The organism is Sphingobium chlorophenolicum, assembly GCF_000722875.1.
GTDB classification, from domain to species: domain Bacteria; phylum Pseudomonadota; class Alphaproteobacteria; order Sphingomonadales; family Sphingomonadaceae; genus Sphingobium; species Sphingobium chlorophenolicum.
Map to the genome: position 1 here is coordinate 1 of NZ_JFHR01000033.1, position 57,346 is coordinate 57,346.

Here is a 57,346-nt window from a genome sequence, read left to right on the forward strand (position 1 = left end):
AAAAATCGACTGCGACTTCCATGCCTATCGCTGGAGGCACCTCGTCGAGAACTTCTTCTGTAGCCTCAAAACATTCCGGCGCATCGCTACCCGATACGAGAAAACTGATCAGAGCTACCGCGCCATGATCAACCTTGCGGCCCTGAAGATCGCTATGCGCTAAATGTCCACACGCCTTAATCGAATGTGCCTGGTCGGGCAAGGAGAATGCGGCGCGCGCTTCCGGGAAAGGCCTTCGGTCTCCGCTTGGGAGGCGTTGACCATTTGCCCTCGGTTGCAATCGTTCCGTTTGCGCCGTCGATGCTGTTCTTGAAAACTGTTGCATCGCTCTATATATTCCGGTGGACCGGAAGATTTAATGAAATGGACGCAATGATGCACAGCGCGATGGAAATGCTGAAAGCGACGGAGGCGGCTGTCGTCTCGCGCGTTAGCCTGCGCGATGTTAATCGCGTGATCGACGAGCGCATCCTGCCTGATACACTGGTCTCGCTCGATAATGGCCGTCACGTCGTCGCGGCGGCCTGCTCGCTGATCACTTTCTATTTTGAGAGTGCGAAGCGGCTGACCTCGGAGGAGCGCCTGTTCGCGATCCGATCGGCCGAGCCGCGCCTGCGCCGTTGGGACAGGACGGCCACCGCGGAAATGCTGAAGGCCGACTGGACGGTGCGCGACGAATTCCTGACGATCGATCTGCGTCCCTTTTTCGAGCGGTCGATCGAACGGCTGGCGCGGTTGGATGCTGCCCGCGAACTGGTCATCTCGTCCGCCGATATACTCGGCGGCACGCCCATAATCGGGGGTACGCGCATTCCGGTCCATGATATCGCGGCAGCCATGGCCGCGGGCGTACCGGAAGACGAGATATTGGAGGACTATCCCTCGCTGACACGTGACAAGCTCGCGCTTGCGCTTCTGTATGCCGAGGCCAATCCACTGCGCGGCAGGCCCCGGCCTTTGCTGTCGGGCCTCCCCAAAGGCAGTCGCAAGCTTTCCGAGCATCGGGTGCCGCGCAGGCGCGCCGGATGAAATTCCTGATCGATGAATGCCTCAGCCCCAAGCTGACCGAACTGGCGCAGCAGCATGGATTTGGGGAATCCTCCCATATCGTCTGGTTGGGCCGTGCCGGTGCGAAGGACTGGGATCTCCTCCCGTTGATCATCGAGGGTGACTGGACGTTCGTCACGCGAAACTCCATCGATTTTCGCGGGGAGTCATCGCGTCCGGGCCAGAAGGGGCAATATGTCCGCGCCGATCTGCATGCGGGTCTCATCTGCCTCAATGGTCCCGACGGCATGCTTCGCGATTTGCAGATCGAACTGTTCGAGCAGGCGCTCCGCGAACTCGACGCCGATCCCGATCTTGTCAATCAGGTGCTGGAAATCTCGCTGGAGCCCGACGGGCAACTCAGGGTGACGCGATATGCATTGCCTGCGGATTAAGCGGCCCATGACCATATGGGCTTGCCAAGGGGAGGAAATCTCGCGAGAATCCGGCTATGAAGATGGACCTTGATCACCTGCCGGATGTCCAGCGGACCGAGCTGGATCGGGTCCAGAAAATCCTGCAGGCAGAATTTGCCGAAGCGACGTCGCGGGCCAGCCAATCCTGGAAGCGCAACGGCAAGATCCTCAAGATCATCCTGTTCGGCAGCTATTCCCGCTCCGACTGGGTGGATGAGCCTGAAAATGGATACCAGTCCGATTTCGATCTACTGATCATCGTCAGCCATGCCGACCTCACCGATGTCGCCGATTATTGGTATGTCGCCGAGGACAAGATCCTGCGCGACGAGGAAGTTCGTCGTCCGGTCAATATCATCGTTCACACGCTCGACGAGGTGAACCAGGGTCTTCGCAAAGGCGAATATTTCTGGGTGGATATCGCACGGGATGGCATTGTTCTGTACGATCTTCCTGGTAACGCTCTTTCCCTTCCGCAACCCCTCACGCCAATTGATGCTTGGGAAATGGCATCCTCATACTTCACCGATTGGATCAGGAAAACAGATAGTGCGTTAAAGATTGCAGCCTTTGCGGTCGAAGAGAACGAATATAAGGATGCCGCATTTCTTTATCATCAGGCAGCAGAGCGAGCTTACATAAGTCTCCTTCTTACTCGAACTCTATATTTTCCGCGCTCGCATAACATAAAATTTCTTCGATCTCTTACCGAAGGCATTGAACCTCGGTTGATCCCTGCATGGCCGCGCGCCACGAGAGCGGAACGACGCCATTTCGAACTCCTCAAGCGCGCTTATGTCGAGGCACGCTATTCTACACAATATGACATTACTGTCGAAGATCTTGAAACCATCGCCGCGTCCGTCCGTGCCTTGCGGGATGCCGTCGATCTGTCGGCCCGTGAACGGATCGAGCAACTGCGGATCGACGCCGGGGCCTGATCGAACGAGGTTTCCCGATCGATAGACTAGACGGGTCCGACTTGGGCCGATTTGCGCCGATCTGCACCCTGTCCCTCTGATTGAATTTCGCGGATTTTCATCCCGCTCGACCCGGTCCTGTCCGGCGAGCGGGAGCTTTTCGTGACACCGACCAAATTGCTGATCGGCCAGATTCTGGTCGTATTCGTCATTGTCATCGCCGGCATCTGGGCCGCCACGCAATGGGCGGCATCCATGCTGGCCTATCAGCCGCAGCTTGGCCCCGCTTGGTTCGCGGTTGGCGATGTTCCTGTCTATAAGCCATGGGCGCTGTTTGGCTGGTGGTATCATTTCGACGCCTATGCGCCGATCGTCTTCGACAAGGCTGGTACACTGGCCGCGGCCAGCGGCTTTGCGGGCTGCGGCGCCGCGATCTTCGGGTCGCTGTGGCGCGCGCGCCAGTCGCGCCATGTCACCACCTATGGTTCGGCACGCTGGGCTACCCATGCAGACATGCAACGCGCCGGTCTGTACCGTGAAACGGGCTTCATGCTGGGGCTGCATGGAACGCGCTATGTGCGCCATGATGGCCCCGAACATGTCATGGCCTTCGCGCCGACCCGGTCCGGCAAGGGGGTCGGGCTGGTCGTCCCGACTCTGCTTTCCTGGACGGGTTCAGCGGTTATCCATGACATCAAGGGCGAAAACTGGACCCTGACCGCCGGCTGGCGCTCGCGCTTCTCGCATTGCCTGCTGTTCAACCCGACCGATATGCGCTCGGCCGCCTATAATCCGCTGCTCGAAGTGCGTCGCGGCGCCGATGAAGTGCGGGACGTGCAGAATATCGCCGATATCCTGGTCGACCCGGAAGGCGCGCTTACGACCCGCAATCATTGGGAAAAGACCAGCCATTCGCTGCTGGTGGGCGCGATCCTCCATATCCTTTACGCCGAGGAGGAAAAGACCCTCGCGCATGTCGCGACCTTCCTCTCCGATCCCAGGCGCAGCTTCGCCGCGACCCTGCACCGGATGATGACCGCGAACCATCTGGGGACCGACAAAGCGCCGCAGGTGCATCCCGTTGTCGCGTCCGCCGCGCGCGAATTGCTCAACAAGAGCGAGAATGAACGATCGGGCGTCCTGTCTACCGCCATGTCTTTCCTCGGCCTCTACCGCGACCCCACTGTCGCGCAAGTAACGTCCCGCTGCGACTGGCGGATCGCCGACCTCATGGACGGCGCGCGGCCCTGTTCGCTCTATCTGGTCGTGCCGCCATCGGACATCAGCCGCACCAAGCCGCTGATCCGCCTCATTCTCAGCCAGATTGGCCGTCGCCTCACCGAACATCTCGACCAGCAGGGGGTCCGCGGTAGCCGGCACCAGCTCCTCATGATGCTGGACGAGTTCCCGGCGTTGGGGCGGCTCGATTTTTTCGAAACCAGCCTTGCCTTCATGGCAGGCTACGGCATCCGCGCCTTTCTGATCGCCCAGAGCCTCAACCAGATCGAGAAGGCCTATGGAGAGCATAATGCGATCCTGGACAATTGCCACATCCGCATCGCCTTCGCGACCAATGACGAACGGACCGCCAAGCGGATTTCCGATGCGCTGGGCACCGCCACGGAGCAGCGTGCCATGCGCAACTACGCCGGCCACCGGCTCGCGCCCTGGCTTGCCCATGTCATGGTCAGCCGCCAGGAAACGGCGCGCCAGCTCCTGACGCCCGGCGAGGTCATGCAGCTTTCCGCCGATGAGGAACTGGTGCTGGTCGCCGGTCTTCCCCCGATCCGCGCCCGCAAATTGCGCTATTATGCCGACCGAAATTTTACCGCGCGCGTCGCGCCGCCGCCTGTGCTCAGCGACAAAGGCTATGCCGACCGCCCGGAACCACGGACGGACGATTGGGCGGAGCAATGCCATGCCCAAGGCGGCCAGGTTGCGAGCGAAGCCGCTAACGCGCCCGCAGATGAGGGCGGCAGGGAGCAGCAGCGCCACCCTACCATCGAGATGGATGGCCGATCGGAAAAGGAGATTCCAGAGCCTGATCCTGATCGTTCGATCGCGGAAGACGAAGATGTCGTCTCCGACAAGCGCGCGATGGAACAGGCCCGGAAAATGGCGCCTGTTGTCCGTGGCCATGCCATCGATCTGGCATCCGATCAGGAGAGGGTGCTGGGCCTATGAAACGCGCACCCAAAATCCGCCAGAATCTCTACATCGACCGGGAGATCGGCGATGCGCTGGAGGCGCTCGCCAAGGGCCGTTCCGGCAACAAGAGTCGGCTGGTCAACGATGCGCTCAGCGCCTGGATCCGCAATCGCGGTATCAGCGAAGCCGACGCAGCCCTTCGCATGCGGCTGAACGAGCTGTCGAAGGAACTGGCCGGTGCGCGGCGGGACATCGACATCCTCCTCGAAAGCTTGGCGCTGTTCATCCGCTATCAGTTGATGGTGACGCCGCCGCTCGCGGACAATGATGCCGCGGGCCGCGCCGAGGGGCGAGAACGGTTCGAGGTCTTCATCGCGCAGGTCGGCCGCCAGATCGCGACCGGCAAGCGGACAATCGCGCCGACAGGCGTCGAGGGAGGCGCCGCATGACCGACACGGCGATCGAGCGGCGCAAGATCATGCTGCGCACCGCCATGGGTCCGGCGATTGCCGCCGCACTGGGTGATCCACGCGTGATCGAGATCATGGTCAATCCCGACGGCGCCCTGCGCCTCGACCTATTGGGCGAGGGAAGGGTCGATACCGACATCTATCTGCCGTCAGCGGAAATCGAACGAATCATCCGCCTGGTCGCTTCGCATGTCCGGGCCGAAGTGCATGCTGGCGCGCCGATCCTCTCCGCCGAACTGCCCTCGCATGCCGAAGGACGGGCGGGTGAACGGTTCGAAGCCATCCTGCCGCCGGTCTCGCCGGGTCCCTGCTTTGCGATCCGCAAGCCCGCATCGCGGCCCTATAGTCTCGCCGACTATGTCAGCGACGGCATCATCAGCGAAGAGGCCGCCGGCCTGCTGCGCCAGGCCGTGCGCAACCGGTGCAACATATTGGTGGCCGGCGGCACAAGCTCAGGGAAAACGACGCTCGCCAACGCGCTGCTCGGGGAAATCGGGGCGGCCGACGAACGGCTGATCCTGATCGAGGATACGCGCGAACTGCAAAGCCCGGCCGCCGATACCGTGGCGCTGCGTACGCGCGCGGGGTCGGTGACAATGACGGATCTCGTCCGCTCGACCCTGCGCCTGCGGCCTGACCGGATCATTGTCGGCGAGGTCCGGGGGCCGGAAGCGCTCGACATGCTGAAGGCCTGGAACACCGGGCATCCAGGTGGGATCGCGACGGTCCATGCCAACAGCGCGGTGTCCGCGCTCAGCCGGATCGAAAGCCTGGTGCAGGAGGCGGTCGCAACTGTGCCGCGCGCTCTCATCGCCGATGGCATCGATCTCATCGCATTTCTGTCCGGTCGCGGCGCCGCCCGGCGGCTCACCAGCCTCATGCGTGTCGAGGGGCTCGATCCTGAAGGTGCCTACCGGCTGACCGAACTTCTTATTGCGCCAACTCCAATAGGAGAATGTCCATGATTATCAGTGCCAAACTCCGTCGCATACATGCGGCAGCTGCCGCTATCGCATTCGGTCTGACGGTCGTCGCCGCCACCGCGCAGGCTGCCGGATCGGGCATGCCTTGGGAACAACCTTTGGAACAGGTGCTGGAGTCCGTCCAGGGGCCGGTCGCCAAGATCGTCGCGGTGATCATCATCATCACCACCGGCCTGACCCTCGCCTTTGGCGAAACCTCGGGCGGGTTCCGCCGGCTCATCCAGATCGTCTTTGGCCTGTCGATCGCATTTGCGGCCTCGTCCTTCTTTCTCTCCTTCTTCAGCTTTGGCGGCGGGGCGCTGGTTGCATGAGCGCGATCGAAGGCTTCGAGGTGCCGATCCATGCGAGCTTGGCTTCCCCTATATTATTGGGCGGCGCACCGCGGGGCCTTTCAATCCTCAACGGGACCTTGGCGGCCGCGATCGGCCTTGGCCTCCAGCAATGGCTGATCGGGATCGTCGTCTGGGCGATCGGGCATAGCATCGCGGTCATCGCCACAAGGCGTGATCCTGATTTCGCGCCCGTCCTCATTCGCCACCTCCGGCAGAAAGGATATTGGGCATGTTGAATCTCGCGGAATATCGGTCGCGGGCTGATCGGTTGGCCGACCATCTGCCGTGGGTGGCGCTCGTCGCGCCCGGCATCATGCTCAACAAGGACGGCAGCTTCCAGCGCACATTCCGGTTCCGCGGTCCCGATCTGGAAAGCGCGACGGACGCCGAACTGGTTTCCGCCTGCGCTCGTGCCAATAATGTGCTCAGGCGCCTCGGATCGGGCTGGGCGCTGTTTTTCGAAGCCGAACGGCGCGAGGCCATCGGCTATCCGACCGGCGCTTTCGAAGATGCCGCGTCCAGGCTTGTCGATGAAGAACGGCGCGGGCAATTTGAAGGCCGGGGACGGCATTTCGAAAGCGTCTATCATGCAACGCTGGTCTGGCTTCCGCCCGCCGACAGCAGTGATGCGGCAAGCAGGCGGCTGATCGATCGGCCCGATGCGGAAAAGTGGCGGGATTGGCGACAGGCGCTTGCAAGTTTCGCGGCGGAGACCGGACGCATCATCGACCTGTTCGCCGGCTTCATGCCGCAAGTGGCTCCGCTCGATGACGCCGGGACGCTGAGCTTTCTCCACGGCGCGATATCGGATCGGAGTCATCCGATCATGGTGCCCGAGACGCCGGTCTATCTCGACGCCCTGTTGGCGGATACGCCGCTGGTCGGCGGACTCGAACCCCGCCTCGGCGAGACGCACTTACGTACCATTACCGTCCTCGGCTTTCCCAATGCGAGTCATCCGGGTTTACTCGATGCGCTCAACCACCAGGATTTCGGCTATCGCTGGGTCACGCGCTTCATCGCGCTCGACAAGAGCGATGCGACCCGAGTCCTCACCAAACTCCGCCGCCAATGGTTCAACAAGCGCAAGTCCATCACCGCGCTGTTGCGCGAGGTGATGTATAACCAGCCCACGCAGCTGCTCGACAGCGATGCCGACAACAAGGTGGTGGACGCGGACCTCGCGCTGCAGGCGCTGGGCGGCGATCATGTTGCCTTTGGCTATCTGACGACGACGATCACCGTGTCGGACGGCGACGTCGCGGCGGTCGAGGCCAAGGTGCGGGCGGTCGAGCGGGTCGTCAACGGTCTGGGGTTCAGCTGCATCCGGGAAACGGTCAATGCCGTCGAGGCCTGGCTGTCGAGCCTGCCGGGGCAGGTCTATGCCAATGTCCGCCAGCCGCTGGTCCACAGCCTCAATCTCGCGCATTTGATGCCGCTGTCCGCCGTCTGGGCCGGGCCGGTGGATAATCGCCATCTTGCAGGGCCAGTATTGTTGCAGGCGAAGACAAGTGGAACGACGCCGTTTCGGCTCTCCACCCATATCGGTGACGTTGGGCATATGATGGTCGTCGGCCCGACCGGTTCGGGCAAGTCGGTGCTGCTCTCCTTCATCGCACTGCAATTTCGCCGTTATGCCGGCTCGCGCATCGTCTATTTCGACATGGGCCGATCCGCCCGTGCCGCCATCCTGGCGATGGGCGGCAGCCATCATGCGCTCGGCACTGGAGAAGGGGAAGACGATCCGCTTTCCTTCCAACCCCTACACGCCATCGACGACGAGCGCGAGCGCAGCTGGGCCGCCGAATGGTTGAGCGGATTGCTGGCCCAGGAGCGGGTGCTGGTGACGCCCGAGATCAAGGATGCACTCTGGTCGGCACTGTCCAACCTGGCATCCGCGCCCATTGAGCAGCGAACCTTGACCGGGCTTTCACTTCTTCTCCAGTCCAATGCCCTGCGTCTGGCACTCGCGCCTTATCTGCTGGACGGCAGCCATGGCGCGTTTCTGGACGCTGCGACCGAACGGCTGGCCTTTGCCGATGTTCAGTGTTTCGAGACCGAAGCGTTGATGGGCCGCAAGGGGCTGGTCGCCCCGGTGCTGACCTATTTGTTCCACCGGATCGAGCAGCGCTTCGACGGGTGTCCGACCCTTATGATTTTGGACGAGGCCTGGAGCCTGTTCGACGATCCGCTGTTCGCCGCGCGCATCCGCGAATGGCTGAAGACGCTGCGCAAGAAGAATGTGTCGGTGCTGTTTGCCACCCAGAGCCTGGCGGACATCAGCGAGAGCAGTATCGCGCCCGCCATCATCGAAAGTTGCCTGCAGCGTATCCTCCTCCCCAACGACCGGGCGATCGAACCGCAATCCCGCGCCGCCTATGAGCGCTTCGGCCTCAACGCGCGGCAGATCGAGCTTGTCAGCCGGGCAACGCCCAAGCGCCATTATTATCTGCAATCCCAGCGCGGCAACCGCCTGTTCGAACTCGGGCTGGGGCCAATAGCCCTCGCGCTATGCGGGGCATCGGACCCGGACAGCCAGACCCGGATCGATGCGATCCTTGCCGAGCATGGCCCCGGCCAGTTTGCGCAGCATTGGCTGGAGGGCTGCGGCCTTGGCCCTGCCGCCGATGACCTCGCCCGCTTTCCCATTGCCTCCCTTCGCCAATCCAAGGAGAATTGAGATGAATTCCCGTTTGCTAGTCCGCAAATATCTGATCGCGTCCGTCCTTGCACTCGGCGGCGCCAGTGCGGCGGGCGCGGGCTTTCTGCTCCAGAGCCGCCCGGCGCAGGCTATCCCCGTGTTTGACAGCGCCAATTATGCGCAGAACCTGCTGACTGCGGCGCGCACGCTCCAGCAGATCAACCAGCAGATCCAGTCGCTCCAGAACGAAGCGTCCATGCTGACCAACATGGCGAAGAATCTGAGCCGCATCAGCTTCCCCGAACTTCAGCAGCTGACCGACAAGTTGCGCGCAGTCGACCAGCTCATGGAGCAGGCGCAGGGCATCGATTTCAGGATCGGCAATCTCGACGCGCAGTTCCGCCGGCTGTTTCCCACCGATTATGATGCCGCGCTGCGGATGGACGTGCGGTTGGGTAATGCGCGCGAACGTTTCGACACTGCCATGGCCGCCTTCCAGCAGAGCATGGCCGTCCAGTCCCAGGTCGTCGGCAATGTGACGCAGGATGCACAGACGCTGGAAGCCCTGTCCGCCAGGAGCGAGAATGCGGAGGGTGCGTTGCAGGCGACCCAAGCGACCAACCAACTGCTCGCGCTCGCCACCAAGCAGCAGCTCCAGATTCAGAATATGATGGCCGCGCATTACCGCGCCGAAGCGGTGGAACAGGCGCGGCGGGTTCAAGCCGAGGCCGATGCGCGCACCGCGACGCGGCAATTCCTGGGCTCGGGTTCCGCCTACACGCCCCGTTGAGATGAGGCAGCGCTGGTCCCACCGCTCCCCCACGGCCGGACGCTGCCTCGTCGCGGAGCCTCGCTGCTTGTCAGCCCCTCTCGATGGCGGGGCTCCGCGACACCCATTGCCAGGGATCACAGACCATGTCTGACCTCAATGTCATCGACCGGTTCATGGCGACCTTCATCGCCTATATCGACAGCGGCTTCGGCCTGCTGGGCGGCGATGTCCGCTTCCTCACTGCGACGCTGATCGGGATCGACATCACGCTCGCGGCGCTCTTCTGGGCGATGGGCGGCGAGCAGGACGTGATCGGCCGGTTTTTGAAGAAGATCCTGTTTGTGGGTGCCTTTGCCTACATCATCAACAGCTTCTCGACCCTGTCGGAGATCATCTTCCGCTCCTTTGCCGCAGCGGGTCTGACCGCGGGCGGGGGCAGCATCTCGGCGGACGATCTCCTGAAACCCGGACGGCTTGCCGGGACAGGGTTCGAAGCCGCCTGGCCACTGCTCAACCAGGCCTCGGAGCTGATGGGGTTCACCAGCTTCTTCGACAATTTCCTGATGATCGCGATTTTGCTCTTCGCGTGGGCGATCGTCATCATCGCCTTCTTCATTCTCGCCGTGCAGATGTTCGTGACCGTGATCGAGTTCAAGCTCGTCTCGCTGGCGGGCTTCATTCTCATTCCCTTTGCGCTCTGGAACCGCACCAGCTTTCTGGCCGAGCGTGTGCTGGGTCATGTGGTCAGTTCCGGGATCAAGGTCATGGTGCTGGGCGTCATCGTCGGCATCGGCTCCAGCTTCTTTGCCGAGATGGTGGGCGCGCTGAACGAGCAGGAGCCCGATATCGGTGCGGCGATGAGTCTGGTTCTCGCAGCGCTGGCCCTGTTTGGCCTGGGCATTTTCGCGCCGGCCATGGCGTCGGGTCTTGCCTCCGGCGCGCCGCAATTGGGGGCTGGCGCCGCCGTTGGCAGCGTGGCCGGTGCCGCCGGTGTTGCGATGCTGGGCGGCGCAGCAACAATGGGTGCGGGACGAGCGCTGTCCGGTGGCGCGCTGGCAGCGATCCGGGCAGGCACGAATATGGGTACAGCCGCGCAGGCCGCCTACCAATTGGGGCAGGAAACATCTGGTTCCAACAGCATGTCCGCCGGCCTCGGTGGCGTAGCCAAGGCTGCCGCGCACGGGCTGCGCAACAAGGCGGAACAGGCGCTCGGCCTTGGCGAAGCCGCCGAGCGTGGCCGGGAAGCGGCCTGGTCGGCGTTGGGTACCGGCGCTGCCGATGCATCCGGCTCATCGTCGACCAGTAATGTGCCGAACTGGGCGCAAGCGATGCAACGTCGGCAGGATGGCCGGCATCATCGGCATCTTGCCGTGCAGACCCTGAAAGAGGGTGATCGCGGCAGCGCGGCAGCCACCCCCGACATCCATGAAAAGGACGACTGATCATGATCTTTCGACGAACGATCCAGCGATATGGCAAGACGCCGCAGCCTGAGACGCGCTACAGCCGAGCCGGCCAGGTCTGGGATGAACGGATCGGCAGCGCGCGCGTGCAAGCCCGTAATTGGCGGTTGATGGCCTTTGGAACCCTGACCCTGTCGAGCGCCATGGCGGTCGGTCTCATCTGGCAGTCGTCGCAGAGCCGGGTGGTGCCCTATGTCGTCGAGGTCGACCGATTGGGCGAGGCGCGGGCGGTGACAGAGGTTGAAGGCAACTATCAGCCCACCGATCCCCAGATCGCGTGGCAGCTCTCTCGCTTCATCGAGAATGTCCGTGGGGTGTCGCTCGATCCGGTACTGATGCGCCGCAACTGGCTCCAGGCTTATGATTTCGTGTCCGAGCGCGGGGGGCTGTTCCTCGGGGAATATGCACGTGCCCGGCAGCCTTTCGCGCGGATCGGGGAGCGCACGATTTCCATTCAGGTGACCAGTGTGCTGCGCGCGTCGGATAAATCCTTCCAGCTCAAATGGATCGAAAGCGAATATGAGCGGGGGAGCCTTGCCGGCACGTCACGCTGGACCGCGATCCTCACCGTCAAAACTCGAACGCAGCGGACGACTGATAGCCTGCGCCGCAACCCGCTCGGCATCTATGTCGATGGCATCGATTGGAGCCGGGAGGTGGATGGCGATGGTCCCGGTGCCGGGCAGGCGGCCGCAACCGCAGCGCCGAAACCATCCGCAGTCTCTCGCCCATCCACCGAAATGCCGGAGGTCGCCCGATGAAACCCTATCATGTCCTTCCATGCGTTCTGCTGCCACTCATCGCGTGTCCGGCAAAAGCAGCAGATGCCACGGGGGCGGGATCGTCCACCATCGTCAACGCGGCCAATCAGGCGGCAACGTCGAGTCCAAAAGCGGACAGGTTCCTGAACGCGGTGCAGGTCTATCCCTATGCTGTGGGCACCATCTACAAACTGATTACCGCGCCTGAGTATGTCTCCGACATATCGCTCGAGCCTGGCGAGACGCTGGTGGCGGTGGCGAGCGGTGACACGGTGCGCTGGATCATCGGCGACACAAGCAGCGGCGAGGGGACTGCGAAGCAGGTCCATGTGCTCGTCAAGCCGAGCATGGCCGGTCTTTCGACCAATCTCCTCATTACGACCGATCGACGCGCCTATCATCTGTCACTGGTGAGCACGGCCCGTACGGCGCTTACCGGCATATCCTGGTCCTATCCCCAGGATGCGTTGCTGGCGCTGCGCCGCGCGACGGACGAGGCGAAGATTCGGGAACCGGTGTCGTCGGGGATTGCCGTGGAGCAACTGCATTTCAATTATGAGATTTCCGGCGACAGGCCTGCCTGGCGACCTGTGCGTGCGTTCGATGATGGCCGACAGACCTTTGTCGAGTTTCCCGCATCCATTGTCGCGGGTGATGCGCCGCCGCTTTTTCTGGTCGACCAGAAGGGCGACGTGCAGTTGGTAAATTACCGCCTCAAGGACCGGTTTTACGTGGTGGACCGGATCTTCGATCGGGCGGAACTCCGGTTCGGGTCGAAGAAACAGCAGATCGTTCGGATCAGCCGCGTGGCCCCCGGCAAGTCTGGGAGGCGCTCATGACGGAGATCGGACAAGAGGAACCCGCATTGGCGGCGGGGCCAGGCGAGGAAGTGGCAACTATCACGGCAAACGCCTCCCGAAAGGAAAATCCTGCTTCCCTGCAAATGCGCGCCCAGCCGGTTCGCGCCTTGCGGTTCAAGCGAGAGGTCTTGATCGGTGCTGCTGCGGTCGCCTCCTGCGCGCTGGCGGGGACGGCCTGGTGGGCGCTGACCTCGAACCGTCATGTCGGTCAGGTAATGTTTGCCGAAGGCGTGGAAAAGACGGGATCGCCTGCCGATTCCCTTTCCGGCCTGCCGAAAAGCTATGATGCGGTGCCACAATTAGGGCCACCGTTGCCGGGTGATTTGGGTAGGCCTATCCTCCATCGGCAGCGCGAACGCGCGAGCCAACTGCCAGTCGGGGATGATGCAGCCGCTCTAGCCGCACGGGACGCGGCCGCCGCGCGCGAGCGGGATGTCGCTGAGTTGCGGTCAGCCCGGCAATCGACTTTGCTGGCAACGACTTCGTCGCGGGAATCGGAAGCGACAAGTGAGGGGACTGGCAAACCCACGTCCATGGATCAGCCCGCTCAGGTATCGGTGACAGAGGGGACCATTGATCCCGATCGCGATCAAAACGCCCAGGCCCGCAAGCTGCGTTTCATGGCAGCGTTGGATAAAGGAAACACCACAAACCCTTACACTCTCGAGCGGCCAATTTCGGCGAGCATAGTTTCGGCGGGCAGCGTGATCGCAGGGAGCCTTATAACCGGTCTCCGCTCCGATCTTCCCGGTCTGGTTACCGCACAGGTCTCGGAGCGGGTCTATGATAGTGCGACCGGCCGCATCTTGCTCATTCCGCAGGGCGCGAGGCTCATCGGGGAATATGATAGCGCCGTCGCCTACGGCCAGAGTCGTGCATTAATTGCCTGGCAGCGGATCATCTTGCCCGATGGAAGCTCCATCCGTTTGGATAATGCACCGGCCACCGATCCAGCTGGCTATACTGGCTTAAGCGATCGGGTAGACCAGCATAGCGGCCGCCTGCTGAAAGGCGTTGCCATTGCGACATTGCTGGGTGTTGGAGCCAATCTGACTTTTTCAGGGGAGAGCGATCTCGTTCAGGCGATGCGCGAAGCGACGCAGCAGAATGTCGCCCGTGCTGGCGATCAGATCGCTCAGCGGAATCTGCAGGTTCAGCCCACTATCACGATCCGGCCAGGGACACCGGTGAGGCTTTTGGTGCAGCGCGACCTGATCCTGCCCACGTGGAAAGAATAGGAAATACATCATGGTGGGACTGAAACTGCCAAGAATTCCAGATCGTACTCCAGTGAAGTTGACGATATTGGTCCCACCGGATCTTTACCAGGCGTTGGTTGATTATGCGACGCTGTATAGTCAGATTTATGGAAGGGAGGAGCCGCTGATCGAGCTGGTGCCTGCAATGTTGGCTGCCTTTCTGGAGGGCGATAAAGCTTTTGTGAAAGGAAGGGCAGCGTTGGAGAGACGGACATAATTGGATTACATACAGCCTGACGTGCAACGTGAGGAATCAGCAGCAGCGGCTCCCCTTCGAATGGAAGGGCACGGTTTGGCCGCTAGCATCCGCATCATGTTGAGCATTCAACCCTCAAGAAGATCATTCGGTGGGACTACGCTACAAGATGATTACAACCAAAATGGATCAAATTCTTTGCCGGCTTTTCGTCTGCAAAGGGTCAGCTATTGACCTGCCCCCCGGCAGTCCCTCGCTCATAACGAGAGTCTTGCGGTTGATGACCCTGTCCCGGTTCTGCCACCGGCCAGAACGAGAGATCCGGCGCTTCATCGGCCGGGGTTAACCCCGGCCGATGAAGCAAATTCGGCAGGCGTCATGAACCCCAGGGATGTGTGAGGTCGGGTCTCGTTGAAGTCCGTCCGCCACGCCTCGATCTTGCTCCTGGCGTCGTCCAAAGACAAGAACCAGTGCGTGTTCAGGCATTCATCGCGCGCCGGCCATTGAAGCTTTCCACGAAAGCATTTTCGGTAGGCTTTCCCGGCCTGCTGAAGTCCAGCGTGACACGGTTGATGTAGGCCCAGTGGTCGAGCGTCCGCGAGATAAGTTCCGGGCCGTTGTCCACCCTGATCTTGGCAGGCGCGCCGCCGCGCTCGAACAACAGGCGATCCATGACAGCGACCACCTGCTCGCCCTTGATCCCCTGATCGACATGGATCGCGAGGCACTTGCGGGCGTAGGTATCAACGACTGTCAATGCCCGGAAGCGCTTACCATAGAACAGGGCATCGGACACAAAGTCCATCGCCCAGATTCGTTCCTGTGCGAGGGCAGAGGCCGTTCCACCCGCCGCGCGGCCATGACGCGCCGGCGCGGCCTTTTTGCCCGTAAATTAAGACCTTCCAGGCGATAAAGGCGGTGTACCCGCTTCACATTGACAGGCCAGCCTTCGCGCCGGAGCAGGATATGAATACGGCGATAGCCATAGCGCACGCGGGTCGCCGCGATCTCCTTGATCCTGTTTCTGAGTGGCGCCTGGTCGCTTCGGATCGACCGATAGCGGTGCGTCTTGCGATCGAACCGGAGCACCGCGCAGCTAAGCCGCTTGCTCACCCGATAACGATCCTGCACCCAATGGACGATCTCGCGCAGTCGGCCAGGCGCTACACTTTTTTTGCCAGAACCTCCTGGAGCCAGCCAGGCGCTTCACCGCGGCCCGGTATCGTGCCAACCCCCGCTGCTTCTTTCGCTTCCGCGCTTCACAACGCCGAAGGCGGACCGATCAGGCGAAGAAATCGAGCGGCTGCACCGGCTCGCGCTTGAAGCCGATGTCGCTTTCGATCCCAGAACTGGCGCCAAAGGCGTTCATGTCCTGGATCATGGATGCGAGGATGCGGCCCATCTTGTCGACCTCGGACTGCTGCAGTGCGCCGTTCTCGATGCTGATCGACGAAGGCGATTCGAGCGTGGGTTCCATGAACTGCTGCCGCCATGTTTGATCGCTGAATTTGGCCGGAAGATCGGCCGTGATGGAACTTGCCGCCCGGAGCTTCGACACGAGAGCGTCGCTCACCGCCATGCTCGCGAACGTGCGGGGCGTGGCGCCCGGCTTGAAGGCAAGCGCCGCATCGCCGACCAACCCAACCGAGCCGTCCGAGCGGGTGAAGTTGGAGGTGCCGAGCAGGATATTCTCCCCGGCCTTGGCGCGGCCCTCGCGATATTGGGTCGCAAGTCCGATCGACTTGATCCCGAGCGCCTCAAGCGTCTTGAGTTCGCCGGCATCGGTCACTCCATCCAGATCGGCATCGACCCAGACCTTGAGCTCGTTGAAGCGAGCGTCCTTGGCGTCGATCAGCTTGTCGCCATTATTGTCGAGGGCGGCGAGCGCCTGAAGATCGCTGCCTACATTGTCCGTTTCAGCCGCGAAGCTCAGTTCGGACATATCGGTGATGCGGCCGTCATTGTTGCGGTCGATGACAAGGAAGCCGTCACCCTTGCCGATCCAGCCCGTATCGTCGGCTGCACCGTCGCCGTTCATGTCGAAACTCGCCCTCGACTTCTTTATCGACTTCATCTCGATGCCGTCGCCATCAAGATCGAGGATGATCGGCGAAAGCAGACCGTAGGTACGGTTCTTGAAGGTCAGCAGGTTCGACATGCCGAGTGCGTCCGAGCGCTGGTCTGTCCCACCCTTCTTCGGTCCGACCTGCATGGCGCCGCCGCTGAAGAAGATGCGATATTTGCTCGCCTTGCGGTTGAAGGTCTGCGCGTGCGGTGCGATGTCGGGCAAGCTCGTCGCCGAGGAGTAATAGGTGAGCGCCGCGTCGATGAACTGGGCCGTGGTCCCGTTCGTCCGCGTGAAGCTGCCCTTGTTGAGGACCGCGACCTCGCCAAGCGCGAAGGTGCCGTCGACCGCCGTGCCTGCAAGATTGAGCGACTGGATGCCGCTTGCGTTAAGCGTCTGCGTTTCGCCGCTTTCTGCAACGCCGTCGCCGTCCTTGTCCCGCCATATCCGGAATTCGGTGAAGCGGGCATCGGCCGGGGAAAGCTTGCCGTCCTTGTTGCTGTCAAAGGCACGCAGGCCCACAAGGTCGGATGCGGCGTCCGCCACATCGTTCACGAAGCTGAACTCACCGGCGCCCGTGAGCTTGCCGTCGCCATTGCGATCGAGGAAGAGCATGCCTTCGCCGGCACCCATCCAACTCGTGTCGTCGGCGAGGCCGTCCCCGTCGATATCGTAGCGTGCCTTGCTCGCCGCAGCCGATACCGTGGTCACGCCGTTACCGTCGAGGTCGAGAATGATCGGCGAGACGATGCTGACGGTCGTGCCATCCTTGAACCTCAGCCGCTCGACGCCCGTCAGTGTGTCGGTGCCGTCATTGCCGTCCGTCAGGATCTGATTGTCGACGATGCTGAGCACACCGCCGCTGCTCTGGATGGAATAGCTTGCCTGAAGGCCCGCCAGCACCAGCGTATCGGTTCCCGACCCGCCGACGATCGCGTCGTTCCCGGTGCCGCCGGTGATCAAGTCGTCGCCCGCGCCGCCGTTCAGCGTGTCGTTGCCGGCTCCACCGTTCAGCGTATCATTGCCGTCTCCGCCCGAAAGGCTGTTGTTGGAAAGCGTGCCCGTGATCACGTCGTCCCCGGAGCCCGTGATCACATTCTCGATATTGTAAAGCGTATCGGATTCGGCGCCCGACGTCGCCGTGGTCGTGGCGAGATTGATCGTCCAGGCAGCGGTGGCGCTGCCATAATCGACCGTATCGGTGCCGAGACCGCCGTCGATGAGGTCATTGCCGGCGCCGCCGGAGAGGAGATCGTCGCCAAGGTCGCCATAGAGCTTGTCGGCCCCGTCGCCGCCGCTCAGCGTGTCGTTCTCGCTGCCCGCATAGATGGTGTCGTCGCCGATGCCCCCGGCCAGAATGTCCGCGCCGCCATCGCCGATGATGAGGTCGTTCCCGGCCCCACCATCAACCATATCGTCGTCTGCGCCGGCATAGAGCTGGTCGTCGCCCGCCCCGCCGAGGATTGTGTCTGCTCCTCCGTCGCCGGTCACGACATCATTGCCGTCGCCGGCATCGATCAGGTCGTTGCCGCTGCCGCCGTAGAGCAGGTCGGCGCCGAGACCGCCGGAAATCTGGTCATCGCCGGCATCGCCAGTGATAGTATCGACGCCGTCGCCGCCGCTGACATTATCGTTGCCGCTGCCGGCGTAGATATTGTCGTTTCCATCGCCGCCGATCAGCTCGTCATCGGCCGAGCCTCCGGTGATCATGTCGTTACCCGCTCCGCCGTCGATGCGGTTGGGCGTGTTCGAAGAGCCGAAGAGGCTATCGCTGCCGCTGGTGCCATAGACCCAGGCGGGCCCCGCATTGACCGTGACCGAGACATTCGCCGTGGCGGTGAGCGAGCCGTCGCTGACCGTGTAGGTGAAGCCGCCGGTGCCCTGATACCCCGCATTGGCGGTGAAGACCACTTGGCCCTGGCCATTGAGCGCGACGGTTCCGCCAACCGCATTGCCTACCGCGGTGATACTGAGCGTGCTGCCTTCGACGTCGCTGTCATTCGCAAGCAGGGTCGCGGGGTCGATCACAATGGCGCTGCCCGCCAATGCCGTGAGGCCGCTGTCGTTGGCCGCGACCGGGGCGTCGTTGACGGGCGTGATCGTCAGGCGGAAGTCGTCGAAGATGGACTGCGCGCCGTCGCTTGCGGTCACCCGCACGTCGATGAAGCCGTTGAAATTCGTGGGCGGTGTGCCGGTGAAGCGCTGCGCCGCGGCGTCGAATGTGAGCCAGGAGGGCAGGGCGGCGCCCGACACGAGGACGGCGGTGTAAGTTAGCACCGCATTGTCGCTGTCGGTGAAGCTGTTCGCCGGAAGCGCGAAGTCGATCGCGCTGTCCTCGGGGGAGTTGCGGTCGGCAAGCGGCGTCGTGACGACCGGTGCATTGTTGACGGTGTCTATCGTCAGGCGGAAGATGTCCGCGGCGGCGAGCAGGCCGTCGCTCGCGAACAGCTGGATATCGAGATAGCCGTCGAACCCGCTTGGCGGCGTGCCGGTGAAGTGGCTGCCGTCGAAGCCCAGCCAGCTCGGCAGCGCGGTGCCGTTGGCGAGGCGGGCGGTCAGCGTGAGCGGATCCTGGTCGACGTCGGCGAAGGTGCCGCCGGGTATGGCGACGTCGATCGCGCCCGTCGCGGTCCAGAGGACATCGGGCAGCGGTACGATCAAGGCCGGGGCGTCGTTGACCGAGACGATATCGAGCAGGAAGGTATTGGAGACGCTGGCGGCGCCATCGCTTGCCGTGACCTTGATTTCGAAAGACCCGTGGAAGTTCGCGGGCGGTTGGCCCGTGAAGCGCCGCTCGGCGCTGTTGAAGCTCAGCCATGCGGGCAGCGGGTCGCCGTTTGCGAGCGTCGCCGAAAGCGTCAGCACGTCGCCATCGACATCGGCGAAGGTTCCGGCGGGCAAGGTGAGGTTGACCGCATGATCCTCGGCGACCGGCGCATCGCCCAACGGTGTGAGCAGCACGGGCGCGTCGTTGACCGGGTTAATCGTCAGGCGGAAGGCGTCGGTCGCGACCAGCGCGCCGTCGGAGCCCTGAATCTCGATATCCAGCGCGCCGTTGAAATTGGCCGGTGGCTGCCCGATCAGCCGTGCACCGTCGAAGCTCAGCCAGGAGGGCAGAGCATTGCCGTTTGCTAGTTGCGCCGTCAGCGTCAGGCTGTCGCCATCGATATCAGCGAAGATGCTCGAGGATATGGCGATGTCGATCGCGAGATCCTCGGCGACCGCGACGTCGGGAAGTATCTGTACGAGCGTCGGCTGGTCATTGATCGGGTTGACCGTCAGGCGGAAAGTCGAGCTTGTGGACAGATATCCATCGGAGGCGCTGACGGTGATATCGAGCGCGCCATTATAGTTGAGCGGCGGTTGTCCGGTGAAGCGCCCGTTTGCGAAGTTGAGCCAGCCAGGCAGGTCGCCGCCGCCCGCGAGCGTGGCGGAAAGGCTGAGCGTGTCGCCATCGACATCGGCGAAAGTGCCAGAGGGAATGGTGAAATCGATCGGCTCGTCTTCCTGGCCCTGCTGGTTCGCAAGCGCCAGCGCCACGACCGGTGCGTCGTTGACGGGTGTAATGGTCAGGTTGATCACCGCCTCGCTGGACAGCGAGCCGTCCGAAGCGCGGAAGACGAAGCTGTCGGTGCCGTTATAATTGGCGGCGGCGACATATTCGAACGACCCGTCGGTCGCGTTGATCGTCACCATACCGTGCTGCGGGCCGGTTACGAGCGAGTAGGTGAGCACCGAATTGTCGATATCGGTCGCGATCAGGCCGCCAGCGATGACGCTGTCCTCGGCGCCGGAGAAGGAAGCAGCCTGTGCCTCGGGCGCATTGTTGACCGCGCCGATGTGGATGATCGTGCGGGCTTCGGCAAAACCGCCATGCCCATCAGCGATGCGGTAGCCGAAGGAGGCGACGCCGTTGAAGCCGGAGGCCGGCGTGAAGCTCACGCTGCCGTCACCGTTCAGTGTCGCGGCGCCATTGATGGCGTCGAATACCGCTGCGACCGTCAAAGTGTCGCCGTCGATATCGCTGTCGTTCGCCAGCAACTGCGGCGCGGTCAGGGTGAGCGCCACCCCTTCGCTCGAGGCGATATGATCGTCCCGCGCGACCGGCGCGTCGTTCACCGGATCGATGGTCAACACGAATATGTCGCTGGCACTTGTGGTGCCGTCGTTCGCACTGACTTCGACTTCTAGAGCGCCATGGAAATTGGCAGGCGGCGTGCCGGTGAAGCGGCTGCCGTCGAAGGCGAGCCAGGAGGGCAGCGGCGCCCCGTTGGCAAGCCGCGCGGTATAGCTCAGCGTATCTCCATCGACATCGGCAAATGCGCCTTGCGGGAGCGCGATGTCGATCGGCTGATCTTCAGGCCGTGCCACGTCGGGTAGGAGCGCGACGAGTGTTGGAGCGTCGTTGACGGGCGCTATGCGAAGCTCGAATCGGCTTGCGGCCGTTAGCGCGCCGTCAGATGCGACGACGTCGATTTCGAGGGTGCCATTGAAGTTCGCCGGTGGCGTGCCGGTGAAGCGCTGACCATCGAAGGCGAGCCAGGACGGCAGGGCCTCGCCATTCGCGAGCCGTGCGGACAGCGTCAGCTGGTCGCCATCGGCGTCGCCGAAAGCGCCTTGCGGAACGGCGATATCGATCGCCTGGTCTTCCTGTACGGAGATGTCGGCGAGCGGGATGAGGACCGCGGGCGCATCATTGCCTGGATGGATCACGAGATTGAAGTCGGTAGCGGCGGAGAGCGTGCCGTCGCTCGCCCCGATGCGAAGCGCGAGCGCGCCGTGGAAATCGACGGGCGGCGTGCCCTGCAGACGCCCATTCGCGAAATCGAGCCAGGCGGGTAGGGGATCGCCACTGGCAAGTGTGACCGTATAGTTCAGAGCATCGCCGTCGACATCGGTGAAGAGGTCGGTCGGGATCGTGAAGTCGATGGCGCTGTCTTCGGCCACCGAGATGGGTCCGAACAGATGTCGCAGCTCAGGTGCGTCGTTTACAGGGTCGATGGTCAGGCGGAAGCTGTCGCTTGCCGACAGCACCCCGTCCGAGGCGGTGACGCTGATGTCGAGGAAGCCGTTATAATCGGCGGGCGGCTGCCCATAGAAGCGGCCGTTCGCAAAGCTGAGCCAGCTCGGCAGCGCCGCACCGCCGGCCAGTTCGGCCGATAGCAGGAGCATGTCGTCATCGAGGTCGGCGAAGGTGCCGGCTGGCAGCAGCAGATCGATCACCGCATCTTCCGCTAAATGCGCATCCGCGATCGGCGCGGACAGGGTCGGCCCGTCATTCGCGGGCGTGATGATAAGGTCGAAGGCGTCGCTCGTTTCATATTCGCCGTCGCTCGCGTTGATCCTGAGACCGAGGACGCCGTTGAAATTGGCGGGCGGCTGCCCGGACAGGATGCCGTTAGCGAAGCTGAGCCATGCCGGCAGCGGGCCGCCGTCGGCGAGCGCCACGCTGAAGGTCAGCGTGTCGCCATCGACATCGGCGAAGCCATTGGTTTGCAGCGCGAAGCTGAACGCCTGGTCTTCCGCCCCCGCAAGATCGGCGAGCGGCTGGGTCAGGACGGGGCCGTCATTGACCGGCTCGATCACGATCGCGAACTGGCGGCGGACTTCGGTGCCCTGATCGGCGGCCGAGATTTCGAGCGTGATCGTTCCGTTGAAGTCGGCGGGCGGCGTGCCGGTGAAGGTGCGCGTGCTGCGATCGTAGCTGAGCCAAGCGGGCAGCGCCGATCCGCCGACGCCGCTCACCTCGACGAGCACGGCATCGCCGTCGACGTCGGATACCAGGCCTGCGGGCAGGGTGGCGGTGAAGGGCCGATCCTCGACCCCGCGCAGGGCCGGGAGGGCCGCAATGACCGGGGCGTCGTTGACTGCGGCGACCGAGACCGAAACGCGGGCAACGTCGGTCACGCCGAACGAATCGGTCACTTCATAGTCGAACCACGCCGCGCCGTTGAAGTTCGCATCGGGTGCGATGACGAGCTGGCCGACGCCATTGGCGGTGACGGTGAGGCCATGCGCATCGACGATGCGATTGAAGAGGAGCGCCTGGTCGTCGGGCTCGATATCATTCGCCAGAAGCTCGGTGATGAACAACGTGAGCGGCTGGTCCTCAGTGAGCGAAAGCGTGTCGTCGACCGCGATCGGACCATCATTGACCGGCAGCACGTCGATCTCGACCGTCGCCGTTACCGGGAAGCCCGACGCATTGGTGATCGCATAGGTCAGGATGAGGCCGCCATGGAAATTGGCGGACGGCGTAATGCGATACTGGCCGTTATCGAGCGCGGTGATCGTCGCGTTCGCGGGCGTGCCGACGAAGCCGAGGAAGGTCAGTGGCTCGTCTTCCGGGTCATAGTCGTTGGCCAGAAGCAACGCCGGATCGATGTCGATATAGGTATCTTCGAGCGTACCGAAACCCTCGTCGGACACAGCGATCGGTATGTTGAACTCGGGCAGGATGGTGAGCGAGACGCGGCCCACGCTGTCAGCGCCGTGGGCATCGGTCACGCGGTAGGAGAAGGCGGCGTTGCCATAATAGCCCTCGCGCGGCGTGAAGACGGCGGTTGTGCCGTTCATCACGACCGTGCCGTTATCGCCATCGAAGAGTTCGACGATCGTGAAGCTGTCGCCTTCGAGATCACGGTCGTTGGCCAGCAGCGTCGCGAGATCGATGACGATCGCCATGTCCTGGTCGCCGACGAAGACGCCTTGCGGGTTGTTCCCCGTGCCGACGCCGTCCGCATTCGCATTGGGGGCGTCGTTGACCGCCGCGATCTCGAACGAGAAGGTGCCGGTGCTCGTCGCGCGCCCGTCGGTGATGACATAGTGGAATGTCGCGGCACCGCTGACATTTTCCTTGGGCACGAAGCTGTAGCGTCCGCCAGGCAGGCGCTGGATGCGGCCAAGATCGCTCGCCATTTCGAGCGAGACGAAGCGGACCGTATCACCGTCGAGATCGCTGTCGTTGCCGATAAGGTCGGCCGCCGTGAATTCGAATGGCGTATCCTCGTCGGTCTCGAAGAGGTCTGCGACCGCGGTTGGCGCATGGTTGGTCGACTGGACGTCGATCTCGACCGTGCCGGTGCGGGGTCCGTCGGCATCGTCCGTGACGACATAGTCGAAGCTCGCCTTGCCGCTGAAATCCGCGCTCGGCGTGAAGATGATGGTCGTGCCGTCGAAGCTCAGCGCGCCATTGACCGCGTTCAGCACGCCCACGAAACGGATCGGATCGCCGTCAACATCGATGTCGTTGGCGAGAAGCTGCGAGGGCGTGATGCTGATCGCCGTCTCTTCAAGCGTGGTGAAGCTGTCGGCTCCCACATAAGGCGGCTCGCTGCGGGCTTCGACCCTGATCGTGGTTGTGCCGGTCGCATCCCCCTGGAGATCGTCGGTGATGACATAGCTGAAGCTGTCATCGCCCGACCAATTCTCATCGGGCGTATAGGTGACGGTCGCCACCAGCTTGCCGTCGAAAAGATGCGTTGCGTTCGCGCTCTGGCTGCTCCCGCCAATCGTCGCGGCCCAGGCGATATTGAGGTTTTGCCGCAGATCGAAGGGAATGGTGGCGGTGACGAGGCCGGTCGCGCTGTCGACGCTCATCCAGGACGGCAGATCCGATCCATCGGCAAGCGTCGCCGACCAGACGGCGCCCGCGGCAGCGAGCCCTGCCGGCGGCCCATAGTGCATGGTTCCATCGTTCACGACGAGCGTGCCGTTGCCTGCGGCCGAGACCGACTTCACGCGCAGATAGTCGCCATCGTCCTCGCGGTCGTTCCGGATGAGGTCCATGAGCGCGAAGGTGAGCGGCTGGTTCTCGATCGTGTCGAGGTTGTCCGCGATGGCGACGGGCTTCTCTGGGGTCGGCAGCACGTTGAATATGATGACGCCGCTGTTCTGCGACACGCCGCCCTTTTCGTCGATCGTGGTGTAGGTAAGGGCGACCGAACCGTTGAAGTCGCCGGGCGTCGCAAGGTTAATCTGCGAGCCCGAGGTTTGAAGGCCGAATCGGCCGGCGCTCTCGTCGACGAGAGTGAAGCCGGTATCGACGATCACGTCGGTGATGATCGACAGGCTCGGAAGCGTGCCGCCATTGCCGGTGACGTCGAGACGCACGGCAAGCGCACCGATATAGGCGGGCGGCGGCGTGCCGTCGAACGCCAGGCCGGCGCCATCGAAGCTCAGCCAGTCGGGAAGCGGCGCTTCGCTCTCGCGCTTTGCGCTGATCGCGGCGGCTGATCCGAGATCGATCGCGAACAGGCCCTGCGCCTTGAAGAAATCGCTTTGCTGGAGGAGCGCATTGATCGCCGGATCGAGCGGTTCGGCGGGATCGATGACGAATTCGAGCGTGAAGCCGCGCTTGGCTGCGCTGTAGCTGCCCTCAGGCAGGCTTTGCGCTTCGGGCGTGAAGCTGAGCTGGAGGCGAACCGGGTCGGCATTTGCCGCCGGCGCTTCGCCGGTCAGCGACAATGTCATCGTATCGAGGTCGAAGGCCAGCCAGCCGGGCAGCGGACGGCCGCCCTCAAGGCTGACCGAGAAGGCGCCGTTGCTGACGTCGAACAGCGCGATATCGCTGTCATATCCTATGCCGGTGCCGAACGCTGAGGGATCGATCGTCAGGCTATCGGTGAACACCGACGCCGCGCCACCATTCTCGCCGGGTTTGGTGAAGGAAAGGATGACATCGAGCGGAGCGGTCGTGCCAGCATCGGGCGCGCCGCTGAAGCGGAGCGTCCCGGCATCGAAGACGAGCCAGGCCGGGAGCGGATCGCCGTTGGCGAGCGTCGCCATGACTGTGACGCCGCTTCCCAGATTGTCGGCGCCGAATGCGATCTCGCTGTGATGCGGCTCGCGGACGGTGAAGCCGGCGAGCACATTGTCCCGCACCGAATGGCCTGCCGCGAGCGTCTGGTTGTCGCCCTCGCCGAAGCTGAAGCGCCGGACATGATTGCCGCCTTGCGGATCCTTCAGGATCACGCTCACCGACAGGCTTTCGCCCTGCGGCACGCTGCCCGTGAAGGTCATCGACGCGGTGTCGAAGGCGAGCCAGGCCGGGAGATCCTCGCCGTTCGCCTGTTTGGCGATAACGCTGTAGTCGGCCGAGAGATAACGGGTGCTGATCTCGCCAAGCACGCCGGCGCTGCGGAAGAAAAGCACGTCGCCTTCGGGCTCGATGTCGTTGCCGAAGGCTTCCGCCGGGATCACGAACAGCGGATGGTCCTCAAGGCCGGTCACAAGATCGTCGCGCAGGATCGCGCCGTCATTCTCGGGCAGGATGGTGATCGCGACGAAGCCCGTCGCGGTGCCGCCGCGCCCGTCGCTGATGCTATATTCAAAGCCGGCGTTGCCGTTGAAGTCTGGCCGCGCCCTGAAGACGATCTTGCCATCGCCGTTGATGCTGACCTTGCCGTTCGTGGCGAAGCGCTCGACGTCGACGAAGCTTAGTGCATCGCCATCGGCGTCGCGGTCGTTGCCGAGCAGCGTCGCTGGATCGATGATGATGGTCTGGTCTTCGAGGATGGTGAAGCGATCGCTCACCGCGACCGGCGCGTAATTGGCCGGAAGAACCCGGATGTTGTAGCTGAGCGTCGCGCTCGCACCATGCTCGTCGATCACGTCGAACGCGATGGTCGCGAACCCTTCCGCGTCCGGCGTGAAAGCGATCGTGCCCGCAGCCGCATCGAGCGATGCAGTGCCGTTCACGGCAGAATCGCCATCGGCGCCGGCATGCAGACCGACAAAGCTGAAGTCGTCGCCCTCGACGTCGCGGACCGTGCCGAGCAGCGAGGCGACCGAGATGCTCGTCGTCCGACCGAAGCGGACGCTTTGCGCGAGTTGGTCCGATCCGCGCGGCGCGTCGTTCACCGCATCGATATAGAATTCGATCGGTGCGACCGAGCGCGCGCCCGAGGGGTCTTCGAGGATATAGTTGAAGCCCGCGAAGCCGTTGAAGTCCGGCCGCGAAAGGATTTCAAGATAGGCGCCCGCGATGCGGCCCGCGACATTTGTGCCTTCGTGCCAGCTGTCGTCGAACTTGAACGGATCGATCTTGTTGCCTGCCTCGTCATAGAGGGGCGTGATTCCGACGATGCGCAGGTCTTCCCAGTCATTGTCGATATCATAGTCGTTCGCCTTGAGGATCGTATCGAGGCGGATGCGCAGTATCTCGTCCTCGACGCCGTGGATTGCGACATTGGTATCGGGGACGGCAACCGGCGCGTCGTTGACGGCGGCCACATTGACCCGGACGCGCCCCGTGGATTCGCGGCCATAGGGGTCGGCGACCACATATTCGAAATAGGCCTGGCCGTTGAAATTGGCCGCAGCCTGGAACGCGATCTTGCCGTCGGGACGGATCGAGGCGGCGCTGCCGTTCAGCCCGTTGACGGAAAGCAGTTGCAGCGCCTCGACGCCTTCGGTGGCGTCGTTGGCGAGCAGCGCTGCGGGATCGATGATCGCGATCTCGTCCTCGACGCCGAACAGATAGACATCGTCCTCGGCGTTGAAGCGGCCGATGCGGGCGAGATCCTCGATCTTGGCGCGGTCCCAGGTCATGCCATTGGCGAAGGCGATTTCCTCGATACCCGTTTCGGCGCCGAGGAAATGGTCCTTGATGCGCATCGTGTCGAAGGTAAGGACGCCGCCTACATTTTCGAGTTCGATGAGAAGGTCGTTGCCCTCGCGAACGAGCGACACATCCTTCGGGAGCGCCCCATCCTTGATCGTCACGCGATCGATGTCGCTTGCCGAGCCCTGCTCGATCACCTGGTCATTGTCGCTCTCGAAGCCGAGCAGATAGACGTCGGAGCCAAAGCCGCCGCGCAGCACGTCCGCGCCATAGCCGCCGTCGAACGTGTCGGCGCCGGCCGAGCCGATGAAACTGTCGCCGAAGACCGAGCCCAGCAGCATCTCGATACTGATGAGCGTGTCGCCCTGCGCTTCCCCAGCGAGTCCCTGGCCGAGCGAGAGATCGACGGCCACGGCTTCGGTGGCCATGCTATAATCGGCGGTATCGAAGCCGCCGCGCCCGTCGAGGATGTCGGCCCCAAGGCTGCCGCGCAGCCGGTTGTCCGACGCATCGCCGCGCATGATGTCGTTGTGATAGGAGCCCTGGACGATCTCGATACCCGACAGGACGTCGCCGAGTGCATCGCCGCCGCCCGCCATGCTATCGGCCAGATCGATCGTCACCCCTTCGGTCGAGAGCGAATAATCGGCGATATCGACGCCATCGCCGCCCGCGAGCGTGTCAGCCCCGCGGCCGCCGATCAGCACGTCGTCGCCGGACCCGCCGGAGAGGATGTCGTCGCCGCGGCCGCCTTCGAGGCGGTTCGCCCCAGCATCGCCTTCGATCACATCGTCATAGTCGGTGCCGACGACATTCTCGATGCTGATCAGCGTATCGCCGGTCGCATCGCCGCCCGAGGCCGTGCCGTTCGCAAGCGAGATATGGATGCCCTCGGTCGATGGCGAGCTGTCGGTCGCGTCGAAATAGTCGGCCGTGTCGCTGCCTTCGCCGCCGTCGAGGATATCCGCGCCGACGCCGCCGTTGAGGATGTCGTTGCCGAGACCACCGACAAGCGTGTCGCTTCCCGCCCGCCCTTCGAGCAGATCGTGACCCGCGCCGCCCTCGAGCCGGTTGCCGGCCGCATCGCCGCCGAGTTGGTCGTTGAAATCGGTGCCGACGAGCGCCTCGATGCCGACATAGGTGTCGTCGGCCGCGGTGCCGCCCTGGCCGACGCGCGATTCAAGGTCTGCGCGCACGCCGACGTTCGAGCCCGCGAAAACCACCGTGTCATAGTCCGCGCCGCCAGTGATGTGGTCGGCGCCGAAGCCGCCGTCGATGATGTCGTCGCCATCGCCCGCATCGACGACGTCGTTGCCGGCTCCGGTTTCGATCCGGTCGTTGCCGCCGAGCGCAAGGACGCTGTCGTCGCTGTCGAGGCCCAGGATCAGTTCGGCGAGCGCATTGCCGACGAGATAGTCGACATAGCGCGTGCCGCGCAGGATGCCGGAATAGCCGGTCTCGACCGTGGCGTGAATGAAGGCGGTGTCCTGAAGTCCGGTGGGGTCGGTCACGCGATATTGCAGCGTCGCCTCGCCCGAATAGCCGGGATTGAAGCGGATGACGGCGAACTTTTCGCCGCCAAAATCGACGATCTCGGCCGTGCCGATGCTGACATGCTGGCCCTGCGCCAGAGCTACGGGATCAAGCACCGCGTCGATGCCGGCAAAGGCTGGATTGGGCCCGCCATCGACATCGAAGTCGTTGGCCAGCACGTCGGAGATGCGGATGACCAGCGGCACGTCGAAGGGAGTCGAGAAATCGAGATCGTCGACGGCGGTCGGATCGTCCGGCATCGCGATGATCGAGAGGTCGACATAGCCCTCGGCGATGCCGCCTTCGACCGTGTCGTCGGTGATCCGGTAGTAGAAGCCCGTCGATTGGGTCGCATTGGCGTTTGGCGTGAAGATGATATTGCCCTGGCCGTCATATTCGAGCGTGCCATTGAGGTCGCGGTCGGGAGTGAAGCCGAGGAAACGGATGGGATCGCGGTCGATGTCGGTGTCGTTGGCGAGCAGGACCGAGATCGGGATGGTGACGGGCACGTCTTCCAGGACGTCGACGAAATCGGGGCGCGCCACGGGCGGCGCATCGCCGACATTGTCGAACCAGAGCGTGACCTTGCCGTCGTCGACCAGGCCCTCGGGATCGGACACGAGGTAATAGAAGGTCGCCTCGCCCCAGAAATCGGCGTCGGGCGTGAAGATGACCGTGCCATGATCGGTGAAGGTGACGTCGCCATGCACCGCGGTCGGCACGCTGTCCTGATCGGTGAGGAAGGTCAGGGTATAGCCTTCGGGGTCGCGGTCGTTCTTGAGGAGTTCGGTGATCGGGATCTCGATCGCGACATCCTCGGTTCCACGCAGGAAGTGCAGGCCGGGAGCGGAATAATGATCGGCGGCGGTGACGGGCCGGTCGTTGACCGGCTGATAGGCGATTGTCGCCCGCGCCCAGGCAAAGCCGCCCTGTCCGTCGCTCACACGATAGTCGAACCAGGCGTCGCCGTTGAAATTGGCGGTGGGCGTGAACAGGATCGTCTGGTTGGCGAGCAACTGAGCGCTGCCGCCATGCGTCGCGCCGATGGCGACGATCGTCAGCGGATCATGGTCGGGATCGCTGTCGTTCGAGAGGAGGCCGGGCACGATGGTGCCGTTCACCTCCTGGGCGAGCGCGTTGATGACGATCGGATTGTCTTCTAGGATGGGCCCGCCGAGCTGCGTCACCTCGATGCGGTCGGCCACTGGCTGCGGCGCGTCGTTGACCGGGGTGAAGTAGAGGTTGACGCGCGCCGTCGACGTCGCGCCCGAGGGGTCGGCGACGACATAATCGAAATAGGCATTGCCCCAGAAATAATCGCGCGGCCGCACCTGGATCATGCCGTTGGCATCGATCTGGACGTTGATATCGGCGTTCGAGATGACCGACTGGACATGGAGCGCGTCGCCGTCGACATCGGTATCGTTGGCGGTGAGCGCGAGCGGGTCGATCTCGAGCGCGATGCCTTCGGTGCCCGCGATTGTGCCGTCGGTGCGCGCGACTGGCGTGTCGTTGACGGGCGTCACGGTCACATAGACCTTGGCGGTGGCGGCACCGCCTTCGGGGGTGTTGGCGAGATAGGTGAACTCGGCGATGCCATTGAAATTGGCGTTGGGCGTGAAGCTGATATTGCCGTCGCTCGAGAGCGACACCGTGCCGTTCACCGCGCCATAGACCTGGCCGACGATCATCCGGTCGCCGTCGAGATCGTTGGAGAGCAGGCGTTCGACGCGGATACCGAGCGAGCCGTCCTCGGCGACCGTGAAGCCGCGATCCTCGATCGCGGTCGCGACGGGGCGGATGCGGATGTCGACATTCGCCGTATCGAATGCGTTGCGGCCGTCGCCGATCGTGTAGGCGAGCGAGGTCGGCCCATAAAAGCCGTTCGTGGCCGTGAACAGGATATTGCCCTGGGCGTCGAGCGTGGCCACCCCGTTCGCACCGCCGTCGACGGCGACGATCCGGATGGTGTCGCCATCGGCATCCAGGTCGTTGCGGAGAAGCTCGGTCGCCTTGATGAGGATCGTCTGACCGGCGGTCAGCGTGTAATAGCCGTCGTCGACCGCGGTCGGCGGGCGGTTGTCGACCAGCTCGCGCATGGTCGCCTTGGTCCATTCCACCCCGTCGGCGAAGCGGATCTTTTCGACGCCCTTCCCGTCGGTGGCAAGCGCATCGATGATCGTGAGGCTATCGGACGTAGAGGACGCGAAGCTGATGACGATCGTTTCGCTGCCGCGGAAAAGCCGCGCGATCGAGGCTTCCGACGAGGAGAAATCGGCGATGAGGACGTTGTCCTGTGTCGCGGTCGATGTCGAATCGTCCTGGATCGTGTCGTTGCCGCTGCCGCGGCCGAAGGCGTAGCTGTCCGATCCGGCGCCGCCCGCCAGCAGATCGTCGCCGGCCCGCGCCGCGAAGCTGTCATTGCCGTCAAAGCCATAGGCCTTGTCGCCGCCGCTGCCGTCGATGTCGGAGAGTGCGCGGGCGCGCATGGCATCGAGATTCCAGCTCGTGCCGTTGGCGAAGGCGATCGTGAGCGCATTGCCAGCCCCCAGCGCGCCTGCGAGCGTGATGCGGTCGGTGCCGTTGGCGAAGGAGAGGATAAGATCAAGGCTGTCCGGGCCGCCGCGCACCGCGCGGACGATATCGGAGGGATTGAGCCCCTCGAGCCTAAGGATGTCGGCATCCGGGCTATAGCCTTCGATCCGGTCCATCCCGTCGCCGACGCGGAAGATGAAGGTATCGGCGCCGCCGCCGCCCGCGATGATGTCGTTGCCGCGTCCGCCCGCCAAGACGTCGGCGCCGTTCGTGCCGACGATCCAGTCGTCGCCGTCGCTCTGCTGGCCGGCGAGCGCTGCGGCGCGGATTTCGCCGAGCGAAAGCACGACGCCCGTGTCGGCGAGGAGGATGCGCTCGATGCCGAGATTGCCGCCGGCCAGGCCGTCCTTGATGATGATCTCGTCGCCGTCGCCGGGCAGGCGGATGACGATGTCGGCGCTTTCCGGGGTCAGGCGCGCGAAGTGGAGATCGGCAAGCTCATAGCCCGATATTTCGAGCGTATCGTTGGCGGAAGCTGCATTGTCGTCCAGCGTGTCGCGGCCATCGCCGCGCGCATAGCGGTAGATATCGTCGCCGCCACGGCCCGAGACGAGATCGGTGCCGGTTCCGCCGACGAGGATATTGGCGTTGTCGTCGCCGGTGAGGATGTCCGCCGCGCCGGTCGCGACGCGCGCCAGGAGGTCGGCCGTCGTCCAGACGGTGCCGTCGGCGAAGCGGACCTGCTCGATTCGGCCCGAGGTCAGCGCATTCTCGATGAGGATCCGGTCGTTCGTACCAGCGATTCCAAGGGTCAGGTCGCGGCCATCGGCGCTTTGTGCGACGCGAATATCGGAGGCGGCGATGCCGGTCGCAAACTCCAGGGCATCGGTCGTTCCGTCCGCATCGAGAATGCGGTCGGCGCCGTCGCCGGCGGCGAAGCGATAGAGATCGTTGCCTGCACCGCCGAGCAGCCAGTCCGCGCCCGCATTGCCGGTAAGTGTGTCGTTGCCGCCAAGGCCCGAAAGCCGGTCGTCGCCTGCGCCGCCGGCAAGGCTGTCGGCCTGGGCGGTGCCGATGAGCACATCGTCGCCGCCGCTCGCCGCGAGCGCCATGGCGGCGAGCGTCTCGCTCGACCAGATGGTGCCGTCGTCGAAGCGTATTTGCTGGACGCCCATGGCGAAGGAGGCATCGGTTCCAAGGTCGATGCGGTCGCCGCTGCCAACGATCTCGAGAAGGACGGTCGGAAGGCCGCGAACGACCCGCACGTCAGCGGTGCCGATCCCGGCACCGAACAGCAGGTTGTTGAAGCCGCTCGCGTCGACGATATTGTCCTGGCCGTCGCCGTGGTTGAAGACATAGCTGTCGTCGCCCGCGCCGCCTTCGAGACGGTCATTGCCGGTCCCGCCGACAAGGATGTCGGACCCTGACGAGCCGACCAGCACATCGTTGCCGGCAAGGCCCTGGAGCGGCGTGCCGATGACCGGCGCGCCCATCGCGCCGGCTATGATCCGGTCATCGCCCGCCGTGCCGATTGCGGCGCGGGCGAGCACATCGGCCCAGTTCCACTGCGAGCCGTCGACGAAGCGGATTTCCTCAACGGAGCTGCCGCCGCCCGCCTGCAGACCATTGGCGAGGCGGATGCGCCCGCCGTCGTTGGCGATGCGAAGCTCGAGATGGAGATCGTCGATCTGGACGACCGTAACGTCGGCGGCCGCAATACCCGCGCCGAACTGGATGGCGTCGCTGCCGCCGAGGTCGTCGATGATGTCGCGTCCATCGCCGCGCGCGAAATGATAGATGTCGCTGCCGCTGCCGCCGAAGAGGCGGTCATCGCCTTCGCCGCCGTCGAAGACATCATTCTCGGCGCGCTGGTCGGCGAGGTCGCCGCCATGGAGGATATCGTCGCCGGCTCCACCGGACAATATATCCTGGCCCTCGCCGCCGATGAGCATATCCTGACCGTTGCCGCCGGAGAGCCAGTCGTTCCCGAAACCGCCGTCGATGATGTCGTTGTCGGCGCCGCCTGCGAGCTGGTCGTCGCCGCCCAGGCCCGCGATGACGTCGGCCCCGCCATTGCCGTGAATGACGTCGCCCAACGGACCGCCCGAGAGCGAGGAGGCCGTGCCACCGTCGACGATCCGGACCGAGTTGTCGACCCCGATCGGCAGTCCGCCGAAATTGTCCGAGGTGAGCGCGGAGGCCGCGACGCCCTCGAGGCGCAGCATGACCTTGTCGGCGCCGCTGTCGAGGCGCACCAGCAAGACGGCATCGGCGCCTTCCTGCGCGATGCGAAGCTTACCATTCTCGAAGGGATTGGGGTTGCTGACCGAAAGGCGGATGATGTCGCCGCCCGCACCGGCGGAAAAGTCGGTAATGACATCTGCGACATAGTTTTCGTTGACGTCATAGACGGGAAGGAAGCGGTAGGTGTCGCGTCCGGACCCGCCCGTCAGCATGTCGACGTCGCTGTCCTGCGACAGGTCACCGAAAATATCATTACCTGCGCCACCGCTCAGCATATCGGCGCCCGCTCCACCGAGGAGCAGGTCGTCGCCCGAGCCGCCGGTGAGGGCGTCATTCGCACCGCCGCCGCCGAGCAACGCCGTGCCGGTGACATCCGCGTCCTGCATGAGCAGACTCTGAACGTCGGCGAGCGCCATGGTGACGCCGCTCGCGGCGATCTCGATCTCTTCGATGGTGCTCGCCGCGCTGCCGGCGAAGGCATGACGGATGACGATCGTATCGCTGCTGTCGCTGAACCTTATGGTGAGATCATCGCCAGCCGTGCCGGTGCGGCTGAAGCGGATGCGATCGGCGGCATAGCCTTCGATGACCAGCCGGTCGGTGGTCGCATCGCCCTGATCGTCGATCTCGTCCTGACCGTCGCCGGCCGCGAAGACATAGCGATCGCCGCCGGTCCCGCCGATCAGCCTGTCCCGTCCGGCCCCGCCGAACAGCTGGTCCGCCCCTGCGCCGCCGTCGAGCCGGTCGTCGCCCGCGCCGCCCGACAGCAGGTCGTTGCCGCCATTGCCCGTGAGGATGTCATTGCCGCCCTGGCCGGTAAGCTCGTCGGCATCGACCGTTCCCGTATAGGCGTCGTCACCGGGCGTTCCGGTCGTGAGCCGCCGGATAAGCTCGGCTTGGCCCCAGACAGTGCCGTCGGCGAAGGCGATTTCCTCGATGCGATTGCCGGTGCTGCTCATCGCATTGGTGAGGACCAGCCGATCTTCGCTGCCTGCAATCTTGAGGACCAGATCCGCCGCGCCCTGCGCGGCGACGACAATGTCGCCCGCTGTTATGCCCGCGCCGAATTCAATGCGGTCGAGGCCGCCCGTCTCGGTGATGCGGTCCTGTCCGTCGCCGCGGTTGAAGCGGTAGATGTCATGACCGGCCCCGCCGGCAAGCGCATCGTCGCCCGTGCCGCCGGTAAGGACGTCCTGCCCGTCGCCGCCGTCCAAGCTGTCATTGCCCGCGCCGCCTTCGAGCTGATCATCGCCGCCGAGGCCCTGGAGCACGTCGTCTCCACCAAGGCCCGATAGCGTGTCGGCACCGGCCGTGCCGACGATATTGTCCTTGCCGCTCGTCGGCAGGAGCGCGCGTGCGAGTAGGTCGGCGTGGCTCCAGCTCGTTCCGTCGGCGAACTGCACAAGCTCGACGGCATATGCCGGACTGACCATGACATTGTCGAGACGGATTCGGTCGTCGGTGCCGCGGATATAGAGGATGAGACCCGCTTCGCCTTCACGCCGCACCTCGACATCGCCGACCGTGATGCCGGCCGCGAACTCGATCCGGTCCGCGCCGCCAGTGTCGGAAATGACGTCCTGCCCGTCGCCGCGCGCGAAGCGGTAGATGTCGTCGCCGAAGCTGCCCCGAAGCGTATCGGCGCCAGTCCCGCCCACGAGAATGTCGTTCCCGGCTTCGCCGTACAGACTGTCGTTGCCGATTCCGCCGCGGAGGAGGTCATCGTCGTCCCCGCCGTTGAGAACATCGTCACCCGCGCTGCCGTTTAGTTCGTCATCGCCCGAGAGGCCGTTCAATATATCGTCGGCAGTGGTTCCCGTGAGGATATCGTTCGACGGTGGCGTCGTGATCGCCTCGCCGGTCGGCGCCGTCATCCGGGCGATCAGATCGGCGTGGGTCCAGACCGTGCCATCAGCGAAACGGACTTCGGCGATGCCGTACGCCAATCCGAAGCGCCCCTCAATTATAGTGATGCGATCTTCGGTGCCTTCGATACGCAGGACGAGATCGTTCGGGCTAGCGGCACGGTATTCGACCAAGACGTCGCTCGCGGCGATGGTCTCGTCGAATTCGATGATATTTCCTTCATAGCTGCCGTCCGCGCGCCACCCATTGCGGTCGGCGATAATGTCCTGGCCGAAGCCGTGCGAGAAGCGGTAGACGTCCGATCCCCCGCCGCCATACAGCCTGTCATCGCCGGCGCCGCCGATGATGATGTCGTCGCGATCCGTTATTACTCCGCTCAGGCTATCACCTGTTACCAGTTCGCCGCCGCGGATTTGCATCGCCCAGACGCCCGGGACGCCCAGATTGCCGACCGCCGTGTCAAGCAGGAGTTCGTCGCCATCGGGTGCTGGTATGGAGTAGCGATTGCCGCCGACTGTCAGATAAGGCGTCTCGCTGGGGTAGGGGTGCGACCACTCAAGTTCTTCATAGCGGTAGAGAATATCGAAATCGCCATTGCCGAGAACCTTCACCTGAACCTGGAAGGCATCGGGCGTCCAGCCATGGCTATATTCGCCCACATCGTCCCAAGTGACTGTGATGGTGATGGACACTCCGTCAAAGTCGTACCAGATGCGGTTCGCGCCGGTCGAGGTTCCCCCCTCGCTCGGTGTCAGAGAGCCTCCGCGCTGATCGACGTCGTGCGCCCAGATGCCGAGTTCCAGCGCGCCGATCGTCACGACGCCGTTGGAATTAACCGAAATCGAAGTGACACTGGCCCCGCCGCTGCTGATCATGCCCTCGGCGAAGGTGCCTGGGATCGCTATATAATCGGTCCGGTCATCGGACACGGGAAGGGCCTGCTCGCCGAACCCTGCCGTACCGCCGAGGGTGTTGATGAGGCCATTTTCGACCGCGCCGAAATAGGTGACGACTTCGGCCGGCAGCTGGGACGGGAGGGAGGATAAATAGACGATCCCGCTTGGGCCTTGACCCTCGATCCGATCATTGCCACCGCGCCCCTGGAGGACGTTGGGATTCCCATCGCCGACGATCCGATCGTCGAGTTCGGAGCCGATCAGATCTCTGCTGCGATCGCCTTTGAGTTCGATCCCCGTCGCTGCGACGGCGCGACCGACTAGAGCCTGTTCGGACCAGATGGTGCCATCGGCGAAATGCACTTCATATGTGGGCGCCCATTCATATAATTCGAAAGTAATGCGATCTTCCGTTCCCACGATCTTCAAGATCAGAGTCCACGTTCCTTCGCCCGCGGGGCGGGCTTCGACGGTGACATCGGTGACGGCAATGCTCGCGTCGAACCTTATGATGTTCGTGTCGCCATCGACGTCGACATAGTCGAATATCTGGTCCTGCCCGAACCCGCGAGAGAAGAAATAGGTGTCGTTGCCGTAACCGCCTTCCATTATATCGTCGCCAGTGCCGCCGGTCAGTTCGTCGTCGCCGTTACCACCGTAAATTTCGTCCTTTCCGGCAAGACCAAACAATTTATCCGGTGCTTCGTCGCTCCTTAGATAATCGTCGCCTGCCGTTCCCTGCAGGAGGCCATCAATCACTATGCCGCTGAAGGGCAGGGCACCCGCCAGAAGATCGGCATAGGACCAGATCGTGCCGTCGTCGAAGCGGACGTTCGCCTCGCCATAAAGTGTGATGCGATCTTCCGAACCGTTAATCTTGAGGATCAGGACAGGGTCGCCCTCGTCTACCACGCGAGGTAGATGAACCGTCACATCCCCGCTGCCGATTGTGGCATCGAATTCGATGGCGTGGGTGCTGCCGGCACCTTCATAGGCCCAAACGACGTCCTGACCGAAGCCTTCGGAGAAGCGATAGATGTTGTTGCCTTCGCCGCCCTCGACTTCATCCTTGCCGGTTCCGCCGATGAGAATATCGTCTCCGGCTCCCCCATAAATATAATCGTTCCCGGCGGCACCTGAGAGAAAGTCGTTGCCGCCGCCGCCTTCAATATATTCATCGGCGGCCGTGCCGGTAATCACATCGTCGCTGGTTTGACCCAGGATCGTCTGACCCGGGGCCGGTGCGGCGGCTGCCAAGAGATCAGCATGGGTCCACACCGTCCCGTCAGCAAAACGAACATCGGTGGGAACATAATAATCGTCGTTGTAGACGCCGATCAAGGTCACGCGATCATCGGTGCTGTTGATCTTCAGGATCAGGTTAAAGCCGTCAACTGACCGCTCGACTGTTACCTCGGCAGCGAGGATTGTCGTATCGAACTCGATATGGGCGGCCTCTGCGGGCGCCATCCAAGGATAGGCAAATGTATGGACATCGTCCTGGCCGAAGCCGGCCGAGAAACGGTAAATATTCTCGCCGCCGCCCCCGATCAGCGTATCATTTCCGATGCCGCCGATCAGGATATCGGCGCCCTCTCCTCCACTAACGATATCGTCTCCGTCGCCGCCATCGAGCGTTTCAGCGAGGGAACTGCCCCATAGACGGTCATCGAAGTTCGTCCCGGTCACTGCCGGAGTGACGCCGTTCCCGGATACCGAACTTCCCGGCGGTGAACTGGCCATGGCGGCAAGATTTTCGCGTGCCCAGATTGTACCGTCTGCGAAGTGAATTGCGGGCGCGCGGTTTCCGGGATTATCGTAGACGACGTCTGTGATCGTCAGGCGATCCGTAGTGCCGGCAACGCGCAGAACGAGGCTCGTGCCATCAGCCGACCATTCGAGGCTGATGTCGGCAGCCGCGATTGTCGCGTCGAACTCGATGATGTCCTGGTCCGTGTACTCGCCGTGGTTGGACACGATGTCGTCGCCAAAGCCCGCGCTGAACTGATAGATGTCGTTTCCTTCATCGCCGGACAGATAATCATTTCCGCTGCCACCCGTCAGAATGTCGTTGCCAGTGCCAGCATAAAGGGTGTCGTTGCCTGCGGCGCCATTAAGGTTGTCATTACCGCTGAACCCCAAAATTCGGTCGTCATCCGCCGTGCCGGTCAGCTGATCATCGCTGAAATCCCCGTAGATCGTTACATCAAGCGCATTCGTGGCCAGATTCCGGACGTCATCGATCGACCACGAAGTGCCGTCTGCGAACCGGATTTCCTGGACGCCACTTTGGTCATCCTGCCCATTGCCGATCGTTACCCGTTCGTCGGTTCCGATCAGCACCAGAACCAGATCGTTGCTATACAACGAGCGCTCGATACGCACATCGGCGGCCACGATCCCCTCGGCAAATTCGAGGACGTCGAAGTTGGAGATACCCTCGTTCCAGAAGGTAGAGTCCATATAGTTTGTGGCTATCGCATCCTGGCCGTCGCCGCGTGCGAAGCGATAGATGTCGTTGCCACGTCCGCCGTCCAGCCAATCATCGCCTTTGCCTCCGGCGAGGACATCATCACCGTCATTGCCGTAAAGCTCGTCATTCCCGCCATGACCGTTCAGCGTATCGGCGCCGCCGCCGCCATAGAGGAAATCGTCATCTGCCGCACCGTCAAGAAGGCTATCGCCCTGCGGTACGTAGGGATCCTCGACCATATTGCCGATATCGGCCGAAGACCAGATGTTACCATCGGCGAAGCGAACTTCCGAAATATATTGTATAGCATTGAAATATATACGGTCTTCGCTGCCGTCTATGGCTAGATAATATCCTGCGCCGGCATCGGCAAAGAAGACGCGAACGGACGTCGCAGCGATCGTTCCGTCAAACTCGATGACATTCGCGCCTGCCGGATAGTCCGGGTAGGAATTTTCGAGGATGCGATCCTGGCCGAACCCCGCCGAGAAGCGGTAGATGTCGTCGCCCGTGCCGCCGTAGAGTTCGTCATTGCCGACGCCGCCGTCAAGAATGTCGTCGCCGTTGCCGCCTTCAAGATAATCATTGCCCCCGGCACCCGAGAGTTGGTCGTTCAGCTCATAGCCGTAGAGGCGATCATCGCCGCTTCCACCGGTCAGAACATCCTCTAACGCGGCATTACTGAGGGTATATTCCCCGCCGTTAATGCCGTTCCAGCGGTCGATCGCCCTCGCCCCGATTTGCTCGGAATCCCAAATAGTGCCGCTGGTGAAGCGGATTTGGCGGATGGCATCAAAGGGGTTACCTGAAATCGTGATGCGATCGTTCGATCCATCGATCCGGATGATGAGACGCGGAACATCGACCTGGCTCCAGTCATATTCGATGACGACATCGGTTTCCGAAATCGTCTCGTCGAACATGATGACGTTATAGCTTCCGCTGGATCCGTCGCCTCCTTCATATTCCACGATCTCGTCCTGGCCGAACCCTGCCGAGAAGCGGTAGACATCATCGCCATCACCGCCGCTCAGCCCATCGTTGCCGGTACCGCCGACCAGCGTATCGGCCTCTCCGCTGCCGGTCAGCCAGTCATTACCGCCGCCGCCGTACAGCCCTGCGGGCGTGACCGTGCTAATGATATCGTCGCCGTCCCCGCCAATAAGGTCGCCGCCGGCGCCGGTCGCGCCATCGAGCGTGATACCCTGCGAGGATGAAAGGCGCGCGATCGCGTCGGCATGAGACAGGATTGATCCATCCGCGAAACGCAGTTCCTCGACGCGATAACGGTCGTCATTGAGGCCGCCCTCGACCGTTATCTGATCGTCAGTGCCTGCGATGCGAATAATGAGGTTTCCGCCGGAAGCGGCGAAGGAAAGCATATCCGCCGTGATGCCTGCGCCGAATTCGATCGCGTCGTAGCCGCCGCTGTAGAGGTTCGACCAATCGCTATGCTGATCGCGGATGACATCCTGGCCATCGCCGAGATTGAATACATAGATGTCATTGTCGCTGCCACCTTCGAGCCGGTCGTTGCCGGTTCCGCCAACGAGGCGATCCGCGCCCCAAACGCCGGAGATATGATCGTTCCCGGCGCCGCCGGACAGCGTGCTGCTGCCCGCATCGTCCAGCAGCATGTCGTCGCCCGCCGTTCCGAGATTCATGCGGGTGAGGACGTCGGCATAGGATAGAATGGCGCCATCGGCGAACCGAAGCTCTTCGATCCGGTAACGATCGTCGCGGAAGCCGCCCTCGATGGTGATCCGGTCCCCGGTGCCCGCGATTTCGACGATCAGGGTGTTGCCCGTGACCGAAAAACGCAACATGTCGGCGGTGATGCCCGGGCCGAACTCGATCGCGTCATAGCCGCCGCTGTAGAGGTTTGACCAATCGCTATGCTGGTCGCGGATGACATCCTGGCCATCGCCGAGATTGAACGCATAGACGTCATTGTCGCTGCCACCTTCGAGCCGGTCGTTGCCGGTTCCGCCAACGAGGCGATCCGCGCCCCAAACGCCGGAGATATGATCGTTCCCGGCGCCGCCGGACAGCGTGCTGCTGCCCGCATCGTCCAGCAGCATGTCGTCGCCCGCCGTTCCGAGATTCATGCGGGTGAGGACGTCGGCATAGGATAGAATGGCGCCATCGGCGAACCGAAGCTCTTCGATCCGGTAACGATCGTCGCGGAAGCCGCCCTCGATGGTGATCCGGTCCTCGGTGCCCGCGATTCTGATGGTCAGGGTGTTGCCTGTGACCGAAAAGCGCAACATGTCGGCGGTGATGCCCGCACCGAATTCGATCGCGTCATAACCGCCGCTGTAGAGGTTCGACCAATCGCTATGCTGGTCGCGAATGACATCCTGACCGTCGCCAAGATTGAACGCATAGACGTCATTGTCGCTGCCGCCTTCGAGCCGGTCGTTGCCAGCCCTGCCAACAAGGCGATCATTGCCGTGGAACGTGGCCAGGGTTTCATTGCCGAAACCGCCGACAAGAACATCAGGCCCGCCGCTTCCGACGATCGTTCGGTCGAGAGCGGCGACAAAATTCGCGCCATTGAAATTGCCGGCGGTCAAAGCAGCCGCACTGACATTCCTGAGGCGGAAGAGGGGGCGAGCGTCGGCGAGGGTCGAGGTGCCCGCATCGGCAAAATAGACGATCGTGTCGGCGCCATCCTGGCGTGCGACTACGTCACCCGACAGGCCTGCGGCTATCCGGACGTCGAGCACATCACCCGCATCCCCTGTCGCGAAGCCGTCGATGGTGACCGCGGTTTCGCTGTCGCGTACGAGCGGTACGAAGGAACGATAGATGTCGCGGCCCGCCGTCGCGGCGAATGTCTGCGGCGCCAGCCGCGGATCGACGCCATTCTGTGCGCCGTTGGGTCCGCCCGGGCCGGAGGATTGGAAGATCGGGTCTGCAAAGGGATTGGAGCCGCTGACTTCCGGATGGAGAAGCCGTTCGGCTGCCTCAACCGACACGATGCGACTGCCAAGCTCGACTGCCGTCCAGGATGAACCGTCGGCGAATTCGACACGGTCGATGCGCGCGCCGCCGCCTGCCTGACCTATGAGTGTGACGGCGTCGTCCGAGCCGATCAGGCGCAGGATGAGGTCGCTGCCGGATGCGGTCACGACGACCGAGCTTGCAGCGATGCCGGCTCCGAAACGCAGCGTGTCCACAGAGGCGGCCGAGGAAACCTCGCTGATGACGTCGTGGCCGTCACCACGCTCGAAGATATAGACGGTGTCGCCAAGGCCGCCGGCGAGGCGATCGTCGCCGCGCCCGCCGCGCATCACCGTCGGAATGTCGAGCGCGGAGCCGAAGTTGATCGCGTCGTTGCCGCTGCCGCCGCTGGCGGCGCGGATGTGGATTTCCGCAAGATCCCAGCTCGTGCCGTCGGCAAAGGCGATCGCCTCGATTCCGAAATCCCTGCCTGTTCCGGCAGTGACGAAGAAGTTGCGGATCGTCAGCCGATCCGACGTCCCGGCGATGCCGATGACGAGGTCGACAGGGCCAACGCTCAGGAATCGGATATCGGCCGCAACGATGCCCGGGCCGAAGCGTACGCGATCGATCGCCGCCGGATTGCTTTCCTCAAGGTCGAGGATGACGTCCTGGCCGTCGCCGCGCTCGAAATAATAGGTGTCGGCCCCGCTCGCGCCCTCAAGGAGGTCGTCACCCTTGCCGCCGGTTAGAATGTCGGCGCCGCGGCCGGTTTCGATACGGTCGTTGCCGAGGCCGCCGAAGACCTCGACGCCGCCGGGATTCGTGGCGTTGGCGGGTATGATGATGCGATCGTCACCATCGGTTTGCGGAATCGACAGCGCGACATCGGTCAGCTTCCACTGGCGGCCGTCCGCGAATTTGAGTGCGGCGACGATGCCGTCGACGTCGCCCGCCGGATCGATGAGCGTCAGCTGATCGTCGCCATCCGCGACTAGAAGGACGATGTTGCCGTCCGCGTCGCGCTTGGCGGTCACATCCTCCAGTGCGATGCCCGCACCGAACTCGATCACGGCCAGGCCGTCGAAGCCAGTGCTGCTCTCGATGCGGTCGTGCCCGTCGCCGCGGCCGAAGCGGATGATGTCCGCACCGCCATTGCCGGCGATCACATCGTCGCCCTTGCCGCCTGCGAAAATCTCTGCCGCGCCGGTGCCGACCAGCCGGCCGCCCTGATCGTTGCCCTGGCCGCGCCAAAGCGCTTCGAGCGAGGCGAGGGTGGTGCTCGTTCCGTCATCGAACAGGATGCGGTCGACCGCATGGGTGAGGGCGGTGCCGTTCACCGCATGACGCAGCGTGATCCGGTCAAGTCCGTCGCCGAAGGAGATTTCGGTCTCGCTGAGATCGGGCGAGAAGGTGACGCGCATGTCCGCGCGCGTATAGCCCTTGATGCGCAGCACATCGTCGGTGCCATTGGCGTCCTGGACGATATCCGCACCGTCGCCGCGGCTGAAGACATAGCTGTCATTGCCGCCCGCGCCGCTCAGATAGTCGTCTCCAACTCTCCGGTCAGCGTTTCGGCCCGGCCCGAGCCGAGGATGACGTCGTCGCCGCTGCTCGCCTGATCATCGATGAGGCGCTGGAAAAGCGCCGCCGCGCCAAGCGTCTGGCCGTCGGCGAAGAGCAGCTCCGGCACCGCGCCGCCGAGCATCGCATCGACGAGGATGATCTGGTCGCCGCTTGCAAAGCTGATCGCGACATCGTTGCTGCCACGGCCGAGCGGCCGGATGACAGCATCCGCCACGCCATAGTCGGCGAACTCGATCGTTGTGCCGGTGACGCCCGAGGGCATTTCGACCCGGTCGATGCCGTCGCCGGCATTGATCCTGATCGTCCCGCCGTTCGCCATGATGACGCGGTCATTGCCGCGGCCCGGCTCGACCGCCTCGGTCACGTCGAGATCGCGCAGGTCGATCCGGTCCTGGCCGCTGTTCGGTTGGGCGTCGAGGATGAGGCCGCGCACATCGTTGAGGCTGAGCGTCTCGCCGTCCGCAAAGAGGAAGGATTCGACCGGCCGCGTCTTGTAACCGCCGAGGATAACGAGCTTGTCGGTGCCGGTCGCGAGCGAGATGACAAGGTCGCCGTCGACATTGCCGAAGACGACTTCATTCTTGGTGATGCCCGCGCCGAAGACGATCTTGTCGATCCCGCCGCCGTCGCTGACGGCGTCGTACCCGTCGCCGATGCCGAACTTGTAGCTGTCGTTGCCCGTGCCGCCGTCGAGCAGGTCGGATCCCGCTCCGCCCGAAAGCACATCGTCGCGGCCGTTGAAGCCGATGATATTCTCGTCTGCCTCGCCGCCGGTCAGCATCCGGTTGATGAGGTCGTTGCGCGTCAGCACGGTGCCGTCCGCGAAATGATATTCCTCAAGGCTGGTCGACCCGAGGCCGCCGACGATCCGCACGACGTCCGCGCCATTGCCGAGGTCGATGAAAAGATCGTTGCCGCTGCGGGTGACGATCAGGTCTTCCTGATGCACCGACGCACCGAAGACGAGACGGTCGATCACGCCCAGTTGGTCGGTCTTCTCGACGATCGTGTCGAAATCGTAGCCGGCGGTGAAGACATAGCTGTCGCCGGCATTGCCGCCGATCAGCGTGTCGTCGCCCTGACGGCCGTCGAGCGTGTTGGGCACGTTGATGAGCAGGTCGCTCACCTGGATGATATTGTCGCCGCGGTTGCCGCCTTCGATCTGAAGCTCGGCTTCGATATCACCGGCGGTCAGCACCGTTCCATCGGCGAAGCGGAAGACCTCGATCGCATCGTCGATGCTGCGGAACTGGTTGCGCACGCGCAGCGTGCTGTCGGGCCGTCCCGTGATCGAGATGAGGAGATCGTCGCCCGACTTGGTGAAGACGATGTTGCGATCGCCCTGGAAGCGGATATCGGCGCCGAACTCGATGACGTCGTTGACCGGCACCGAGGTGCCTGGACGGTCGTTCCAGCGGGCACGCGTCCGGCGGTCGACGATGACGTCATGGCCATAGCCGACGTCGAAGAGATAGGTGTCGCCGCCGTCGCCGCCGACCAGCTCGTCGTCGCCGCCGCGCCCGTCGATGATTTCGCCGAAGTCCGAACCCGTGAGGGTTTCGGCGCCATTGGTCGCTCCGCCCGTGAAGCGGTCGAGGGCGATATCCTCGGGGTTGAGGTCGGTGAAGGAGACTTCGCGGTCGCCGAAGATGAAGAGTTCGACAGCGGCATGCTGGGCGCCGTCGCGGATATATTGGCCCTCGACGATCAGCTTCTCGCCAGTTGCGGTGATCGTGAAGACGAGATCCCGCGCGGTGCGCGTGACTGTGATTTCAGAGAAGTTGAGATTTGAGAAAATGACGCGATCGGCGCCGTCCTCGTCAAAGATCGTGTCGACGCCGCTGCCGACCCCGAAATAATAGGTGTCATTGCCCGACAAGCCTTCGAGGCGGTCGTCGCCCGCGCCGGCATAGAAGACGTCGGCAATGTTTTCGAAGCCATAGATGACATCATTGCCAGCGGTCTGGCCGACATCGACGAAATGCTGGAGCAGCTTGAGATAGCTCCAGTCGGTGCCGTCGCCGAAGACGATATTCTCAAGGACATTTACATAGCCGATGAATGGCAGCTCTTCGAGGAAGTCGGTAAGCGTGACCTGGTCGCCGGTGCCCCTGACGCGCAGAGTAAGCGTGTCGCTCTTGCCGCTGCGCAGATAGTCGAGGTCGCTCCAGCGGATGTCGTCGACGAACTTCAGGACGTCATGCTGCGGCGGATCGAACAGGCCATGCTTGGGCCCATTGTCCTCGACCACATCATGGCCATAGCCGCGTCCGAAGATATAGGTGTCGTCGCCCTTGCCGCCGCTCAGATAATCGTCGCCCGCGCCGCCGTCGAGCGTATTGTTGTTGAGGAAGCCGTAGATCGCATCGTCGCCCGCGGTCCTAGCGTTTTTGAGGACCTCTTCTGCGACCTGCGTGAACTCGAGGTCGGTGCCGTCATCGAAGATGAAACGCTCAACGAGGTTGGGCGAGACATAGTCGAGCCCATCGCCACTTCCGAGGACTTCGGCGAAGAGTCCGAGGCCCAGCGAGATGCCGCCAAAATAATCCTCGATCTCGATCGAATCGCCGGTCGGATTGCCCTGCGCGTCGAGGATGTCGATGTGGAGCGTGGCGCTGGATCCGTCGCGCCAAAGCCGCAGGTCGTCGGCCGTGATATTTCCCTTGAAGACAAGAAAATCGACCCCGGCCTTGATCGGCCCGAAGGAAAACCCGCCCCGCTCGCTGATGACGTCATGGCCGTCGCCGCGCTGGAAGATATAGATATCTCCTCCCAGCCCGCCGGTCAGAACGTCATTGCCCTTGCCGCCCCAAAGGACGTCAGCCGAACCCGACCCGGCATAGACGTCGCCGGTATCCCGCGGATCAGCGACTTCCATCGACATGCGGAAGCGGTCCCAGATCACGCCGTCGGAAAAGACGATCTGGCTGACCCCGCTTTCGAGCTGCTTTCCGTTGGATAGAAAGGGGTTGAGTTCGCCAAGGAACTGATCGGTCAACCGCACGGTGTTCAGCAGACCGCCGGCGCTGTCCCGCACTTCGAGGATCAGATCCTCTCCGTCGCGAACGGCGGTCACATGCTCCGAATCCACGGCCGTGAACCGCAGCTCGTCGTCGCCGCCGGTGTCCTGGTCATGGATGACGTCGTTGCCGCTGTTCCTGCCGACGAAATAATAGTCGGTTCCGCCCGTGCCCGACAGCGTCTGGTTGCCGCCGGTCATATAGAAATAGTCGGTTGTGTTGGTGCCCTCGACGTTCACCGCGTCGGCCGCGTGCGTGACGATACGCTCCTCGTCGACCGAAAGGGCGTTTGCGACGGCCCTGATGTCGAGAGCGATTCCGATGTTTTCGAAGGCCGGAATGATCATCTGGAGGATGAAGGCCTGGTCGATATTGACCGTCTTGCCGAACATGTTGCCGTCGCCGCTCGGCGTAAAATCGGGATAGACCTGCCACAGAATCTCGTTCCAGCGCGCGAGATAGTCGTAGGCCGCGTCATTTTCGTTGGTCGCGGGCGCGCCCTCGAAGATCGCTTCGAACATCGGCGCGAGTTGCCGGTCGGTCGTGGTCACATAGGCGTCGGCCGCAGCGTCATATTTGATACCCCGCGCATAGTCCTTGAGCCCGCCCTGCAACGCCATGCGAACAGCGATGCGGCGCGACGTGACGATATATTGCTCCATGACCGGCTGGAGCAGCGCGATCATCGTCCTGACGTCGCTCTGATAGGTCGTGGCCTGCGCCGTCGTCCCGTCGGAATAGGTGACCAGCACCGGCTGGCCGTTGGCATCGATCTCGTTGACGTAGCGGCCCGCGGCGCGCTCGCCGTTGACGCTGTAGGTCAGTTGCCCCGTCAGATTGTTGTAGGTCGCCGACAGCATCTCGGGATGGAACTGGATTCCGCCGAGCTCGGTCGCGAAATTGAACTGCTGCGGGGTCAAAAGTTCGACGCGATAGGTGCTGTCGTCGGTCGAATTGACTTCGTCGAGCGTCGCGAGGTCGACCGCATAATTGCGCAGGTTGAACTCGAAGGCCGCGCCGTTCTTCGCCTGCAATTGCAACGCGCGGTCGAGGTTGCGCGCCCAGACATAGAAGCTGCCGTCATTGTCGGTGACGCGGACGGTATAGTCCTTCACCTCGCCGTTGATGAAATAGACCCCTATCTGCTCGACGGGCAGATCGGCCACGGGGTTGAACTGGATATCCTCGCGCCGCCATTCGGCCCCCGCGGCGTGCGCGAGGGCGAGAATGTCGTCGACGCTGGCATATGTCGTCGCGGGATCCGACGCGAGCTTCCACGTCCCGTCGCCCTGCCGGATACCATAGTCGAGGATGACCGCGCGGCCGTCGACGATCCGGACCAGATAGGGCGCCTCGTTGCGCGCCGGCACCTCGCCCGCGCCGCGATCCGCCGGACTCCAGCCCTGTTCGAGCGTCCAGCCCGCGGCAAGCGTGCCGCCGTCCCACAGGCGTGATTCGAGCAGCGCTCCGCCCGTTCCCAGCCGTACCGCATAAAGCTCGCGGCTCGTCTCCAGGCTGCCGCCCCATGCGCCGAGCACGTCGCCGACCTGTCCGACCAGCGTGCGCATGTCGGCCGTTGTCATCGCCGCGGCGCGGTTCTGGACGAGCGCAGCGAAGCCCGGGTCGTTCGCCGCAACGACCGCCAGATCAGCGACGTTGCCAAAGCCCTTCACGTTCAGCGTGCCGGTCGCCTGCCAGGGCGCACGGCCGCCCTCGCCGGCATATCGCGTGACGGTGTCGTTCGAATTGAAGATCGCCTCGAACGCCGTGGAAATGCGGCCGTCGGCAAACGCCACCGTGCCGAAGGACAGCAGCCGCGTGCCGTCGACCGTCGACGCGTCGAGTGCAGTCGAGGCGAGCGAAAACTCGACGATCCCCAGCGCGTCGAGGCTCTTGAGTTCGCCGGCATCGGTCTCGCCGTCGCCGTCGAGGTCCTGCCAGATCCTGAGTTCGGACCAGATGAGGTCGGCGACGCTGATCCTGCCATCGCTGTTGCTGTCATAGGACGCCAACTCGGCATAGCCGCCCGAGGTGCGGTCGCCGAACATTTCGGAAATGTCGTCGATGCGGCCGTTCGCGTTCGTATCGAGGACGAGGAACCCGTCGTCGCGCTTCAGCCAGCCGGTCTTTTCACGGAACAGGTCGCCGTCGACGTCGAAATAGGCGTTGCTGTCGAACATGCCGATCGTTTCGATCCCGTCGCCGTCGAGGTCGATGACGAGCGGGTCGCCATTCTGTTTCCACAGCGCGCCCTCGGCGAGGCGAGTCGCCGCCGCCGCGACCCAATAGGCCGCATCCGCAAGCGCGAAGACCGTATAGGCCGCGATCACGCTCTGCAGGATCGGGATGCCCGCGACGAACGGACCAAGCAGTGCGGCCGCCATCAGCGGGTTACGGTCACGGAACACCATTCCGAGCGTGCCTGTGTCCTTCAATGCCATCGCATTGAAGCCCGAGACGACGGCATTGTGCGCGCCGTCGCCAAACGGCCCGGTCTGGCTGGTGTTCAGCATCTTGAAATTCTTGATGATCTGAACATTGCTGAGGTTGCGGCTGTCCGTGTCGTCGGTAAAGGCCGCCTTTATTGGCTGGAGTCCGAGCGACGCGGTGAATAGCGCGCTCAGCACGTTGCCGACCACCAGGTCGATGCCGCCCTGCTCGTTCTTGTGCGTGGTATAAACAATGTTCGGCAGGAAGGTGTCGTAATAAAGCCCGCCGAGGCCCGCCGCCCGCCGTGCAGCATCGGTGGTCCCGGCTGCGAGGTTGAATGCACCGAGCACGCCGCCGGCGGCGAACAGGTTGCCCGTCATCGCACCGAGCATCAAGCCGACGCCGGTCGCAGCGGCGTCGCCGCCGGTCAGCGTCACGCCGCCGAACCGCAGCCGGTCGGCCTTTTGCGCGTCATAGATTGTGGTGTCGCCCTGGAACTCGAACAGGTCGGAGTTACTTTCGTCGTCGGCAATCGATTTCCGCTCGCCATCCTCGAAATAGCTGCGCGAGCCGTCGGCGTTCAGCACGCTGTTGCGGACATCGCCCCAGATTTCGCCGCCGTCGGTCCGGTTGACGACGATGTCGCGTCCGAGTCCGCCGGTGGTGACGGCTCCCTCGCCCGCAAGTGCATAGACCTGGTCGTTGCCGTCGTCGCCGCCGAGCTGGTCGCTACCGCCCATGCTGAAAATAACGTCGTTGCCGCCGCCCGCATTGACGATATCGGTGCCGTCGCCCGTGACGATGAGGCTATGGCCGTTCGTCTTGTCGATGATCGTCTCGTTGGCCGCGGTGCCGATATAGACGTCCACCTGCGCCTCATCGCCGGTACCGATATTCGATTGATAGCCCCGCGCGTCGAGCGTGACGTGCGTTGCCGTGTCGCTGGTCGCGAAGTGGAAGCGGTCGAAGATATTGAGATTGTCGGTATTCCATATCTCGCTCGCCAGACGCTGAAGATCGGCATCAGTAAGCAAGTCGCCGCTGCCGATCCCGATCAGCCGCTTAAACGACGTCCAAAGGCCGGGATTTTCGGTTTGCTTGAAATAAGCCTGACGAAAAGCGTCGCGATCGACCGGCGTAACAGCCTTCCCGTCCAGCGCGTCGGTCCACATTTGCCGCGACAGATCGACCGCAAGCGCGCTAGTCTCCTCCTTGCGCGACAATATGCCCTCGCGGACATCGACCAAGCCGCCTTCGACCGCAATCTTCGTGCCTTCGCCCTGTTCGACGTCGTACAGCGCCAAGGCGCCGGCATATTGCACAAGGAAGTTCGCCAGCGCCTGTTTGATATCGATGTCTGGGTCGTAGATCGTAATGCCGGTAAACGGGTATGTCGGCCCAGGGCGTTCGGTCACGAATCTCCCGAATGTGACGCTCTCGTCTCCGGCGAGTACCTTACCGAGATCGCCGGCGTCGTTGAACATCGACCAGATGCCGGTGTCACCGAAGGGCTTCTCACCCTCATTTTCCTTCCCTTCGCCGAGCGCCGAATAGGCAATTGCAGCTTGTAAGGCACCCACGGCGCCGGATGCCCCGGCATAGTCGGAAATATTCGAAATCTTTCCTGCGACAGTGTCGTCGAAATAGCCATTCCAGAGATATTTGCCCGCGTCCTCCCAGTCCGCCCCGGAGTTTTCTTGGGCCCAAATGAGCGATGTCAGCAATGCCATTGAGTGCAGAGCAACGGGATTGCGCAAGCCGCCATGAGATGAAACGGGCGTCGAGGATTCGCCCAACAAAGCTCGTTCGGCAGTCAGTATCTCGCCTTCGGTCGCCAAGGCTGTAATCCCTGAACCGTTCAGCGACCACGGATGGAGTCCTTCATAGAAGCGATCGCGGACTGCTTGACTATCCCCTGCAGATGACACGATGGTCGAAGAAATCGGGCCGTAGGTCATGTGGTCGAAAATCGTCGCCTGCCGTCCATAGAGATTGGCGACAAGGCCGGCCAAACCGCCACCGAGGCTGTGGCCGGTTACCGTTATGTCGGTTTCCCGAGGATCGACGCCATCGCCCTTTACAGCGTTGTAAAAATCCAGCGACAAACCAGCCTGCGCGCCCGCCAGACCCGCGCCGACAGACCAGCCTGAACGGATATCTTGCCAAAGCGGGCTACTGAAGAATCCGAAGATCGAACCGCCAGCATCGAAGTTCGTGCCACGGTAAGAAATTGCCGTGCCGTTTGTACCGAAAAGTGGATTTCCATCGGAGTCTTTCAGTCCACTGACATCATAGGCCAGCGCGTAAAAACCCGCATCTTCCCAACCAGCCTGAGAAGGAGCCGTAAGAAGAATCGCATTACCAATTTGACCTTCTTCGCCAAGGTCCTTCAGACCCGATCCGTAACCGCGATTGTATGAATCCATCGCCAAAATGGCGAGAAACAAATCGCGGTTCATCGTGCATTTCCTCTATAAAAATCGCCATGCCGCAGTTTTTGGGCGAGAGTAGGATTGGGGGTTGGTTTAAAAGCATTGTCTAGCCGGGGCTCAGGATACACCCCAAGCCATCCCAGCCGCTTTCCAATTCCAGAAGATACATCCTGATCGGTCCTTTCGACTGTTACGTGCTTGATCTTTGCTTCGACATCGAGAGCGGCAACAAGGTCGACTGGATCAACCTGCTGCACCGATTTGGGGTCCGCAGTGTCGGCAAAGGTGATGAGCAAAGGGTAATCGGATAGTGGTACCTCCGACGGAGAGCGGACGCCGTCGCTCGACGCGATACGCTTGGCGCTTTCGAGGCAGTTGCCGTCGAACGCCGGGTCAAGCACCCGCATCGACATATCAGCAAGGTCATCGCTACTACCCACAGCATTGGCAAGCCGCAGCAAGGCGAAGAGCGCCTTGCCGTTCGGCATATCCAAAGCAACGGCTTCGCCCCTGAGCACCGCTCTTGACCCTTTGCCTCCTGTCACGAGGTCATTGGTCAAAAGTGCTCTAACCTCATAAATCGAAGACGCGACTTTAAGACCTTGAGGTGTCTCTACCTGAATCGTCATTTTGAAGCGATAAATCGGGTCACGCTCAAATAGCCCGCAGCCGCTCAGCAATGTCACGACCCCGCCGGCCAGCACGCCCAAAAGCCCACGCCGCGCCATCATGCCGCCCGCCTTTCCGCAATCCAGTTGCCGTTGCTTGCCGTGTCGCCATCCGCAGCGACGCTGTTGTAGAACTCTTCCTCGAGCCCGCCTTGCGTTGCGTCGATCACTTTGGTCGGCAGGCGCACGTCGTCTTGCAAATTACGGTCTCGGCTACGCCCCGGCTGGACAAACAGCACCAAACCGAACGTCGGCAAAAAAGCTCGTTCAATCATTTGCTGACTTTGCAAACCTAATATGCTCGCTGTGGCATTCCGGCTACAAATCCGCAGAATTACTTGCACACTGTCACCCCTCGACCGCTCGCGCAAACACCCGCTCTCGCCGAATCCGATCCGGCGATAAGCATGTGGAATAAGACGAGATTCCCTACCCTCGACATGGTAGGAATGCCACAAGACGTCAGCTATGCAACCGGATTTTGAGCTTGATTTTGGGATGGAACCGTTCTGGCGACTAGGGAGAATCCAGTATTAACCTCATCATATCGCAGATTTTCAGCGACTTTCTTCCGATTCCTTCGTCCATCGTAAATAAGACTGACGAAAAAACATCCAGTATGGAGGCATTTGCCGTAGCGAACATTTGGGTCGCTTCGCACTACCGCCGTTGACAGCGCGCAGGAAGCAGTTACCCAATCGATGCTGGGAAGAGCGCACTAATAGCGTGCCATCCGACAGATTCGATCAGCTTTCAAGGAGATGACAGTGGCCAAGAAAGAGGCAAATGGTTCGGCCAAAGCGGACAAAGAACAAACCGTGCCGACTGATGGGACGGACACTGCGCCGGCGACCGAGATCAACCCCCAACTGGCTGCGAAGATCGCGGCCGTTCGCACCCATATCCGCGAGAGCTTCGGCAAGGTTGCAATGGCGATGATGATGCTCCCGCGTTACCGCAGCCAGACGTTGGCCGACCTGCAGCATCTTGTCCTCGAACCGTTGATGCGCGACCGCGTGGCCATCGCTTATCCGGGCGGCGACAAGGCGGGGCCTCTCGCCGACATCGCCGGCCTCGCGATCTGGGCGAGCGTCAGCGAGGAGGTCGACGCGAAGATCCGTGAACAGGTGCAGGCGGGCACTTTCCCGATCCGCCTCAAGGCCGAGGACTGGAGCAGCGGCAGCATCAACTGGCTGCTCGACGTGATAGCGCCCGACCAGCGCACGACCGCCAACGTCATCGCCAATTTCAAGCAAGTGGTGAAGGAAGGCAGTCTGCGCCTTCACCCAATTGTTACCCGCCTTGTCGATGCCGAAACGCTTACAAAGATGGGCGCGGAGAAAATGGGAATGGGAGCATCCGAAGGCGCGGAGCGCGAGAGCGAAGCCGTCAACTGACACTATATCCAATCGGCGATTAATAGGGGCGCTGCAGCGCCCCTATTATTTTCCCGCCGCGAACCTCTCTCGTTATCGCTCGCGCCCAGCCTCATCCAGGGTCTGCGCGATCGGCGACAGGAGATACTGGATGATGCGCCTTTCACCGGTTTTGATCTCCGCTTGCACCGCCAGCCCCGGGCCGATCCGCTGCTCGCGGCCTCTGACCAGGATCGTGCGCTGCAGCAGCCGAATCCGCGCCGAATAGACCAGTCCCTGCGGTTGCGGAGTCCCGCCCGTCGAACCTTCGCCGCCTTCGTTCGATTTTTGCGAGGGTATTTCGACGGCGTCGCGGCTGATACTTTCGACGATCCCCGGAACGATGCCATAATCGGTGAAGGGAAAGGCTTCGAGCTTGACCCGCACGGTCTGGCCCTCGCGCACGAAGCCGATATCGCGGTTCAAAATTTGCGCCTCGATCGCCGCCTCGGCATTGTCCGGAACGATGATCATGATCGGCTGCGCGGGCTGCACGACTCCGCCGATCGTGTTGACGACAAGCTGCTGTACCGTGCCTGAGACGGGTGCACGCAGTTGCTGGAACTCCGCCCGTCGCTCGGCCTTCGTCACTTCCTGGCGCGCGAGGCCCGACCGCTCCTGGCTTTCGGATAGTTCGGCGACCGCCGTCTTGCCGAAGCTTCCACGTAATCGCGCAAGCTGCGCGTCGATATTCTTTATCGAGGCCGAGGCTTGGGCTGCATTGGCATGTTGCACCTCGATATTCTGTTCATGTTCGACCTTCAGTTGCTCATATTCGAGCAAGCGTATCTTCGAGAAATAGCCCTTGTCGGAGAGTTCGCGCCGGGCTTCGAGCTGCCGGTTGACGAGCGGCAGCGTGCGTTCGAGCTTCGCGATCTCGGCCCCGGCGCCCGCGAGCCGCGCGCTCTGCTCAGCGCGCTGCTGGATGAGGCTGGCGCGTTCACCCTCATATTCGGCGATTGATGATCGCACAAACTCGGTTTGCGTCTTCAGGATGTTCGCGGGCGTGCCTGCCGGCGCCACGAAGCGCGAGCCGCGCCCGTCCAAATGCGCGAGCAGAGCAGAATTGCGGGCCGCCACGACATCGGCGGTCAACAGGCTGCTCGATGCCTGCGCCGCGTCGGCGCCGGCGAGCGTCGGGTCGAGCTCGACCAGAAGATCGCCGGCGTTCACATGCTGGCCGTTCCTCACATGGATCGCGCGGACATAGCCGATCTCGATCGGCTGGATGATCTTCACATTGCCTGAGGGCACTACCTTGCCGGTCGCAGTTGCGATCACGTCGACCTTGCCGATGAATGACCAGCCGAGCGCGATGACGAAGAGGCCACAGAGCGACAGCATCAGCCAACGCAGACCCGGGCTCGGCGGCTTCTCCATGATCTCGAGTGCGGCGGGTAGAAATTCATGGTCGCTGCGGGGCCGGGCGTGCGCGTCCGCCTCATTCTGCATCCGCCAGCTTGCGCCAAGGATCGTCAGATGCCGGGCGAGGGCAGGGAACCGCCCGACGAGCCGTTCGCTGATGCTCATGCCGGTATGACCCCCATTTGTTTCGAATAGAGCTGTGCATAGCGGCCGCCGGCGCTCAGGAGTTCCCGATGCGTGCCCTGTTCGGTCACTTCGCCGGCCTCAACCGTAATGATCCGGTCGCATTGCCGGACCGCCGAGAGCCTGTGCGCGATGATGATCACCGTGCGCCCCTTGGCGATGCTTGCGAGATTATGCTGGATGATCTCCTCGCTTTCAGCATCGAGCGCGGAGGTCGCCTCATCGAAGATCAGGATGCGCGGATCGTTGACGAGCGCGCGGGCGATCGCGATCCGCTGGCGCTGCCCGCCCGACAGATTGCCGCCGCGCTCATCGACAACCGTGTCATAGCCGTGATTCATCGCGAGAATGAACTCGTGTGCGCCGGCAAGCTGCGCTGCCGCCATGACCGTTTCCATGGCGAGGGTCGGATCGCCAAGCGCGATATTTTCGCGCACCGTGCGGTTGAAGAGGATATTTTCCTGCAACACGACGCCGATCTGCCGCCGGAGCCAGGGCGGATCGACGAGCGCCAAGTCGACGCCATCGATGAGGACGCGGCCTTGCTCGGGGATGTAGAGCCGCTGGACAAGTTTGGTCAGCGTCGATTTGCCCGATCCGGAAGGACCGACGATTCCCAGCATCTCGCCGGCTTTCAATTCGAGCGTCACCCCGCGTAGCGCCTCCGGCATGTCTGGGCGGTAGCGGAAGCGTACCTTGTCGAAGGTCACGTCGCCCCGGATCGGCGGCAGGCTTGCCCGGTTGGGATTATATTCGGGCTCGGCGGGGGAATTGAGTACGTCGCCGAGCCGCTCGACCGATATGCGCACCTGCTGGAAGTCCTGCCAGAGCTGCGAGAGGCGTAGAATAGGGGCCGCGACCCGGCCCGAAAGCATGTTGAAGGCGACCAGCGACCCGACCGATAGATCGCCCGCGATCACCGCCTTGGCGCCGAAATAGAGGATTGCGACCGTCGTCAGTTTCGAGACGATCTGGATGAGATGGCTCCCCCAATTGGCAAGCTTCGCCACATCGAAGCCGGTGTTGGTGTAGCCGGAGAAGAGTTTTTCCCAGCGGTCGCGCATCTGGGGCTCGACCGCCATCGCCTTCAGAGTGCCGATCCCGGTCACGCTTTCGACGAGGAAGGACTGGTTCTCGGCGCCGCGGCGGAACTTCTCCTCGAGCATGGCGCGCAGCGTCGGCGAGATCGCCATCGATATTGCGACATAGCAAGGGATGGAGAGCAGTACGATCAGCGTCAGGAACGGCGAATATAGGAACATCACCGCAAAGAAGACGATGGTGAAGAAGAGGTCGATGACTACCGTGACGGCATTGGAAGTGAGGAACTGACGGATATTCTCAAGCTCCCGCACACGCGCCACGCTCTCGCCGACCCGCCGCGCCTCGAAATAGGAGATGGGCAGGTTGAGGAGGTGCCGGAACATCCGCGATGACAGCTCGCTGTCGATCCGGTTCGTCGTATGCGCGAAGAGCCAGTTTCTGAGGCCGGACATGATCGTCTCGAACAGCAGAACGACGGTGAGGCCGAAGGCGAGCACGTCGAGCGTCGTCATCGACTGGTGGACGAGCACCTTGTCGATCACCAGCTGAAAGAAGATTGGGGAGACAAGGCCCATCAGCTGGAGGAAGAAGGAACCGATCAGCACATCGCGCAGCGGCTTTCGGTATTTGACGAGCGCGGGGATGAACCAGGCGATATCGAACGGCCGTTTTTCGCCTGCCATGGCCTCGCGCGAAGTGAGGAGCAGGACGCGTCCCGAAAAGCGTTCTGCGGCGTCCTCGCTCGTCCATATCTCGGGACGTTCGGCGTCACCGCGCTGGACCAGATAGCGCGGTTTGAGGCTTGCATCCTCGATCTTGAGGAGGATCACGCATTGACCGCCCTTGAGTTCGGCGAGCGCGGGCAGCGGAAGCTTGGCGTAGTCGACGAGACCCGCCGAGCGGATCTTGGCGATGAGCGCAAGACGCTTGGCGACACGCGCGAAATCCTCAATTGCCCAGGGATCGTCGCCGCGCCCGCGGCTATGCGCCATCTGGGCAGGATCGGCCGCGGTGCCCAGAAATTTGGCGAGCAGCAAAAAGCAGGCGAGCGACAGATCGAGCGCCTGCGGCGGAACAGTTGCTTCTTCAAGATCGTCGGCCGCGGGCTCCGCCGCCAGATTTTCGATTCTGTCCATATCCCCTGCGATTCCAATCCTATAATATCCGGCCAATACTCGGATCAGGCTGATGTTACGAGACCGTTAGGCTCGTGTGAGATCGTTTCATGGTGCAGGCTCCGGGCCCTCATCCGCGAATTATGCTTGCATCCGCCACGCGGTTTCGTGCGTGAGCGCGACGAGAGCGTTGGCTTCGGCTGCGGGAACGTAACGCTGGAGACGGGACGACATGGCGGGAATGCGATTGGACATAGTATCTCCTTTACCGGAAACGCGAAGGCGCACCGGCGCTATTGGAACCAAAACGGTGGGTTCATTTTCAAGGATCATCGCCGAGTTCACCCTTGCCGTGTCGGATGATCCCGGCGCAAGTCTGCAGCCGAGGGCCGCGACCCCGTCTTCGGTTTCGAAGGCATTCACATTCCGCTCTATTGCCTGATGAGTGGCCGCCGCAAGGCTTGCGACCCGATTGCGCGCTATTGGTCGGAACTCAGACGCGCCGCAAGCCGCTGCCCGCCTGGGTGAATGTGGTGACGGGGGAAACCGCACTCTATCGTAAGCGGTAAAAATCCCCCACATGGCATTTGAGGCGGTTCTGTAATTTGGGATGGTCAGGCGGCGCTTGCGATGCCGTTCAGTTCGAACGAAGCTTGCGCGGCATTGGTGTCGACCCAGTTGTACGGCAACAGATCGT

General features: G+C 62.8%; 24 protein-coding genes and 3 pseudogenes. 18 read left to right on the forward strand and 9 right to left on the reverse strand.

Annotated elements, in window-relative coordinates; all coding sequences use genetic code 11:
* From BV95_RS14065 to BV95_RS14140, 16 genes and pseudogenes are all read left to right on the forward strand, one after another.
* Positions 1 to 163: pseudogene (locus BV95_RS14065) on the forward strand (IS5/IS1182 family transposase); the annotation flags it as partial.
* Between the two features lie 44 nt (positions 164 to 207).
* Positions 208 to 1,029 carry a DUF433 domain-containing protein gene (locus BV95_RS14070; RefSeq protein ID WP_202901565.1) on the forward strand — a complete coding sequence of 274 codons (822 nt, stop codon included), beginning with the start codon at positions 208 to 210 and terminating at the stop codon, positions 1,027 to 1,029.
* Positions 1,026 to 1,442, forward strand: coding sequence for a DUF5615 family PIN-like protein (locus BV95_RS14075; protein WP_037453048.1), 417 nt, complete (start codon positions 1,026 to 1,028; stop codon positions 1,440 to 1,442). Before BV95_RS14070 ends, BV95_RS14075 begins: the two co-directional genes overlap by 4 nt.
* Before the next feature lie 56 nt (positions 1,443 to 1,498).
* Positions 1,499 to 2,404 (forward strand): HEPN domain-containing protein, encoded by a 906-nt coding sequence (locus tag BV95_RS14080; protein WP_037453051.1) that lies wholly within the window; start codon positions 1,499 to 1,501, stop codon positions 2,402 to 2,404.
* Between the two features lie 141 nt (positions 2,405 to 2,545).
* Positions 2,546 to 4,567, forward strand: coding sequence for a conjugal transfer protein TraG (locus tag BV95_RS14085; RefSeq protein WP_037453054.1), 2,022 nt, complete (start codon positions 2,546 to 2,548; stop codon positions 4,565 to 4,567).
* Positions 4,564 to 4,980: a hypothetical protein gene (locus tag BV95_RS14090; protein ID WP_037453057.1), complete on the forward strand. Its 417-nt coding sequence runs from the start codon at positions 4,564 to 4,566 to the stop codon at positions 4,978 to 4,980. The genes BV95_RS14085 and BV95_RS14090 overlap by 4 nt, the downstream gene beginning before the upstream one ends.
* Entirely contained in the window at positions 4,977 to 5,966 is a 990-nt protein-coding gene (gene trbB / locus BV95_RS14095; RefSeq protein WP_037453060.1) for a P-type conjugative transfer ATPase TrbB, read from the forward strand. The genes BV95_RS14090 and trbB overlap by 4 nt, the downstream gene beginning before the upstream one ends.
* Positions 5,963 to 6,295 (forward strand): TrbC/VirB2 family type IV secretion system protein, encoded by a 333-nt coding sequence (locus BV95_RS14100; RefSeq protein ID WP_409372103.1) that lies wholly within the window; start codon positions 5,963 to 5,965, stop codon positions 6,293 to 6,295. The genes trbB and BV95_RS14100 overlap by 4 nt, the downstream gene beginning before the upstream one ends.
* Positions 6,292 to 6,552 (forward strand): VirB3 family type IV secretion system protein, encoded by a 261-nt coding sequence (locus tag BV95_RS14105; RefSeq protein WP_037453067.1) that lies wholly within the window; start codon positions 6,292 to 6,294, stop codon positions 6,550 to 6,552. The genes BV95_RS14100 and BV95_RS14105 overlap by 4 nt, the downstream gene beginning before the upstream one ends.
* On the forward strand, positions 6,546 to 8,996 hold the full coding sequence (gene trbE, locus BV95_RS14110; RefSeq protein ID WP_037453071.1) for a conjugal transfer protein TrbE: 2,451 nt from the start codon (positions 6,546 to 6,548) through the stop codon (positions 8,994 to 8,996). Before BV95_RS14105 ends, trbE begins: the two co-directional genes overlap by 7 nt.
* A gap of 1 nt (position 8,997) precedes the next feature.
* Complete coding sequence (gene trbJ, locus BV95_RS14115; RefSeq protein WP_037453073.1) at positions 8,998 to 9,747, forward strand: P-type conjugative transfer protein TrbJ; 750 nt, start codon at positions 8,998 to 9,000, stop codon at positions 9,745 to 9,747.
* Positions 9,748 to 9,872: 125 nt separating this feature from the next.
* Positions 9,873 to 11,171 carry a P-type conjugative transfer protein TrbL gene (gene trbL / locus BV95_RS14120; RefSeq protein WP_037453076.1) on the forward strand — a complete coding sequence of 433 codons (1,299 nt, stop codon included), beginning with the start codon at positions 9,873 to 9,875 and terminating at the stop codon, positions 11,169 to 11,171.
* Positions 11,172 to 11,173: 2 nt separating this feature from the next.
* On the forward strand, positions 11,174 to 11,953 hold the full coding sequence (gene trbF, locus BV95_RS14125) for a conjugal transfer protein TrbF (protein ID WP_037453077.1): 780 nt from the start codon (positions 11,174 to 11,176) through the stop codon (positions 11,951 to 11,953).
* Positions 11,950 to 12,792 carry a P-type conjugative transfer protein TrbG gene (trbG, locus tag BV95_RS14130; protein ID WP_037453079.1) on the forward strand — a complete coding sequence of 281 codons (843 nt, stop codon included), beginning with the start codon at positions 11,950 to 11,952 and terminating at the stop codon, positions 12,790 to 12,792. The genes trbF and trbG overlap by 4 nt, the downstream gene beginning before the upstream one ends.
* A complete protein-coding gene (locus BV95_RS14135; protein WP_081873387.1) occupies positions 12,789 to 14,051 on the forward strand; it encodes a TraB/TrbI/VirB10 family type IV secretion system protein in 1,263 nt (420 codons plus the stop codon). The genes trbG and BV95_RS14135 overlap by 4 nt, the downstream gene beginning before the upstream one ends.
* Before the next feature lie 10 nt (positions 14,052 to 14,061).
* Positions 14,062 to 14,289 (forward strand): DUF2274 domain-containing protein, encoded by a 228-nt coding sequence (locus BV95_RS14140; RefSeq protein WP_037453082.1) that lies wholly within the window; start codon positions 14,062 to 14,064, stop codon positions 14,287 to 14,289.
* Positions 14,290 to 14,597: 308 nt separating this feature from the next.
* Here BV95_RS14140 and BV95_RS24585 read toward each other — a convergent pair.
* From BV95_RS24585 to BV95_RS24985, 4 genes and pseudogenes are all read right to left on the reverse strand, one after another.
* Positions 14,598 to 15,444: pseudogene (locus tag BV95_RS24585) on the reverse strand (IS3 family transposase); the annotation flags it as partial.
* A gap of 106 nt (positions 15,445 to 15,550) precedes the next feature.
* Positions 15,551 to 42,847, reverse strand: coding sequence for a tandem-95 repeat protein (locus BV95_RS24835; protein ID WP_037453085.1), 27,297 nt, complete (start codon positions 42,845 to 42,847; stop codon positions 15,551 to 15,553).
* 83 nt (positions 42,848 to 42,930) lie between these two features.
* Complete coding sequence (locus BV95_RS14155) at positions 42,931 to 50,007, reverse strand: calcium-binding protein (protein ID WP_156028661.1); 7,077 nt, start codon at positions 50,005 to 50,007, stop codon at positions 42,931 to 42,933.
* A 291-nt stretch (positions 50,008 to 50,298) separates the two neighbouring features.
* Positions 50,299 to 50,439, reverse strand: a pseudogene (locus tag BV95_RS24985) (hypothetical protein); the annotation flags it as partial.
* Between BV95_RS24985 and BV95_RS23795 the strand changes: the two are divergent.
* A complete protein-coding gene (locus tag BV95_RS23795) occupies positions 50,386 to 50,577 on the forward strand; it encodes a hypothetical protein (RefSeq protein WP_156028662.1) in 192 nt (63 codons plus the stop codon). The pseudogene BV95_RS24985 and the gene BV95_RS23795 overlap by 54 nt on opposite strands.
* Before the next feature lie 305 nt (positions 50,578 to 50,882).
* Here the strand turns inward: BV95_RS23795 and BV95_RS14160 are convergent, their stop codons facing one another.
* Together BV95_RS14160 and BV95_RS14165 are read right to left on the reverse strand one after the other, a co-directional pair.
* The gene (locus BV95_RS14160) at positions 50,883 to 51,590 is read right to left on the reverse strand and encodes a hypothetical protein (RefSeq protein ID WP_037453090.1); all 708 of its coding nucleotides are present in this window, start codon (positions 51,588 to 51,590) and stop codon (positions 50,883 to 50,885) included.
* Positions 51,587 to 51,802, reverse strand: a complete 216-nt coding sequence (locus tag BV95_RS14165) for a hypothetical protein (RefSeq protein WP_037453093.1) — start codon at positions 51,800 to 51,802, stop codon at positions 51,587 to 51,589. The genes BV95_RS14160 and BV95_RS14165 overlap by 4 nt, the downstream gene beginning before the upstream one ends.
* 492 nt (positions 51,803 to 52,294) lie before the next feature.
* Here BV95_RS14165 and BV95_RS14170 point away from each other — a divergent pair, with 492 nt between their 5' ends.
* The gene (locus tag BV95_RS14170) at positions 52,295 to 52,924 is read left to right on the forward strand and encodes a toxin-activating lysine-acyltransferase (protein ID WP_214442611.1); all 630 of its coding nucleotides are present in this window, start codon (positions 52,295 to 52,297) and stop codon (positions 52,922 to 52,924) included.
* 72 nt (positions 52,925 to 52,996) lie between these two features.
* Here the strand turns inward: BV95_RS14170 and BV95_RS14175 are convergent, their stop codons facing one another.
* The 3 genes from BV95_RS14175 to BV95_RS24115 form a co-directional block, all read right to left on the reverse strand.
* Complete coding sequence (locus BV95_RS14175; protein ID WP_162179756.1) at positions 52,997 to 54,394, reverse strand: HlyD family type I secretion periplasmic adaptor subunit; 1,398 nt, start codon at positions 54,392 to 54,394, stop codon at positions 52,997 to 52,999.
* Positions 54,395 to 54,468: 74 nt separating this feature from the next.
* Positions 54,469 to 56,670, reverse strand: a complete 2,202-nt coding sequence (locus BV95_RS14180) for a type I secretion system permease/ATPase (protein WP_081873391.1) — start codon at positions 56,668 to 56,670, stop codon at positions 54,469 to 54,471.
* Between the two features lie 120 nt (positions 56,671 to 56,790).
* Positions 56,791 to 57,072: a hypothetical protein gene (locus tag BV95_RS24115; protein ID WP_156483473.1), complete on the reverse strand. Its 282-nt coding sequence runs from the start codon at positions 57,070 to 57,072 to the stop codon at positions 56,791 to 56,793.
* Between the last annotated feature and the right edge of the window lie 274 nt (positions 57,073 to 57,346).

What these genes read in the sequence shown, in the direction of transcription:
- trbG (WP_037453079.1), top strand. Translation starts at nt 11,950, where the DNA reads ATGAAACCCTATCATGTCCTTCCATGCGTTCTGCTGCCACTCATCGCG.
- BV95_RS14090 (WP_037453057.1), top strand. Translation starts at nt 4,564, where the DNA reads ATGAAACGCGCACCCAAAATCCGCCAGAATCTCTACATCGACCGGGAG.
- BV95_RS14070 (WP_202901565.1), top strand. Translation starts at nt 208, where the DNA reads ATGCGGCGCGCGCTTCCGGGAAAGGCCTTCGGTCTCCGCTTGGGAGGC.
- trbJ (WP_037453073.1), top strand. Translation starts at nt 8,998, where the DNA reads ATGAATTCCCGTTTGCTAGTCCGCAAATATCTGATCGCGTCCGTCCTT.
- BV95_RS14075 (WP_037453048.1), top strand. Translation starts at nt 1,026, where the DNA reads ATGAAATTCCTGATCGATGAATGCCTCAGCCCCAAGCTGACCGAACTG.
- trbF (WP_037453077.1), top strand. Translation starts at nt 11,174, where the DNA reads ATGATCTTTCGACGAACGATCCAGCGATATGGCAAGACGCCGCAGCCT.
- trbE (WP_037453071.1), top strand. Translation starts at nt 6,546, where the DNA reads ATGTTGAATCTCGCGGAATATCGGTCGCGGGCTGATCGGTTGGCCGAC.
- trbB (WP_037453060.1), top strand. Translation starts at nt 4,977, where the DNA reads ATGACCGACACGGCGATCGAGCGGCGCAAGATCATGCTGCGCACCGCC.
- BV95_RS14105 (WP_037453067.1), top strand. Translation starts at nt 6,292, where the DNA reads ATGAGCGCGATCGAAGGCTTCGAGGTGCCGATCCATGCGAGCTTGGCT.
- BV95_RS14140 (WP_037453082.1), top strand. Translation starts at nt 14,062, where the DNA reads ATGGTGGGACTGAAACTGCCAAGAATTCCAGATCGTACTCCAGTGAAG.
- BV95_RS14160 (WP_037453090.1), bottom strand. Translation starts at nt 51,590, where the DNA reads ATGATGGCGCGGCGTGGGCTTTTGGGCGTGCTGGCCGGCGGGGTCGTG.
- BV95_RS14080 (WP_037453051.1), top strand. Translation starts at nt 1,499, where the DNA reads ATGAAGATGGACCTTGATCACCTGCCGGATGTCCAGCGGACCGAGCTG.
- trbL (WP_037453076.1), top strand. Translation starts at nt 9,873, where the DNA reads ATGTCTGACCTCAATGTCATCGACCGGTTCATGGCGACCTTCATCGCC.
- BV95_RS14175 (WP_162179756.1), bottom strand. Translation starts at nt 54,394, where the DNA reads ATGCAGAATGAGGCGGACGCGCACGCCCGGCCCCGCAGCGACCATGAA.
- BV95_RS14165 (WP_037453093.1), bottom strand. Translation starts at nt 51,802, where the DNA reads ATGATTGAACGAGCTTTTTTGCCGACGTTCGGTTTGGTGCTGTTTGTC.
- BV95_RS14180 (WP_081873391.1), bottom strand. Translation starts at nt 56,670, where the DNA reads ATGGACAGAATCGAAAATCTGGCGGCGGAGCCCGCGGCCGACGATCTT.
- BV95_RS14100 (WP_409372103.1), top strand. Translation starts at nt 5,963, where the DNA reads ATGATTATCAGTGCCAAACTCCGTCGCATACATGCGGCAGCTGCCGCT.
- BV95_RS14135 (WP_081873387.1), top strand. Translation starts at nt 12,789, where the DNA reads ATGACGGAGATCGGACAAGAGGAACCCGCATTGGCGGCGGGGCCAGGC.